Below are 57,671 nucleotides of genomic sequence, written 5' to 3' on the forward strand. Positions count from 1 at the left end.
AATACAAGTAGAGAAAATGCTCAAGGACATTATTTACAAGTAAATCTTATTGCTGACAAAACCACAAAAACAGTATTGGGTGCTAAAGTATATTTATATGCTGGCGGTCAAGTACAATACCAAGAAGTAAATCCTTATCGTGGTTATTTGTCTTGTGAACCCATGCGTTTACATTTTGGTTTGGGGAAAAATACAAAAGTCGATTCGCTCAAAATCGTTTGGCCCGACCACACCGAACAGTGGCTCAAAGCATTGTCGGCAGACAAATTACTTTCTATTAAAAAGAATAGCGAGCCGATTTCCTCTTTTGAACTTATCGAAGACCCAATTTTTCAGAAAGTATCTTCAAAAATTCCCTATTTACACGAGCCTTTTATTGAAAACGATTTCAAGCGTCAGCCTTTAATGCTGTTTATGTATTCAGCGACGGGGCCAGTACTTGCCAAAGGTGATGTGAACAAGGACGGTTTGGAAGATGTTTTTGTGAGTGGCGATAAAAATCGTAACGGAAAAGTACTGATTCAGCAAAGTAATGGTACTTTTTTGCCGATTGAAAATTTAGAAATTGGTGACGAAAACAATTCCTCTATTGTTGCGGCAGTTTTCTTTGATGCCAATGGCGATGGCTTCCAAGATTTGTACATTGCCAAAGGTGGATATTCACTTTTTGAAGTAAATACACCTTCGTTTCAAGATGAAATCTTCTTGAACAATGGCAAAGGAAAATTATTCCCTTCTACTTACTCTTTGCCGAATTTGAGTGCCAGTAGCAAAGCATTTGTGCGTCCTTGCGACTTTGATAAAGATGGTGACATAGACTTGTTTGTGGGCGGACGAGTACTGCCCGGTCGTTATCCCACTGCACCAGAATCGTTTTTATTAGAAAATAATGGTCAGGCGAAATTTACCATAAAAAATATTCCTTTTGCCAAATTGGGAATGCTGACAGATGCACAGTGGACAGATATTGATGCCGACGGCAGACAAGATTTAGTGATTTGTGGGGAATTTATGCTTATCAAAATTTACTTGAACAAACAAGAAGGTTTTGTGGATAAAACAAGTACTTATTTCTCCGAAGCAGATAATGGTTTGTGGTTTTCGCTGGCTTTAGAAGACGTAAATGGTGACGGTCAAAAAGATATTATTGCAGGAAATTATGGTGAAAATTCTGTCATAAAAGTTTCAAAGCAACAACCTGCTGAATTGTACTTTGCCGATTTTGATGATAACGGCTCAATAGACCCATTCTTGAATTTTTATGTACAAGGCAAATCATATCCTTTTGTAAGTCGTGATGAATTGAACGACCAAATTTTCCCAATGAGAAGACGATTCTCTTCCTATAAAAATTACGCTGACGCTACAATCAACGAAGTATTGACGAAAGATGAAATTGCCAAAGCAACGATTTTAACACTGAATGAAAACCGAACCGTTTGTTTCCTAAGCAGTATCGGAGCAGATAAAAGTATTCAATACAAAAAGAAAGTACTGCCTTTACAAGCTCAATTTGCACCCGTTTCACAGATTTTGGTGAAGGATTTTGACAAAGACGGAAAAAGCGACCTTTTGTTATTGGGAAATAAAACCGATAATCGTTTGAAATTAGGCAGTATGGATGCCAATTATGGTTGTCTGCTCAAAGGAAATGGCAAAGGAGATTTTATCTATCTCAATCAGATTACTTCTGGACTTTCGGTGAAAGGCGACGTAAAATCTTTTGTAGAAATGAACATTGGGGCTGAAAAATATTTAATCATTGCTGCTTTTAACCAAGCACTTCAATTTTATAAAGAATGATTTATCTAAGAAAATTTTCCCTACTGATAGCCTTACTTTGTACTTTTTCGGTACAGGCTTTCAAGGCAAAAAAAGAACCGACAGCCTATTTACAACCTGCTGTTTTCTCTTTGACGATGGTGATGCTCCATGATGTGGTAAATCCGCCAGCGGCAAGTAGATTTTACTCATACAGTTTGTTGGGTGCTCACGAAATACTGGCACAACATGACAAAACGATTCCATCGCCAAGCACTTATATCAAAGGTTTTCCGAAGTTCAGTATTCAACATTCTGGTGAGTACGACTATCATTTAGCGGCTTTGTACGCCATTCTGGAAACAGGAAAAAGAATGTTGCCTTCGGGTTTTCAGTTGGAAGAAGATCAAAAGAAAATTCTTGAAAGTTGGAAAAATGATGGTTATTCAGAGCAAGTCATTACAAATTCTATCAATGTTGCTCAAGAAGTATCACAAAAGATGGTGGCTTGGGCAAAAAATGATGGTTATTTAAAACTAAGTACTTTAAGAAGATACAAACCCATAAAAGGAGAGGGGAATTGGTATCCAACTCCACCTGCCTACATGGAAGCCGTTGAACCCAATTGGCGAACTATCAGACCAATGGTAATGGATACTTGTAACCAATTTAAGCCAATTCCGCCAGTTCCATACAGTGCCGAGGAGGGAAGTGAATTTTATAAATTGGCGAAAGCAGTGTATGACATTAGTAAAAACACTACTTTAGAACAAAGAACCATTGCCGCTTTTTGGGATTGCAATCCTTTTGCGATTAATACTTCTGGGCACATGTCGATTGGATTCAAAAAAATGAGTCCAGGGGGACATTGGATGAATATCACAAGTATTGTTTCCACTAAAGCGAAGCTTTCATTTGGGCAATCATTATTATTACAATCTTTGGTAGCCACCACTTTGATGGATGCTTTTATTAGTTGTTGGGATGAAAAATACCGAAGTAATAGAATCAGACCCGAAACGGTTATTAATAAGTTGATTGATATTCGTTGGCAACCACTTTTACAAACGCCACCGTTCCCAGAATATACCAGCGGACACAGCGTAATTTCAACCGCTTCGGCAGAAGTATTGACTTATTTTTTAGGCGATAATTTTGAATACATAGATGATTCTGAAATCTATTTTGATTTACAACCTCGAAAGTTTACTTCTTTCCGACAAGCCGCTAACGAAGCTGCCGTGTCACGTTTTTATGGTGGTATTCACTTCAAAGACTCCATCGAAAACGGGCAAAAACAAGGGGCAAACTTAGGTAAACATATAGTAAAAAAGATGCAGGATTTAGGTGTTTCGTCTTTTGTGAAATAAAGTATTGTAACTAATTCATTCTCAGTTTTCTTATTCAGTATTCTCCATTTTTAAAATGTGGAATACTGAATGTTGATGTATTCGCTCAACGTATGTACTAGGAAGTGCGTAAAAATATTGCCTTCTTTCTCCCCTTTAATACTACTCTTGTAGAGTCATTTGCACAAAAAATAACAAAGTTTTCATGGGTTTTAACTGGTATAATTTTTTTGCTTAATTGTATGCTTGCGATTGCGATTTGAGGAAGAAGTGTTTTTTTGAAATAGAATATTGAATTGAACAGGTTTTTTGCTTTGAATAGGTTGACATTTTGTTAATGGTTAATAGAGGTTTTAATCATCCGTTTTTCACATGAACACAATTATATCATGAAAATCATCAACGAAGAAATACTGAAAGGCTTGCTTAATATCTTCAAAATCAATAGTCAACGGATTGAGGTATATGGCAAATTATCTGAAACAATCTACACGCCAGAACTACAGCAACACTTCAAAACACAAGCAGACGAATCTACTTTGTTACTCAATGAACTCAATTCAATTTTATACCAGTCATTTGAGAATTCAGAAAGTCCTATTCTTTACGAAGACTCTATTATTGATCAATCAGTCTTTTATTTTGGTATGGCTCGTGCTTCTAATAATCCAAGAACCGTCATGGTTTCTTGTCAGTTTGGAGATGAATTTTTGATGAAAGCTTATCAAAAAATACTGGAATTTTTAGAAGTAAAATATATGCCTTCTTTAAATGATATTTTGACAAAACATTTGAAAAGTATCAAACACCAAAAGGTTAATATAGAAAATTTACTTTTGTCTAATTTAACAATGAAGTATTTTAAAATCCAATAGAAATAGATGAACACATTATTTTAGCGACTGAGCTTCATGCTCTGCACGTAGTTTTTCTACTTGTAAAATATTTTCTGTCAATAAAATCCCGGAGGGATTAAATGCGTATGGCAGAATGAATAAAATATACTATTCTTAGACCCGGAAAGAGTCAAATTAATTTCCATCAAAATTAGCTAATCCATTCAAACAGATATTCGTCTTTAAATGCTATTTCAAATTTTTTTAGAAATGAAATATACTCTTCTTTAAAGGTATGTTTTTGGTGATGCTCTTTTTGGTTATTGATATAACCTATGACATTGTCCAGTGCTGAATGGCTGTAAGAAAAAGCACCATATCCTTCTTACCATTGAAATTTTGATGGAGTAAATCTTTTTTCATTAATAAAATCATTTGATGATTTTTTAATTTCTCGGACTAAATCTGATAAACAAGATGATGGCTTTAGCCCAATCAGAATATGGATATGGTCTGGCATTCCATTGATAGCCAACAATTTTTGTCCTTTATTTTTACAAATTCCAGAGATGTATTTGTAAAGTTCTTCTTCCCAGGTAGAATGGATTAAACTGTTTCTGCTTCTTACGGCAAAAACTACTTGGATATAGATTTGTGAAAATGTTCCTGCCATTTTATTAGAAGGTAGTGTGTATATTATTATTCGTTTTTAAATCCCGAAGGGATTAAATGTTTATAGAAAAGACAAATTAGGAGTCCAATGACCATGAAATGGTCAAATATTTATAGAGTAAAACAGATAAAGGATACGACTCCATCGGAGTCGAACAATCTTCTCATTTTTTGCTATAAACATTTAATCCCTTCGGGATTTAGAACTAAATAATCCTTTTGGTTTGAATGTTTATAGCAAAGAATCAAGGCTTTCTATTACTTTCTATAATCTAAAGCAGGCTTTCTATCTCCTAAAAGAGCTTCGTACTTAAAATTAGCTCCTCTTTTTTGAGTCCATTCTGCTTTTGCCTTGTCAATTAATGTTTGGTCTTTGAATAAATCTAATGCTGTACAAGCTAAAGTTTTAGCCGCTACAATCATACCTTTTTGCCCGATACCCATACCACTTGCAGCGGTTGATTGCCAACTATGCGCTGATGAACCCGGAACCCACGTAGCTGTTTGTAATCCTACCGTTGGAACTGTCCAACTAACGTCGCCTACATCAGTAGAGCCCCCGCTTGTTGCACTTTCTGAGCCATCACGAAAATCTTTTACCAAGACTGCATTTTCGATAGGCTGTTTTTGTTCTCCTAAGGTTTCACTTAATGATACAGCAAACTTTTTTTCTTCTTCATTGTACACTACACCGCCAACTTTAGCCAAGTTATTGTGCATTACATTGGCTAAAGTAATATTTGGCAACAAATTAAATACACCTCCTAATACTTCCCATTCAACTTTAGTGCCTGTTCCCAGTGCTGCGCCTTGTGCAGCATTTTCTATGCGCTTCCAAACACCTTGAAGAATCTCACGGTCTTTATGACGAGCGTAATAATATACTTCGGCATAAGCAGGTACTACATTAGGTGCTTCACCACCTTTTGTAATCACATAATGGATACGAGTATCTTGTGGGATATGTTCACGCATCATATTAACCATCATATCCATTGCTTCAACACCATCTAAAGCAGAACGTCCACGTTCAGGAGATGCAGCAGCGTGTGAAGCAATTCCTTTAAAACGAAACTTAGCATTTTTATTGGCTAAAGAAGTACCCGCATCAGCTGAATTCTGAGCACCAGGATGCCAATGAAGCACTACATCGACATCATTGAAGAGTCCGTCTCGTACCATATAAACTTTACCCGAACCACCTTCTTCTGCGGGGCAACCATAAATCTTGATAGTCCCTTTTTGACCAGACTTTACTAACCAATTCTTTACTTCAATGGCAGCAGCAACTGAAGCAGTACCAAATAAATTATGTCCGCAACCATGACCGCCTTTTTGATTGGGAATAGGACTAATCTCAGGAACAGCTTGTTGAGCTAAACCGGGTAGAGCATCGTATTCACCTAAAATACCAATCACAGGCTTGCCTTCTCCAAAGCTTGCGACAAATGCAGTAGGAATCCCTGCTATGCCTGCTTGTACCGTAAAGCCTTCTTTTTTTAGCTGTTCTTGTAAAAGTAAAGAACTCTTTTCTTCCATGTAACCCAATTCTGCAAAATTCCATATCTGTTTAGAGATACCTGCATACTCATCGAAGCGTTTATCGATGTTGCTAATAACAGTTTGCTTGTCGGTTTCTGAAGATGAAGTTGTGCTTGCTTTTTTCTTTTGGGCATTTCCCAAAAATGACATGAGCGTGAGGGCGAGTAATAATGGTTTTTTCATAAAATAAAGATAGTTTGTTAATTATACTTCAAATATTACCTCTTGATTAGGCACACGGACTCTATCTGAATAAATACCTTCAGGTTTTCCAATGCCGCATGCTATAATCATATTAATTTCTGCTGAAGAAGGAAGCTTTAAGATTTTTTTGACCAATTCGCTATCAAAACCTTCCATTGGGCAAGTGTCATAACCCTCTGATGCCATGCTTAACATAAATGTTTGAGCCGCTAATGCACATGATTTATGGCACATTACTCGCTGGTCGCCATGATTACGAATCCTCAAGAAGGGTTTATTAAAGCCCATGAAAAATACGATAATACTACGAAGTAAGGTATTAAAGCCGAATGGGTCATATCTGTAAACCAATGGCATTAATTTCTTGTAATAATCAAAAGCTCTAAGGTCTTTTTTAGTTAATTCTTTGCCTTCAAATTGTTTTTCAAGCTTGTCGATGTTCCATTGTACTCTTTCTTTCCATTTATCTTGGCGAGTCACAAAAACAACTAACTGACTAGCCGTTTTAGCAGCCGATTGCCCCATACAAGCTTTATTAAGAGCTTCATGAACAGCTTTAGTTTTAATTTGATAAAACTCCCAAAGCTGCATATTACTGCTATTTGCAGAAAGTACAGATAATGCTAAGGATTTAGAAACGACGGATTCATCAAAAGGAGCATTGTTATCGAAAATTCTTACCGAGCGACGTCTATCTACAATGCTTTGAAATGTGGAGCCAAACATATTTTATGGTTAGGATAATTTGTAAGTGTAATTTACTCGAAAATCCTTAAAATAAAAAGCCAATACCTAAGTACTGGCTTACTAAAATGATATGATGAGTTAGATTATTGTTTCCATTGAAGGGTATTTACCATTTTGATAACATCCTTTTTAAGGTATTCAATAACGGGTTCTAGTGAATCGCTTTTCAAGGCTGTGTTGAAGTAAAGCGCTCCACGTAAATAATGCTTTGTGGAGTCGGTAGTGTAGAATTGTAGGTAGGTAGGTACTTCGCCTTCCAATCTCATCAACATTACTTTTTCGCCTTTGGGAGTTGTGAGGATTGAATTTTGAATAGACGAAGCTTTTTGACTATGTTTTGCTGCTAATTTGTAAGCATCGTCAATAAGTCTTGAAAGTTTGGTCGGGTCATTGTTAAGCGATTTGTAGGTAAGTTGAATCATCGCTTTGTAAGCTGGATAATACACATAAATCCAATGAGGTTCTGCCCATGCTACGGTATCAGGTTTAATAATTGCCTGACTGGAATATTGAAATGTATAAGGATGATTTTCAAGTAATTGAACATAATGTGTTGAAGGTAAATCTATGCGATTAAAACCTTTAGGCTTTGGTACGAAATCGCTATCGTCCTTTGTTTTTCTACAACTACTTAGTCCGAAAACAAGAAAAGTGCAAGCTAATAAGCTTGCACTAATTTGATGAAAGAATCCTTTTTGATAAATCATTGATTGTTTGAATGTAAAAGCTTGATTCAAAAGAATGAAGCTTTTATTGAATATGATAAATTGATTGTCGAGAGATGAAAAGCACCGACAAACAACGCTTAGTCACCTAAAATATTACCTAAACCACCTAATACGGAACCACTTTCTTTATTCGCATTGCCACCATAAGGCGATAGTGTACGAATTAACTTAGATAATGGCATAGACTGAATCCAAACTCTACCAGTACCACGCATAGTGGCTAAGAAAAGACCTTCACCGCCTAAAATCATAGATTTTAAATTCCCAGCTTTTTGGATGTCGTAGCTTAAAGTTTGCTCAAAAGCTACAATACAGCCAGTATCAATTCTTAATGTTTCGTTGTTCAAGGTCTTTTCGATGATTGTACCGCCAGCATGAACAAAGGCTAAGCCATCACCTTGAAGTTTCTCTAAAATAAAACCTTCACCACCGAAAAAGCCAGCACCAATTTTTTGATTAAAAGTAATAGAAACCTTTGTTCCTAAAGCAGCACAAAGAAAACTATCTTTTTGAGCAATCAAAGTATTACCTGGAAGAGTTGCAAGGTTAATCGGGATAATAGTACCAGGATGTGGTGCTGCAAAAGCTACTTTACGTTTGCCATAACCACGATTGGTAAAATGTGTCATAAAGAGCGATTCGCCAGTTAATAAACGAGAACCCGCTTGAAAAAGCTTGCCAATTAATGAATTATCAGCACTTGAACCATCACCCATCTTGGTTTCAAAAACAATACCTTCTTCCATGTAACACATAGTGCCAGCTTCAGCAATAACGGTTTCGTTAGGGTCAAGTTCTACTTCTACTAATTGGATATCTTCTCCTATAATTTTGTAATCAATTTCGTGAGAGTACATGTTATTATCGTTTAGATTTTGATTGTTTATTTTATTCAAAGTAAATCTTATCCTTTCAAAAGATACAAAGATTTTGGATAACAGGTAGCAAAGTCTTTTGATTGGACTTTATGAGATACTTTCTTGGAAAATGCTTTGAGTTTGATGAGTAATATCTAGTGTTCCTTGAACAACTTCTTTGAATTTCTCCTTCAATGCTTCAACGTCATTACTAGTCATTCCTTTTGTTTCTATGGGTTTGTGTACGATTACTTTAACGGCTTTAGGCTTAAGGAGGTATTTCCCATCTTCTAAAATCTGAAAATTATTCAGAAAAGTAATCGGTACAATAGGTATTTGTTGATTGATTGCCATGACAAAACCACCGTCTTTCAAGGGTAGATGTAATTTGGGAGGATGTTTTGCTTTGATACCACCCTCTGGAAAAATGATGATACTTCTACCATTCTTCAAGGCTTTTAAGGAACGAGTGAGAGAAACTGAGCGACTGTGTTTATCGTTTCTATCTACCTGAATATGCAGTTTTCTAAACATATACCCGAATAGAGGTACTTTTTTGAGTCCAGCTTTTCCTACAAAGGCATAATAGTTTTTGATGACCAAGCCCATCACGGCAATATCTAAGTATGAAAAGTGATTGGCGCAAAAAACGTAAGTTTTGTTTACATCTATTTCAGCTTCATATTTTATATTGATGGGCATTCCAATTATTGGGAAGTAAAGCTTACCCCATAATCGGTTCAAATAATGAGCTTTCGGTTTCCATGTTTCTTTCTGAAGAAAAAGCCAGAAGAAAGGGAAGAGAATTAAAAATAACGATACAAACCAGAAAATAGCCCAAGCGGTATATAAAAATCTTAGAATTCGCATAAAGGCAAAGATAGTAAAATCTGACATTCAGCCGATGGTCTTGCAGATAAATGATTGGCAATAAAAAAAAGGTTTAATAGCCGCCACTATTAAACCTTTCTATGAGTAATTATTAAATTACCTTGAGCAAATATACTTAACTCATGATAACAAAAGCAAGAGAAAGTACATTTCCGCAGAAATAGGAGGATAAATTCTGTTTAACGGTTATGTTGTCCTGAAAAAAAGGATGAAGTGATGAATATTCATTTTGAAATTTTAAAAAACCGTTCAAGTGCGGAATGAAAAAAGTCCTCAAAATAAATTTTTGAGGACTTTTAGTGGAAAAGTGATAAAAATCATTTTATATTCCCATCATATCTTTAAAGGCAACCGAGTTTCTGGTTGAAATTTCTAATTCGATTCCATTATTCAAAACAACCTTCATTCCACCTTTGTAATAAGAGTCTATTTCAGCAATATATTCAGTATTGATAATTTGCTGACGATTGGCTCTGAAGAAAGTGTTAGGGTCTAAACGTTCTTGAATTTTATTCAAAGAACGGTGAATCATCGGCCTGTTACTTCCGAAATGGAAACGACAGTAATTACCTACAGATTCAATCATGTATATTTCTGTTAACCTTACGAAATAACATTTGTCGCCATCTTTCAAGAAAATTCTTTTGTCTGGTGGAAGTCTTCCTTCCGAAACAGCTTCTGAAATTCTTGTTTGCTGGATTTCAGCACGGATTTTCTCAATTGTTCTTGAAAGTCTTTCGGCTTTCATCGGTTTCAAGAGATAATCCATTGCTTCCGATTCAAATGCTTGAATCGCATATTGATTATAAGCCGTTACAAATACTATTTTAGGAATGAATTCCAGTTCATCCAATAAGTCGAAACCATTTTTTTCTGGCATTTCAATATCCAAAAAAATCAAGTCAGGCTGTAAACGATGGATTTTTTCGATAGCATCGTCCACATTTTCGGCTTCATCAATGATTTGAATATCCGGATAGTCTTGTAACAAGTACTTTAATTCTTGGCGAGCTAACCTCTCGTCATCCACCAAGATAGTCTTAATTTTCTTACTCATTGGCTTAATATTGGACAAGTCTTGATATTGGCGATCAACAGCTCTTGGAGAGTAAGGTTTTCTATTAGCCATCTCACTTAACTGATTTGCAATAATTAATATAGGTCATCACCTGTGATCCTCTCAGGGGTAGTGCTCTAGTTGTACTTACCTGTATTTTCCGCTAATATAGTAAATTTCAAATCATTTTCAAGGAAAAAAAATGGCTTAATTAGCTTTTTTTTTCTTATTTATTTTTGATTAACGTTGAAATAAAGTTTTTTCGGCAAGAAAAAACAATATTATTAGAATGAAGTTACACTTTCAGGGGAATACTTACCTGAGCCGTTACCATATTGTCCTCGGCATAAATTACGATGGCATCTTTTAAGCCATAATTAATAAGAAGTCTTCTCTTAAGATTTTCTAAGCCAATTCCTTTTCGAGTCTTTTTCTCAGAATTTTCCGCCAAAATTGTGCCAGTATTCTGTATCCCAAAAACTAATAAATTATTTTTTTTATGGGCAAAAACAATGATTTCTCCGCCATTTTTTAGCTTGCCAATACCATGCTTGATGGCGTTTTCTGCTAATAATTGTAATGACATCGGAGGAATTCTGGCTGCAAGCACACTTTTACTGACATTTGTTTTATAATTTAAACGGTCATCGAAACGCATTTTTTCAAGATCAAGATAATTTTTTACAAGATTCAATTCTTCTTGAAAAGTAATATCTTTTAATTCATAAAATGAAAGCGACATTCTGAGTAAATCAGAAAGTTTAATGGTGGCATCTCTTGCCATTTTTGGCTCAGACAAAGTAAGTGCCTGAATGCTATTGAGTGAATTGAATAAAAAATGAGGGTTTAATTGGCTTCGTAAACTTACTAATTCTACTTCTTTGATATGTATTTCGGCTTCTACTTTTGCTCTTTCTTCATGAATTGCTTTTTTAGCAAACTTAATTCCATGATAGAATATAAACCAAGGCATGATGAATCTAAATGTTTTAACAAATTGAAAAGCATTGCCTAGAAAATCTGATTGAATATTATTGGAATACGGGATGGTAATATTCAGAAACAGAAAATCAATAAAGTAAACTACAATAGCAATAATAAAATTGGCAATGATGGGATACAAAATGAATTTTTGCCAATTGAGTGATTCTATCTTTTTAGGATTAACAATTGAATAATAAGTATGCGTACAACCAATAAATACCAGAAAGTTTGTGAATCCTGAAATGATAGCCGTAGATATATTAACGTCATAATAAATGTATTCACTTGTTGTATAAACAATATATAGACTCCAACAAGTCAGTTGAATTGTCCAATATATTTTTTTCTTTTCCATACTCTTTAATCTTCTTATCGTCGTTAGGCTTTACTTCACAAAGTAATCAAAACAAATTTCATTATATCAATATTAGATATAAAATTTCCATAAATGAAAGATATAGTATATAAAAGTCCTTACAAAGAATTTTAATTATTTTACCAAATAAAATTATAGAATAGATACTTAACGAGATTTATGCTTTTACGGTATTGATATGAAGATATAAGGTAAATTATAAAAAAAATCCACAAGGTAACAACCTTGTGGACGTTTGTTTTTCAAATACTGAGAAAAATCATTATTTTAATTTCGCAACCGAGGCTTTAATTCTTTCGCAAGCTTCAACCAATTGTTCGTCAGCAGCAGCAGTTGAGATACGAACACAGTCTGGCGCACCAAAACTTGTTCCAGCTACAGTAGCAACGAAAGCGTCTGCTAAAAGCCACATAGAGAAATCATCAGAATCTTTGATTGTTGTTGTGCCATCAGATTTTCCGAAGTAATAACTTACATCTGGAAAAGCATAGAATGCACCGTCTGGCATATTTACTTTGAAACCTTCGATTTCACGCAAAAGACCAACTACTAAATCACGGCGACGAAGATAAGCTTCTTTCATTTTGTAAGCTTCTTCTAAAGTACCGTTGAAAGCAACAGTAGCTGCTTTTTGTGCAATAGAATTCGTTCCAGAAGTAACTTGTCCTTGTAATTTTTCAACACCATCAGCAATCCATTTTGCCGCAGCGATAAAACCAATTCTCCAGCCTGTCATCGCATGACCTTTCGCAACACCATTTACAGTGATTACTTGGTCTTTAATTTCAGGAATTGAACCGATAGAAAAATGTCCAGCTTCTGTAAAGTTGATGTATTCGTAAATCTCATCAGCCATTACAAAAATATTTGGATGTTTCGCTACAATAGCACCTATAGCTCTTAATTCAGCTTCAGTATAAACAGAACCAGTTGGGTTGTTTGGCGAAGCAAACATCACCAATTTCGTTTTTGGAGTAATTGCTGCTTCAAATTGTTCTGGTGTTACTTTGAAGTTATTATCAAAAGCACCATCAACAATTACTGAAGTACCTTCAGCTAATTTTACCATTTCAGAGTAAGAAACCCAATATGGAGCAAAAATGATTACTTCTTCACCTGGATTTACCAAAGTTGAAATCACGTTTGCTAATGAATGTTTCGCTCCTGTAGAAACAACGATGTTTTCAGGATTCCATTCGATATTATTATCACGTTTGAGCTTATCAGCAATCGCTTTGCGAAGGTCAGGATAACCAGCTACAGGCGAATAACCATGAAAACCATCATCAATGGCTTTTTTGGCGGCATCGCAAATGTGCTTTGGGGTTTTGAAATCTGGTTCGCCTACTGAAAGGCTGATTACTTTGTGTCCCTGAGCAGCAAGTTCACGGGCTTTTTTTGTCATCCCGAGCGTTGCTGACTCCTCCAGTGCATTAATGCGGTCTGCGAGCGATACTATTGAACTCATTTTTGCTAGAATTTATTTATGGAAATCAGAAAGTCCTTCGAAGAACTTTCATAAGAAAAAAATTAAATCCCACAAAGTTAGAAGAGTATTATGGGATGCGAAAGAAAAAAAGGAATTTATTGAGTATTTCTGCTGCTATTTTGTAAATCATGAATGAAATTCTTGCATTTTTTCATTCTTTTCAATGCAAAATTTTCAAAGAAAGCTAATCTGTAAGTATAATCGTTTGAAATTAACAAGGATATTTATTTTATCTTTACCGACAACATAACTCATTAACGAATGCAGATTTTAATTATATCAATTTTTATAATAGGCTATTTAGGCATTGCTTTAGAACATCCTATTAAAATCAATAAAACAGCAACAGCTTTACTAACGGGAGTTTTATGTTGGACGATTTATGTGGTTTTTTCATCCGACAAAGAACTTGTTTTAAGCGAACTTTCACATCATTTAGGTTCAGTTTCTGAAATACTTTTCTTTTTGTTGGGTGCAATGACGATTGTAGAATTGATTGATGCCCATCAAGGTTTTAAATTAATTACCGACCGCATTACAAGTAAAAATAAAGTAACATTACTCTGGACGATAGCCTTTATTACTTTCTTTTTATCATCGGTATTGGATAATCTTACTTCAGCCATTGTGATGGTTTCGGTGATTCGGAAATTGATAAAAGATTCAGAATCTCGAAAACTGTTTGCCGGAATTGTAATTATTGCAGCAAATGCGGGTGGAGCGTGGTCGCCAATTGGGGATGTAACAACTACGATGCTTTGGATTGGCGGACAAATTACACCAGTAAACATCATGAAAATGTTGTTGATTCCAAGTTTGATTTCCCTCATCATTCCATTGGTTTATTTAACCTTTCAATTAAAAGGCTCAGTAAAAAAAGCGAAAGAAGAGGAGGCTAAACCTGAAGAAGTACATCAAGTAATTATCCAAACGCAAAATTCTTTGATAATGCTTTTTACAGGATTCTGTACTTTATTGTTTGTTCCTATTTTTAAAACCATCACACATTTACCACCTTATATGGGTATTTTGTTAGGATTGAGTATCGTTTGGATTGTTTCTGAAATACTTCATTCTGGTAAAGATGAAGAAGAGAAAAAGCCTTTTACTGTAGCCCATGCCTTGAGTAAAATAGATACTTCAAGTATTTTGTTTTTCTTAGGAATTTTAATAGCTATCAGTGCTTTAGAATCCACACATTTATTGACGGAATTGGCTACTTGGATGGATAAATCTATCGGAAATCAAGATATTATTGTAGTGGTAATTGGCTTGGCTTCGGCTGTAATTGATAACGTACCTTTGGTGGCAGCTTCGATGGGAATGTACGATTTAACGGCTTTCCCGACGGATTCGAAAATTTGGGAATTTATGGCATATTGTGCTGGAACAGGAGGAAGTATTTTAATTATTGGTTCGGCGGCTGGTGTAGCAGTAATGGGTATGGAGAAAATAGATTTTCTTTGGTATATGCGAAAAATCAGTTTTACGGCTTTACTTGGTTATTTTGCGGGTGTAGGAGCTTACTTATTGATTTTTGCTTTGTTACATTAAAAAATTTCAAAAGAGAAGCCTAACAAATTTGCTGGGCTTCTCTTTTGAAAAATATTACTCTTTAATCAATTCATCAATTTTACTTTCAAATTCGTGAACCCATTCGGTATAATATTTCCCAGTACCAGGACCTGAAAAACCTGCATGTGTTAAACGAATATCGCCTTTTTTGTCTAAAACAATCGTTGTTGGAAAACCGATTACTTGGTTAAGTGAAGGTAAACTTTGCGAAGCGCTTTCTGAACTATTTACGCCAGCATTTAATAACTGATAATCAATGCCGAAACGTTTGCGAAGTAGAGCCATTTTTTGTTTGAAAAATTCTGTTTCAGTTGATTTCTCATAAGCTAAACCTACTACTTCAAATCCACGAGCTTTATTTTTTTTGTAAAAAGGTACTAAATAATTAGTTTCGTCCATACAGTTTGGGCACCAAGAACCTAAAATTTGTACAACAAGTACTTTCCCTTTATAAGCATCATCCGAAAGAGAAATTTTCTCACCTTTTTCGTTTAAAAAAGAAAAATCAAAACGTTCATAGCCTTCTTTTAAATAAGTGATTTTTCCTAAATCGGGCAAACTTGCATTTTCATCTCTTTGGGCTTCGAAGATTTTCGAACCTTTAATTCCTCCAAAAAATTTGCCTGTAATTTTATCCCCATCTACTTTTGCTTTTAATAAAAAAGCGTGCGAACCGTCGAAAGTAGAAAGGAAAAGACTATCGCCAACAATGTTTCCGTCCATGTAACGATAATCGCCAGTGGTTGTTAAGAAAGAACCAGTTACAATTGTTCCTTTTTGTTGAAAAGTGCCCACTGCAAAACTTGCTTTTTGGGTTTCAGCGTTAATAAAATTAACTGACCATTTTCCTGTAGCATTGCCACGAATCGCCATTTTGTTCGTTCTAAATCTGTTTAAATAACCCAAACTAGCTTGAAATGGTGATTCTATATAAGATTTGCGACCTTTGTTTTTACGATAAAATCCCACCAACGATTGTGCATTTTTCTTGGCTACGATTTCTGCATCAAATAAAGAGATTGGAATAATCAGAGAATCGCCTTCTAAAGTAGCTTCGTCGGTTTTGAATCTTTCAGAAGCATTTAAAACGTAAACATCAAACTTGTTTTTGTTTTTAGTAGGTTTGATTTCAAGTCCAAAAGGTAATGCTCCGCCATCGGTTTGAACCGTTGCTCGCCAACGAGTAGCTACTTGTGCTTCCACATTTTGCCAAACCAGCGTAAATAATAATAAAATGATTAATTTTTTCATTGTGAAGTAAATGATAGTTGATGAAAATAGAATTTGAAAATTTGAGGATTTGAATATTTGAAAATGGAATCAATTCTTTGAAATTCAAACAAAAAGTTTTTATGTATTTGTTCCATTGATTAATTTTCAAATGGGTATATTTTCAAATCTTCAAATCTCCACATCTTCAAATTAACGATTATTTCTTCTGTAAACAAGCCATATAAAAGCCATCATAACCTTCTTTTGCTGTAGAAGTACGTCTTTCACCTAAAAACTCCCATTGGTCACCAAACTCAGCCATGAAGCGTTTGATGTGATTTTCGCTTTCAGAAGGCAAAAGGCTACAAGTAGCAAAAACCATTTTTCCACCTTGTTTCAGCATGGCAGAATATTCGGTAAGAATATTCCATTGAGTAACTTTTAAGTTATCAATAAACTCAGGTGTTAATTTCCACTTTGAATCTGGATTTCTACGAATTACGCCTAAACCCGAACAGGGTACATCCAATAATAATCTATCGGCACTGGCTTCGTATTTTTTCAATACTTTTGGGTCGATGAGCTTTACTTCGATGTTATCAACGCCATTTCTTTTGGCTCTTTTCATCAATTCTACCAACTTGTATTCTTCAATATCCATTGATACAATTTTGCCTTTGTTTTCCATCAAAGCCGCCAAATGCAATGATTTTCCACCTGCACCTGCACAAGCGTCAATTACTCTCATACCTGGTTGAACATCCAAAAATGGAGCAATTAATTGTGAACCTGCATCTTGTACTTCAAAAAAACCTTGTCTGAAATAATCGGTTCTGAAAATACTCTGACGTTGTCTTAGTATTAAAGCATCTGGTAAACCTTCGGGAACGATGGTTTCGATGTCGATGGCATCCAACAAATCTTGTAATTTATCTTGATTGGTTTTTAAAGTATTAGCTCTTAAAACGACTGGTGCTTGTTCGTTCATTGCCATAATCTCTTCCGACCATTTTTCTTCGCCCAATTCTGAAGCACATAACTGGTCGAGCCAATCGGGAACAGATTCACGTACTTTACGAATTAACATTCCTTCCTCAAAACGGTCTAAAATTTTTGCTGCTTGAATATGTGAGAATTCTTCCCATTTAGGTAAAAAATCAACATTATCAGCATTGGGATACAAGCGTTTTTTGATTAATAACCAAGAACCAACAATTTGCCAGAAGTAAGGAGCTTTCAGTTTATCTTCATAAAGGTTGTTCGAGAAAAGTATCAAACGCCAGTAACGAACAATTTCATAAGTAGTTTCGGCAATGAAGGCACGGTCACGGCTGCCCCATTGTTTGTTTGATTTTAACGTTTGCTCAATTACTCTGTCAGCTTGACGAGGATTTTTTACGAAAAATATTTCTTGCAGAGCCTTTACGGTTGCTATCACTAATGGACGATGAAGACGCATTCTAATATTGGATTATCAAATTTCAATTGTATTAATACTTACAAAGTTCCGAAAATTTGTTGAGACTTACTCTTTTTTGTAGAATTGGCTCTCTGAATTCACCTTTCTGAAAATATTCAATTTTATTTTGAAAAATAATTCGATAATTTTTCATTGATGAAACAAAAGTATATCGTTGGGCGTTTTACTATCATATCGCAAATAAAACAAAAAAGCCCTGCTGAGAAGCAAGGCTTTTTTTATGGACTTTATTTTATATCAGCTTCCGAATAAATCACTTGAAAGGTAACGATCGCCACGGTCGCAAATGATACAAACGATAACACCCGATTCTAATTCCTGAGCCAAACGAACAGCTGCCGAAGCCGCTCCACCGCTACTCATTCCTCCAAAAACTCCTTCTACTTTTGCTAAAGTATTAGCCATTTCACGAGCTTCCTTTTCAGAAATATCCATAATTCTATCTACTCTTGAAGCATCAAAAATTTTCGGTAAATATTCTTGTTCCCAACGGCGAATACCCGGAATTTTAGCACCTTCAGTCGGTTGGCAACCTACAATTTGAATATCAGGATTTACTTCTTTCAAAAATTTAGAAGTACCCATTATTGTTCCTGTAGTTCCCATCGAGCTAACAAAATGTGTTACTTTATGGTCGGTATCTCTCCAGATTTCTGGTCCAGTGGAGTGATAATGAGCCATGTAATTATCAGGATTCGAGAATTGGTCTAACATGAAAAAACCACCTTCTTTTACTTTAGCTTCAGCATAATCTCTTGAACCTTCAATACCAACGCTGGCAGGAGTAAGCGTAACCGTAGCTCCGAAAGCTTCCATTGTTAGTACACGTTCACGAGTAGAGTTTTCAGGCATTACTAATTCAATATCGAGTCCGTACAGACGAGCAATCATTGCCAAAGCAATACCTGTATTACCAGAAGTTGCTTCGATCAATTTTGTTCCTGGTTTTATTTCTCCACGTTCTACTGCTCCACGAATCATACCATAAGCCGCACGGTCTTTTACCGAACCGCCTGGGTTGTGTCCTTCTAATTTTCCGTAAATTTTTACGTTTGGATTTGGGTTGATTCTGTTTAATTCAACAATTGGCGTATTGCCAACTAAGTCTAAGAGTGTTGCCATTCAATTATATTACTGCAATATTTTTACCTGCTCTTGGTGATATATTTTTGTGAAAGAAGGAATGCTGCGAGTGAGCCAAACATTTCCTCCGATGATAGAATTTGCGCCAACAACTGTTTCTCCGCCCAAAATGGTTGCTCCTGCATAAATCACAACGTGGTCTTCAATTGTTGGATGGCGTTTCAGCGAAGCCATTTCTTTGCTAACAGACAAAGCTCCTAAAGTAACGCCTTGATACAATTTTACATGTTTACCAATGTTCGTGGTTTCGCCAATTACGACGCCCGTACCGTGGTCAATCATGAAATACTCGTCAATTGTTGCACCAGGGTGAATATCAATTCCTGTTTTAGAATGTGCATATTCCGTTAAAATTCTTGGCACAATTGGCACATTCATTTCTAATAAAGCATGTGCAAGACGATAAAAGATGATGGCATAAAAGCCAGGATAGGCCCTAATTACTTCGTATTCACTTTGAGCCGCTGGGTCGCCCATCATGATTGCCTGAATATCAGTTAATAATACTCTATAAATTTCTGGAAGTTTCTGAATATAAGCTGCTGCCAAAGTACGGGCATCTTCATCAAGATGCTGTTGCATGGAACGGAGTAATCTGGTAAGTCTTAACTGGATTTGGTCAAACGCTTCTTGTAGTTCATCTACACAGCCAAAATGGCGCTGTGTTTGTTCAGGAAACAATGCCAGCGAAATGTCGGTGAACAATTCTTTAACCGTCGAAGTGGCAGGAAAAGTATTGGGTTTGGAATGTTTTTGGCAAAGAGCCTCTAAAAAACTATTGGGCAACATTTGAGACATTGTTTATCAAATATGTTATTAGAAAACTGATAAGATATTTGGCAAAGCATAAAATAAAACCTTATTGTTTTGCTTTATAATTGAGACGATTAACCTGTGGTTAATTAAATTTCACGCAATGATAACGATAAATGTACTGAATTGATTCTGTTTTGGTAAAAAAATCGTTAATTAGAGCCCAATCTAAATTCTTAAATTATGTTCCAATCCAAAATTGTTTTATGGTTATTCAATCTTCAATTATTATTCTGTAGTTGTCATAAAGAAAGTAGCCAAAGTGATTTCTCGAAAGGACGACACTTCTATAAAGTAACAAAAATCGGAGATTTGGCTTCAGAAGTAAACGAATGTTCTGGTTTGATAAAAAGCGCAAAAGACACTACTTTCTGGACGCACAACGATAGTGGAGGTAAACCTGAAATTTATGAAGTAGATATTCATGGAAAACTTCTGTCAACTATCAATTTTACCAATTTGAAAAATCAAGATTGGGAGGAAATTAGTCGTGATAAAAATGGAAATCTGTATATTGGAGACATCGGGAATAATGACAATAAAAGAAGGAATCTGACGATTTATAAAGTGAAAGAGTCTGAACCATCAAAAGTTGAAACAATCTCATTTCATTATGCCGACCAAGAACGTTTTCCGCCAGCAAAAGAAGATAAGAATTTTGATTGCGAAGCATTTTTTGCACATGGAGATAGTTTATACTTGTTCTCTAAAAACAGAGGAAACAATTTGGTGAAAATGTATGCTGTACCCAATAAAGCTGGAAATTATGCACTTTTACCAAAAGGAGAAGTATTGATTAATGCGATGGTAACGGGAGCGGCGATTAGTCCAGATGAGAAAACCTTTGCATTATTAACCTATGGGAAAGTAGTATTTTTCGGGATTAAAAAGCAGCAAATAGACTTTAAGCATCCTAAGAAATGTTATACTTTTGCTTTTCAACAATCAGAAGCCATAACTTTTTTAACGAACAATACCCTGTTAATTTCAAATGAACAAGGCAAATTGGCTAAAGTACAAATTGAAAAAAAATGATGAATTAGTTGTGAAGCAAAATATTCATCTTCATTTTGTACAAATAACCAATTTTAATTTGTACAAAGTTGATGTGTAGCTTACTTTCATAAATTCTATAAAGATTCCCTGATTTAGATTTAACAATTCCGTAATATTGGGCTTATTAATTTTGCATTAACAATTGAGCAACACAAGTATTGAATTAGGATAATCTTAATAAAATTACGATTCGTTGCAAACTAAAATATGGCAAACGCATTACCTATTCCCAAAATTTTACTGGTTGATGACGATCCAGACATCATTGAACTGTTAGAGTATAATCTTCAAAAAGAAGGTTTCGAAATTCAATCTGCTTTAGATGGCGTTCAAGCTGTAGAAGTAGCCAAATCTTTCAAACCCGATTTGATTTTATTGGACGTAATGATGCCTCGTCAGGATGGTATCGAAACAGCAAGACAGCTTCGTCTTATTCCAGAATTCAAAGAAGTTTATATTTTGTTTCTTACGGCTCGTGCTGAAGAATATACAGAAGTAGCCGCTTTTGATGTTGGTGCAGATGATTATATCGTGAAGCCGATTAAACCAAGAGCTTTGGTAAGTAGAATCAAAGCAATGTTTAGGCGTGAAGCACAGCAAATTGAAAGCGATGAGAAAATTGAAATTGGGCAATTGGTGATTAATCGTACTAATTACAGTGTATTGAACGACGGAAACCCATTAGTGATGCCTAAGAAAGAATTTGAATTACTTTCGTTTTTAGCAAAACACCCTAATAAAGTATTTAATAGAGATGAATTATTAGAAAAAGTATGGGGTACAGATGTTTACGTTGTTGAAAGAACGGTAGATGTTCATATCAGAAAGCTTAGAGAAAAAATCCCAGAACATTATATCAAAACGCTTAAAGGTGTTGGTTATATGTTTACTTTAGAAGATTAATACATAGATTTTTGTGAAAAAACAGAAGATATTTGCTTGATAAACAAGTGATTGTCTTCTGTTTTTTTATTCCCTTCCTCCGAATATTTTGCAGATTGTCAATTTCAGGCATAATTCCTTATTTTTGTACAAATACATTTAGCCTTAATATGAGATTTTATTTGGTAGTCTGCTTACCAAACGAGCCTCTTTTAGATAATGACCAATCGATTTATACAAATATTTTTCTTTTTTTGTCTTTCTTGTTCTGGCTGTAACGCTCAGAACTCAGCGCTAAGTAAACCTCAGAAATATGAATTCAGAGCAGCGTGGATTGCCACCGTTGAAAACATCGATTGGCCCAAACGTGGTCAGTATAACTCTGAACTTCAAAAGCAAGATTTTATCAGAATCTTGAACGAACACAAAAAGTCAAATCTGAATGCTGTTTTTGTACAAGTACGAGATGCCTGCGATGCTTATTATGCTAAAAGTACAGAACCTTGGTCTGAGTTTTTGACAGGTCAACAAGGGAAATTTCCTACTCCGTTTTATGACCCGCTTAACTTTATGATTGAAGAAGCCCACAATCGAAATTTAGAATTTCATGCTTGGCTAAACCTCAATCGTGCTACTTTTAAGAAATCAAGAACACTTGCTCCTGACCATATCAGCGTTACAAAACCAGAATGGATGTTGGTTTATGATGGACAAAAATTATTGAATTTCGGCATTCCAGAAGTAAGAAAATACATCACTGACGTTGTAGTTCAGATTGTGAAAAATTATGATGTAGATGGCATTCATTTTGACGATTATTTTTATCCTTACGAAGTAACAGGAGAGGTTTTGAAAGATGAAGAAACCTTTAAAAAATACAATGGAGGAATAAAAAATATTAATGAATGGCGAAGAAGTAATACCGATTCCTTGATTTATCAAATTAGTGATGCCATCAAAAAAATAAAACCAAGAGTAAAGTTTGGGATAAGTCCATTTGGTGTTTGGCGAAATTTTAGCCTTAAAAACCCTGATGGTTCTTGTACGCAGGCAGGGCTAACATCTTATGATAATTTATACGCCGATACTCGTAAATGGCTTCAACAGGGCTGGATAGATTATATTGCCCCACAAATTTACTTTGAACATGCACATAGCAAAATTCCTTATAACGAATTAGCCCTTTGGTGGAAAGACAATACTTTTGGCAAGCATTTATACATCGGTCAAGGAATTTATAAAATCAAAGCAGGTTGGTCATTAACAGAAGCGCCAAAGCAAATCCGATTCAATCGTGAATATATTTCAAGCCAAGGAAGTATATTCTTTAGTTCAAGAAGTTTGACCGAAAATTACGGAGGCTTTCAAGATACTTTAAGGAGAAATTATTATCGTTTTCCAGCATTAATTCCAGCGATGCCTTGGAAAGATAGTATCCCACCATTAGCTCCGCAAAAATTATTAGTGTTAAAGAATGATAAGGGCATTCCTGTATTGACTTGGCAACCAGGAGAAAAAGCAGTTGACGACGACCTTAATAATTATTATGCCGTTTATCGTTTTGAAAAGGGGGAAAAGCCAGATTTAACAAAAGCAGAAAAACTTATTTATATCGGCAAAATGAATACTTTTGAAGATAGTGCTGCTGAAAAATTTAGAGGCTACATTTATTGTGTAACCTCTTTTGATAGACTTCATAATGAATCGGAAGATTATGCCATGTTCACAACTGAGTATGGATATGAATCGTCAAAATAGCATTTGTCTGTATGGAATATTCCAACGAATTCCGAACGATTTGATAGTATTGGTATAATTTAATTCACTGTTTCCACTTTTATAATCACGACTCAAGAATCGTAAATCAAGGAAGAAATTATGTTTTAGTTGATAAGAAGCCCTAACATCATAAATCATCGTTCTAGCACTTCTTCCTTGACCAATTTCATTACCATAATCATCATTATAGAGTACTTTCCTACTTCTGGTATCATAGTCTTTTTGAATATTTTGTCCCCAGTTTTCAGTTGGATTTCTATCTTCTCCAAATTTTGCAAAAATAATATTTGCAGTGATATTGAGTTTCTTTAAAGCTTGCCAACGAATGATATTAGACCATTCTACAAAATTAGCTCCGAGTGGGTGTGCCAAAGCTTGGTTATATTGCGTATAATTAGCGCCGCTATCATGGCTGTAAGTATATGGACGAGCAGCATTGACTTCAGTTTGGAAATCTAAATTACTGATTCCAAAAACATCAATGTACTTCAAACCAGCTTGTAAACCATTTTTATTCGCCCAATAACCTGTAGGTTTGAAAATCTCTTTTGCAATAAATTCATCTAACATTAACTGTCCATAAAGAGAAAAACGTTTGGCAAAATTCCATTTGAAATCGAAACCAATCAAAGCATTGTCGCCGCTTCCCTGAAAGCTTTCTATAGAACGATAAAAAATAACTGGATTCAAGTAATTCAAATCAAAGCCATCGCCATTAGTGCTATCTCTTTGAAAAACAATACTTTCAGAAATGCCAATATTGAAATTTTTAGAAAGATTAAGGCTCAAATGGTGCATCGCCATGTACTTCTTCGGGAAAATCTGGTCGTTTGGTTTTAAACCTGTATAAACTAGCTGAGTGAAGAGGTTTTGGTATTGAAATTTCCCAATATGCGTATTGATTTTGAGGAATAAATTAGGAGCGGCATTATCCGACAAAATCATCGAACGAAAGCCATTTCCAATAAAATTTTTATCATGCCCAAATTGTAATTGTATATTTTTGGTAGCCTGAAAAGTAATGTAAGCTCTTGCAGTGAAGAAATCTGTAGCATAAGCATTTTGCTTGAATTCTTTGGTTAGTCCTTCGCCGGGCATACCGGGCAATCGAAGGTTAGTTTGTCGGAGCTCATTTTGGTTATAGGCATCTACAAACGTTTTGACGTAGTCGGGAATATAAGCTTGATTTTCGGAAATGAAAGTATAAAAACCTACTTTTTTATTAATCATTCCTCGAATTTCTATTCCACGAGTATTGATACTTGTACTTTTTTGAACACCGCCCGTAGCTGCACCAAATTCTAAATTAAGTACAGGGCTAACGTGGAGGTCGAGAATATCATCAGCATTTGAATAAGCGTCAGCTTTTTTTTGATAGAATATTTTCCAGAAAGGTTTTTTGCTATTGCCTGTAGTATCGTTATTCTTCCATTCCCAACTATCATTTTCCAAGTATGCTAAGTTGAATCTATCTTTATCCGATAAAATTATTGAATTGCTTGCCCAAATACTATCGACTAGTTGAACTACACCTTTTCGAGTATAGGGTTTTACGCTTGTATGAAAACCTTCAGAAAATTTACCACGTTTTATTTCGTAACGGTCAATTAAATGATAATAATCTTGGTTTAAAGGAATAAAAACACTTTGTGCTTGAGTGTAAATACTTATGATAGAACAAACTATAAAAGTAAAAAATCTTAATTTTTGATACATAATTTTACCAAGGTTTGGGCATTTCATTGTACAATTAATACCTTCGCAAGTTAGTTTAAAATTATTGATTGAAAATTAAATAATTTCATTCTTAGATATAATCAATTATAAAACTTAACCAATTGACTTACAAAGACTAACGTATTAATTATGACATTTGGGAAATATTTTACCGTAATGCTTGCAACAGCCATTAAATTTTTTAATGGACCTATCGCTGGAATTGTATTGGGATTGACTTGGTGGGAAACAGCAATATGTTGTATCATTGGTATGATGACTACCGTAACTTTGATTGCTCTTTTAGGAAGTACCATTCAACGTTTAATTGCGAAGTATCGTAAAACGAAGCCAAAACTATTTTCAAAAAGAACTAGGTTTGCTGTAAAAATCTGGAAAAAACTTGGTATTTGGGGAATCGCTTGCTTTACTCCGCTCTTTTTTACACCCGTCGGAGGAACACTTTTAGCATTATCTTTTAAAGTACCATTCTTTAAAATATTCTTTTCAATGCTAATTTTTGCTGTTTCTTGGGGAGTATTTTTTTGTTATTTACTGTACCAAATTACTTGGTTGAAAGACTTATTTTCTTGATGGTTTTTTCATATAATCACCACGAGAAAAGAATTTTTCAATCATACAATACAGTAAAATAAAGAAATATCGGCTACCCATTTCTTTTATTTTCAATTTAGATTCTCCGTATTTACGGTTTGTCCAACTATTCGGAACAACAGCAAAAGAATAACCTCTAACGTATGCTTTTAGGGGTAATTCTACTGTTAAATTGAAATGTGGAGACATAAAAGGTTTGATGCCTTCGATGGTTTCTCTTTTGTATAATTTGAAGGCATTTGTAGTGTCGTTGTACTTGATGCCTAATAAAAAACGAATAATAAGGTTAGCAATGCGGTTGATATAAAGTTTTACTTGTGGGTAGTCAATTACTTTTCCGCCTTTCATAAAACGGCTACCGAAAACAGCGTCGACATCTTTTTCAAGCATTGTGTTGTAATACTTTACTAAATCCTCTGGGTCGTCAGACATATCAGCCATCATTACTGCTACGCAGTCGCCAGTATAGCGCTCCAACCCGTATCTAACGGCATAACCAAAACCGTTTGGACCTTTGTTGGTGAAATAAACTAAAGTAGGAATTTCCTTTTGTAATGCTTGCAGAACGGCTTCTGTGTTATCTTTTGAATTATCGTTAGTAACACAGATTTCATGCTCAATCCCATATTTTTGAAGCGTATTGTATAATGACTTTAAAGTTTCTGGAATAGATTCTTCTTCGTTATATGCAGGAATTACGACACTTAGTTTCATAATATATTGATATGAAAAATGAATCCGTTGGCAACCAATCGGATTCATTTTGGGGAATTAAATATTTTAAACATAAAATCAAGAGGATATTTACTTCCTACAAACGAGAAGCAATTCCATCGTGAATTTGCTGTAAAGTTTCATTTAAACCAAAAGTCCAGTTCCAATTTGGATAATGTGCTTTAAATTTAGAAAGGTCAGACACGTACCAAATGTGGTCACCAATTCTATTCGTTTCAGAATAGCTGTAACTCATTTTTTTACCTGTCATTTCTTCACAGATTGCAATGGCTTCAAGCATTGAACAATTGGCAAAACGCCCGCCACCAGCATTATATACTTCGCCCGCACGTGGATTTAAGTAGAAATTCCAGAACATATTCACTAAATCGTAAGAGTGAATATTATCACGAACTTGTTTGCCTTTGTATCCAAAAATTGTATAATGATTTCCAGTAATGGCACATTTCATCAAGTACGATAAAAATCCATGTAGAGCAGTTCCTGAGTGATTTGGACCTGTTAAACATCCACCACGGAAAATACCCGTTTTCATCCCGAAATAACGACCATATTCTTGTACTAAAACGTCTGCGGCTACTTTTGATGCACCGAACAATGAGTGTTTAGTATGGTCGATACTATGGTTTTCGTCGATACCATTTTCAAAATATGGGTGACTAGCGTCGATTTCAAAACGGGTTTCTGTTTCTATTAATGGTAAATAATTTGGATTATCACCATATACTTTATTGGTAGAAGTAAAGATGAATACGGCATCTGGAGCATGCAAACGAGTCATCTCAAGCATATTCAAAGTACCGTTGGCATTTACAGAAAAGTCAGTAAAAGGTTCTTTTGCGGCCCAATCGTGTGAAGGTTGTGCAGCAGTATGAAGCACACATTTAATATCTGTTCCGTATTCTTTGAAGATTACTTCTAATTGAGAAACCTCACGAATATCAGCTTGATAATGTTTATAATTAGGAAACTGTTCTTCTAAACGATTACGATTCCAAGCAGTAGATGCCTCGTTCCCAAAAAAGTACTGACGCATATTATTGTCAATACCGATTACTAAATCAAATTTATCTGAAAAGAAAGAGACTGCTTCGCTACCAATCAATCCAGCGGAGCCTGTTACAAGAGCTATGTTCATTTATGGGTTCAAAGTTAATAAATACGAAAAGCGTCACAATGTGATTTGCAACGCTTTGTGAAATAATATGTAGGTAGAAATAATGTTCAACAAAAAGTATTAGTTACCTTGAACGTTTGTACTATCATTGAATAGTTTTTCACGAATTTTGTTGGCTCTTACTTCGTTTTCAGGTTTTGCTGTGTATTTGTTTTTTGTTTGTGCAGCAGCAGAATCTGGATGTACACCATACACATATTGATCTCCTTCACGAAGGTCAGCTTGTTTAATATTGTTATTTTTTTGATAGTCACAAGCGATGGCTAACAAAGCGATACTGGCGATAGCTAAAATGTTTTTGCGATTCATTTTTCCGTAATATTCTGGTTTGATAGCACAAAAATAACAGGGGAATCTCAATTAAAAAATTTTATCAGAAAGTTTAGCCTTTTTTAATATAATTCAACGAAGCATAATTTTGGTCTAAGCCGAGTAATCAATCAATTTGTGAGAACGTTAACTTAAGTGTTGGAAAAAGGATTAATATATAAGTGTACTGATGGTTAGTTGATTATGTAAATAGTTGTAAAAAAATGAAGAAAATGTTTGATTATTTGAAATAATGGAATTATCATTGCAGTACAATTCACAATCCTGTGTGTTTCTTCCGTTAAGATTTTGATTATTAAATACTTAACATCATTTATCCACATCATTCCAAATTTTTCCCAAATTTAACTTTAAAGTTGACAATCTTTTTTAAGATGTTTTTATTAATATTTAACCACAATTTAGAAAGACTTTAATTGTAGATAGTCTATCAATTTACCCTTATGTACAAAATTGAAGAATTAGACATGATGCTTATTTCGGAGCTTCATGAGCTTGCCAAAGAATATGCCATTTCCAATGTTAATGACCTTCCTAAAAAAGAACTCATCTACAAAATTCTTGATAAACAGGCGGTAATGCCCCCAAAAAACCGCAAACCTTCCACCAAAGATGCTATGCAAGACGATAACAAAACAGAAAGGAAAGTGAGGAAAGAGTCTGGAGTAGCTTCAGATGCCCCTCGTCCAAAAAGACAACGCATTTCTAAAGAAGATGCCGACAATGCAGTGGTTGTAGCTAAAAATACAACAATTAAACAAAGCCCATCAGAGCTACCGAAACCTAAGGTTGTTAAAGAAGTAAAAGCCAAACCAGAGGTTGTTTCGGATATTACTTATGAGTTTGATGAAGAGCCAATTGTAGATTTTCCGATAGAAGTTGAAGAGGAATTTGTAATAGATACTTCGTTTATTACACCAGATGAACCTGCTGCTGGTTTGCCACAAGAGCAAGAAGTACGTAGTGATGTTACTCGTCAAAATAACAATAATGCGTTCAAAAAACCGATTTATAATCAAGCTATTCGTGAGTTTGATGGCATTATTGAGAACGAAGGCGTACTTGAAATTATGCAAGATGGAGGCTATGGCTTCCTTCGCTCAGCAGATTATAATTATTTGGCTTCGCCTGATGATATTTATGTTTCACCTTCACAAATCAAATTATTTGGTTTAAAAACTGGTGATACTGTTCGTGGTTCGATTCGTCCACCGAAAGAAGGAGAGAAGTATTTTGCTCTTTTAAGAGTAGAATCAGTGAACGGAAAAACGACTGAAGAGATTAGAGATAGAATCCCTTTTGAATATTTAACGCCTCTTTTCCCAGAAGAAAAACTAAAACTTTCTTCTCGTCCAGATCAATATTCTACTCGTATTCTTGACTTATTTGCCCCAATCGGAAAAGGTCAACGTGGTATGATTGTGGCGCAACCCAAGACTGGTAAAACGGTATTGTTGAAAGAAATTGCGAATGCCATTTCAAAAAATCATCCTGAAGTTTACTTATTGATTTTGTTGATTGACGAACGTCCAGAAGAGGTTACGGATATGCAACGTAGTGTAAGAGCAGAAGTAATTTCTTCTACTTTTGATGAACAAGCAGAACGCCATGTAAAAGTTGCAAGTATCGTTTTAGAAAAAGCAAAACGTATGGTTGAATGCGGACACGATGTTGTAATTTTATTAGATTCTATTACTCGTTTAGCTCGTGCGTATAATACTGTCGTTCCTTCTTCAGGAAAAATCTTGTCGGGTGGGGTTGATGCCAATGCACTTCACAAGCCAAAACGTTTTTTTGGTGCAGCTCGTAATGTAGAAAACGGAGGTTCATTAACAATCATCGCAACAGCTTTGATTGATACGGGTTCTAAAATGGATGAAGTAATTTTCGAAGAATTTAAAGGTACTGGTAATATGGAATTACAACTTGACCGTAAGTTGTCGAACCGTAGAATGTACCCAGCAATTGATGTTACAGCATCAGGTACTCGTCGTGAAGATTTATTGATGGATAAAGAAACGCTTCAAAGAGTATGGATTCTAAGAAAACACATGAGTGATATGAATTCTGTGGAAGCAATGGAGTTTTTACAACAGCAAATGAAAGGAACAAGAACGAACGAAGAGTTTTTAGTTTCGATGAATAGATAGTTATTGGAAAGATTGAATCTTGACAATGATAATAAAAAAGGAGTTGCCGAAAGCAACTCCTTTTTTATTATTAATATCGAATAAACCAAAATGGGTTTCGTTCTTCTTTGATTTTTTCCTGAATAATTTTCTTTAACATTTCTTGATAGGCTGATTCATTCATTTTTTTACCTTTCAGTTTTTTGGGCGGTGCCAATTCTTGAGTAAGTTTTTTAGACTCTATTTTTGATGCTTGAATCAATACTGTACCATCGTTTATGTCTAATTCTAGGATTAAACCCGGTAACCCCCAAAGTCTTTCTGGACCAGCGTTTGAAGGAATATCTTGTGCAAACCAAGCAATTATTTTCTGCTTTTTTAGCGTATCTTCAATCATGGCTTTCATACAAATATGTCCTGCTACTTCTTTAATATCATTCAAAATTTTCCAATTTGGAGTTTGTAAAGAATCTTCGATGATATAAGTTTTCCCAAGTATTTCAAAAACATCTAGCATTGTGTTCTTAGAAAAATTTCTGGCAACACTAAATTCTTCCTTTCTCCAAGCATAGCCTTCCGATTCTTCCGACCTTTCTTCTGACGCAACATATTTACTCTCATTATCATTGTAATGAAGTAACATATATTCTTTCCAATCGTCTTTACCAGCAAACATATAAGTCATTTTTTCTTTTTCCTGCTTGCTCAAATAACTTAGTTGGTTGTTCATTTTTGTCCAATAAGTTGTTCTAGTAAAGTAAACAGTTCCCTCATTGGTTTGTGCAAACATTTGTATAGAGAATAAAACGAATGCGATTATCAATATTTTTTTCATGTGCTAAGATTTCTAATTGTTAAAATGGCATAATTACTGACTTTGAACAATAAGTTTTAAATTAAACATTGCTCAGTTTTAAGTCTTTTATTACCAACCATTATTTTTCTTTAATTTATCCACATGTCCTTTTACGTTGTAAGTGATACTCAACATAAAATAACGAGCTAAAGTTAATGCAGTTTGGTTCGTCACAACGTTTTGATAACCACGTTGTGAGATTGTCTGACGTTTGTTGAACACATCAAATGCTGCTAAACGAAGCTCAACTTTATTGTCTTTCATCAGTAATCTTCTTACAGAACAGTTCAAGATTGGAATGTCTTGATTGAATCCGAAACGATCGTTTTTATAGCCATTGTAATCAAGATTTGTTTCAAAGAAGGTTTTCTTTGCAAAATTCCATTTTAAAGACGCATCCAATCCTTTTGTATTAATGTTCTGATTTTGTCCTTCTTCGATAGAGTATTTAACCTTCGTGAAACCTAAACTTCCACTAAGTCCCATTAATAATTTATCGCTAGGAGTAATGCTAAAACCTAAAGTAATGTTATAACCTTGGTTATTCGTTTCATTTTTAACTCCGTTGATAAACGTTGGGTTATTTGTAAGGTTAACATTTCCGTTTAGGTTAACTGTAAGTTTTGTTTTTACAATCGGAAAGCTTGTGTAAAGTCCAGTATTGAAACGAGTACCGCCTGAAATGTTTTCTGGACGAGTTGTCGTAACAAAATTTTGGTCAACCGTTTGGTTATAAACGACCTGACTTAAGTAATAATTATAACTTGTCCACAAGCTAATATTGGTAAAAGTAGAAGGGTCAAATTTGTAAAGATCCAATCCAACTTCATGACTTTTAACAGGCAATAAATCTTGATTCCCTTTTGTAATGTAAAAAGGGTTATTGTTATTGACAACTGGTTGTAAGTCGGTGATACTTGGTGCTTCCACATTCAAATTATAGTTGAAGCCTATATAAGCATTATTTTTCAGTTCGATACTTGCTGAAAGGTTTGGAGTAAGCGCATCGTAGCTTTTATTGATTTCAGTATTTAAAGGAGCATCTTTTTTAGGATAAACTTTTCCATTCAAATCATAGCGAAGTCCAGCTAAACCAGCTGAAATATTAATCCCCGCATGAGAATAACGTATGCTACTACCAATTCTGTTATAAGTAATATCGTTTTGGTAAAATGTACTCAAGCTATCAAAACGTTCATTGTTTGATAAACCATTGAAGGCATTTCTTCCTACTTCTTGTTTATTGTTGCTGAAATTATAGAAACTTTCCCAATAGATTTTCTTTGAAAGCGGCTCTAGGAAATTTAATCCACCTTTCAAAAAGTTAGTATTATTGGCATTTTGATTTAATTGACTGATGGCTCTGATTTGCTCGTTGACATCCTGTGCTGCAAAAAACTTCGTTAATGAATAAAGTTTATCAGTTCCATCTGTCGATGCAACATTGTACATCAAACTAGCGGCTAAAGTACGTCCTTTCTTTTTGAATTTATGTCTGAAAATAGCCGTTCCCGAAAAGTTAAAGGCATTCAAATCTGAACTATTATTGATAGCTACAGCATTACGAAGTGCATTTTCTTGGGTTAAGTAACGCTGACTTTTCAAATCTGTTCCGTTAGAATTACTAAAACGCAAACTTGCTTTGGTAATTAAAGTGTTACTTGAATCTAGCATTTGCTCAAAGCGTCCAGCAATACTGTGGTTCCCTCTGAAATTAGTGGTTTTTGTCGTATCAGTCGTAGAGAAAGAATTGTTTTGCAAAAACGTTTTAGTGTTTTGAAATTGATCTAGTTTTAAATCTGTCTGATTGTAGAAATAGCTGGTACTCAATTTCGTTTTTTGATAAGTATAATTATAATTCACACCACTACCAAAGTTTTTGGTGAAACCTCTTCCATCAAAATTATCGGTAATACCACCGCCATCAGAAAAATAGTATCGACCGCCACTACCAAAACCGAAGTCTCCATTATCATTCTGATTAAAAGTATTATTTCCTTTGAATTCGCCGTAATCACTCCAGTTCACGCCCGTTTCGTTGATATTATTGGCATAACCGAGTATCGAAAACTGTTCTTTCTTATTAAAACGGTTATAATTTCCTCTGAAAGCATTTCTTGATTCTGTTCCTACAGCACCCGTAATTTTCCCAAATGCTCCTTTTTTGTATTCATCTTTTAATTCAAGATTGATGGTTTTTTCTTTTTTACCATCGTCGATGCCTGTTAATAAAGCTTGGTCAGATTTTCCATTGAAAACCTGTACTTTAGAAATCGTTTCAGCACCTAAATTTTTGGTTGCAGCTTTTGGGTCATCGCCAAAAAACGTTTTTCCATCCACTAATACTTTTTTTACGTCTTTTCCTTGTGCTTTGATATTTCCACTGGCATCTACTTCTAAACCTGGCAAACGACGAAGTAAATCTTCAACCGATGAACCAGGTGGTACTTTAAATGAAGCTGCATTGTATTCAATCGTGTCACCTTTGATACTCAATGGTGCTTTGGCTGTTCGTACAACTACTTCCAGTAATTCTTGAGCAATGGGTTTGATTTTGATAGCTCCTAAATCTGCAATATCAGTTTCTGAAGGTTTTACATTTTGCTGATAAGGAAGGAATCCGACAAAGGAAATTTTGAGTAAATAATTGGAATTTTTAACATTTCTGAATTCAAAAGCACCTTTGTCGTTCGCTCTTGAGAAATTAACCAAAGCAGAATCTTTTGGCTGTAATAACATAACTGTTGCGCCAGACATTACTGTTGAATTCGTGTCTTGAACGATGCCTTTTATCGTTACTCTGGCTGGATTTTGTGCCAACATTAGGGTAGAAAAGGCGAGATAGAAAAAAAGGAATAAAGTAGATTTATACATGATGATAGAGTTGATTGTGTGGAGGTTTAAATATCAAAAGTCAAATTAACTATTTTTTTAGTTAATAAAAAAGTACTTAACGTTTTTTAACATTTCTGTAAAAAGAGAGGAAGAGTGAAGCTTTTGTTGCAGGGTTGCTGATTTATTTTTTTTGAGCAACATAGGAGGAAAGCAAAACGCATCATGCTTATCAACAATAATAAACATGATGCGCCTTAAATGAAGAATGATTTACTTAAAATTCAGGAATTTCAAGAATACGCCATTTGTCCATCCAAAACCATCTTGATTAGGATATTCTCCTCCACCAGCTTCGGTATTTGGTGTTTCTACGTTGTATTTTTCGGTCATTTTACCCGTTTTTAAATACACTTTTTCATTACTTTGAATCCAGCGAGTTTTGATTTTATCGGCTAAAATATCAAATCCGTAAGATTTTAATCCTTGATAAGTAATGTATTGCAAAGGTGCCCAGCCATTTGGGGCATCCCATTGTTGACCAGAATTTGTAGTCGTTGTAATTAAACCGCCATCTTTCAAAAATCTATCTTTGATGATTCTGGAAACATTGGTTGCTTGAAATTTATTAGCAATTTCAAAAAACAGAGGAAAAGCCGCCGCTAAAGTATAAGCTTCCGTATGTTTTTGAGCTACAAAATCATAATCAAAGTAAAACCCAGCTTCTACGCTGTAACAATATTTCTTGATGGTTTTTTCTCTGAGCTTTGAAGCATTATAGAGTTTGTTGGCAGAAAAATTATCATCTAACAATAAAAAAGCTTTGAATAAAGTCTTTTCAAGATTTAAGAGTAAACAGTTTAAATCTATAGGAATAATATCAGTTGTGTGAATGGTACTCATATTTTGTCCATCCTTAAACCAACGACTACTAAAATCCCAACCAGATTCTGCTGCTGCTCTGATGTGCCGATAAATTTCTGAGGTTTTTTCTGTAGCTTGTTCAGCTAATTCAACGTCTTCTTTATATGCTTCTGGTCGTGGAGTATTATTTTCATCCCAATATCGATTCAAAAAACCTCCATTGGGCATTTTTACCACTCTATTAATGGCAATATTTTCCTTTTCTTTAGTCAACGGATTTTTACCTTTCATCCAAAAGTCATATTCCTTTTCTAAAGCAGGCAAATATTTAAGCAATACTTCATCGCCTTTTTCTTGTCTGAGTAATTCAACCATTAAAGAAAAAAATGGTGGCTGCGAACGCCCTAAGAAATAAGTACGATTGCCGTTAGGAATGTAGCCAAATTTATCAATCAAAAAAGCAAAATTATCAATAATGCCTTCAATTAAATCAATTTGTCCACTTGCTTGCAAGCCAAGCATTGTGAAGTAGCTGTCCCAATAATAAATTTCTTGAAATCTCCCACCCGGAACTACATAGCGTGAAGGCAATTGAATTAATGAACCTTCTTGTTCTTGTTGGTTGGGTTCACGAGTAAGAATTGACCACAATGCTGATAAATGTTCAGCGATTGGTTTTGAAGTATCACTTTTATAATCGTTTGATGGAATTGAATTGGCAGTATAGTTATTATCAATAAATTGCTTTAAGTTAAAAGTGGGATTGTTTTTTTCTTGTAAATATTTTTCCAAAATTAACTCAGACGCATACTTTGGAATGTAATCATTAAAAGTTTTGGAGTCAGGAAAAATATCGCTCATCTGCACGGCGACGAACAATTCATCGAAGGGATGATCTGGTTGGGTATAATTGTTATTGGACATCTTGATTTGACACTACAAAGTATAGCATAATCGCTCAAATTATTTTGTCCCTTGTAGCCTTTTGTTTTAAGTGATTGTTTATAAAATATAATTAATGCTCAATCTATAAAAAATATCAATTAATGCCCTCCTGTACTCTTTAATTCAACTTTTTCGCTGTTTGATAATTTGTTGAAAACAATCAAACATACAATTAAAATAGTCAGTGGAATCAATGAAAAGTAGAAAGCACTTTCGCCACCATAAGCTTCAAAAATATGTCCAGTAATTAATGAACCTGTTGTGCCACCCAATGCTGAAAAAATCACAATTAAACCCGACATTACTCCATGCTGACGATTGGGAAGTGAACTTAAAATAACGGAATTAATTGCTGGATAAATTGGCGCAATAACCAAACCAATCATCGGAAAAATAAAAGCAACAATTGGAGCATTCCCCCAACCTGTAATCGCTTCATCACCTAAATTTTTAGCAAGTGGTAAAGCTACAATGACTAAAATTCCCGCCAAAACGACACAAGTAAGTAATACAAAAAGCCATTTGATTTTTCGAAGTGCAATTCCAGCCAAAAATCTACCAATTGCTGTTGAAGCGGCTAAAATACTTGCCATTTGGATGCTCAAACTGGCTGGTAAATGTAATACTTTACTATTGAAAGTCGGTAGCCAGCTCATGATACTTTGTTCAATTAATACATAAATAAAAGCACTCGCCACAAAAACTAAAACCACTGGAACAATTACCAAACGAAGCATTTCATTAAAACCGCCCAATGTGTTTTCAGTACTTTCTTTTTTAATGCTTGATTCATCCAAAGGGGAAGTCAACAATAATACAAATGCAAAAACAGCCAAACCAGCTAATAAATAATAAACATTTACCCAAGCAGGCGACTGTGGATTTAAGTCGTCAATAAAAGCACTAAATACAAAGCTACCAGTAAGCACACCAATCATAAAGAACGATTCTATGAAATTCATTAAGCTGATATGCTCGTTTTTATCTTTGGTGATTAAACCAATTGTGGCATAAACCGAAACTTTTATCAATGCAAACGAAGTACCAATGGAAGCGAATAGCAATTTTGTCATCCAAAATTGATTTAAAAAAGGCATCATCAAACAAGTAATTGAAACAATTCCTAGTGCAATCAACATAGAATTTTTATAGCCAATTCTTACAATAAAGGAAGCAACTAGAAAAGAAACACCAGCAATGCTCAAATCTTTAAATGCCTCTAAAACAGAAGCCGAAGATTCTGAGATTCCATAAGTATTTTGTACTTGTAAAATCACCGCTCCAACGCTATTCAATAGAATGGCAAAAAGGAAATAATTGATAAATATCGATACTTTAATTTTCCAGTTGTTCATGGTTTGGGATGCTAATAATATTAAAAAAAGAAGCGGACGTCAGTCCGCTTCTTTGGCGTTATTGGCTTGATGATAAAGTAGCTATATAAATGGTTAATGTTTTCACAAAATTCAGACAATATTGGTTAAAAAACTACTCTTTGATTATTAGAAAATGTTACTGTATTAATAATTAATATTATTAAGAAGTAAATTTTTCAGTAAATTAGCCATAAAAATGGAAATATTCATAATTTGTATAAAAAATATTAAATGAAAGCAGAATTTGAAATAATCCAGCCTGACGAAGGGAGTTCTTTCAGGATTTTGCATCATAAAGTATCGGCGGGTACTTTCAGATGGAGCTATCATTATCATCCAGAATATGAAATTGTGTTGGTATTTCAGGGTTCAGGAAGAAGACATGTGGGTAATCATTTAAGCTATTATACCAATGGCGATTTGGTGATGATTGGCTCAGACGTTCCGCATTCTGGTTTTGGTTATGGAGCCATTGGAACACACGAGGAAGTGGTAATTCAATTCAAAGAAAATTTTCTGGGTGATGGCTTTATTCAAGTACAAGAAATGTCTGCTATCAAATTACTTTTTGAACGTTCCAAACAAGGAATTTCATTTTATGGTGAAACCCGTGAAGAACTCAATCTTCGTTTTAGAAAATTACTTGAACTGTCTCATTTTGAAAGATTAATTGAGTTACTCGGTATTCTTCAATTTCTAGCAAAATCTACAGAGTATGTTTTGCTCAATGCTTCTGATATACGTTATAATTTTAGTTTAAAAGACCAAGAACGCTTGAACAAAATCTACAAATTTGTAGAAGATAATTTTGGTCAAGAGATTGATATACAAGAAGTTGCTGATTTGTCGAGCCTTACAATTCCTGCTTTTTGTAATTACTTTAAAAAAAATGCCAACCAAACATTTACTGAATTTGTGAATGAATATCGAATAAATCAAGCCTGTAAAATGCTTTTGAAAGGCGAGGAGATTACGGATGTTTGTTTTCATTGTGGGTTCAATAATGTGTCTTATTTTGGGCGTGTTTTCAGAGAATTTAAAGGGAAAAGTCCCTCTCAGTTTCGGAGAGCTTTTATCGAAGAACTCAATCAAAGTGTTTCCGCATAAGAGTACAGTACGCTTTAAAGAGTATTTTACATGTAATTTTGGGCTTTATAGAAAAGATTGAATTGTAGATCCAAAACGATGAAAGTAGCGCTGTTTATTCCTTGTTATATCGACCAATTTTATCCGAACGTAGCCATTGCTACTTTGGAGCTATTAGAGAAATTTGGTTGTGAAGTACATTATCCACTAAATCAAACTTGTTGTGGACAGCCCATGGCAAATTCTGGTTTTGAACATCTCAGTAAAGGATGTGACAAAAATTTTCTTGAAAACTTTAAAGGTTACGAATACATCGTTTCGCCATCAGGAAGTTGTACACTTCATGTGAAAGACCATGTGTTGGGCAAAGATGGAGGCAATGCTAAAATTTATGAACTCACAGAGTTTCTAGTTGATGTATTAAAAGTAGAAAACCTTCAAGCACATTTTCCACACAAAGTTGGTTTACACCAAAGTTGCCACGGACAACGTGGATTGAAACTTGCTCAGATGTCAGAGTTGGTTGCCCAACCTTATTCAAAACCCGAAAAATTATTAAAAATGGTTGCAGGTTTATCAATCATTGAATTAGACAGAAAAGATGAATGCTGTGGTTTTGGAGGTACTTTCTGTGTAGCTGAGGAAGCCGTTTCTGCCAAAATGGGGAAAGATAGAGTAGCCGACCATCTTCGTCATGAAGCTGAATTCATTACTGGTGCAGACGTTTCTTGTTTGATGCACATGGAAGGAATCTTGAAAAGAAAAGGCTCAAACGTGAAAGTAAAACATATCGCAGAAATTTTGAATAGTAAAATTTAGTCAATTGTGATTAAGTAAATTGTGAGTTAGTGAATTGTGAATTAATGATTGCTTGTATTAATAATCACTAAATCACTCATTCACAATTAAAAAAATAGCTGATGAATACTCCAATCAAAGACCACGCTACGGCATCGGTCGAATTCAATAAAGACGAAGATTACGTAAACTGGCACGACGAAACGCTTTGGTTTGTACGCTCAAAGCGTGATAAAGCTGTTTTTCAGATTCCTGAATGGGAACAATTGCGTGAAGCGGGTTCGCAAATCAAGAATCATGGTTTGTCGAATATGCACGATTTATTAGTGCAATTTGAAGAAAAAGCTACGCAAAACGGTATTAAAGTACACTGGGCTTCTGATGGAAAAGAACATAACGAAATTGTACTTTCTATCTTGAAAAAACAAGGTGTTACTCGCATGGTGAAATCAAAATCCATGCTGACGGAAGAATGCCATTTGAATGATTTTTTGAAAGAAGAAGGTATAGAAGTAATTGACTCAGATTTGGGCGAACGTATCGTTCAGATGAGAAACGAACCGCCTTCGCATATTGTTTTACCAGCTATTCACCTAAAAAAAGCGGATGTAGGCGAAACATTCCATATCCATTTAGGTACAGAAAAAGGTGCAACTGACCCGCAATATTTAACCGAAGCGGCTCGCCAACATTTAAGAGATACGTTCTTGACAAGAAAAGTAGCTTTGACGGGCGTAAACTTCGCCATCGCCGAAACAGGTGGTTTTGTGGTTTGTACCAATGAAGGAAATGCCGATATGGGAACGCATTTGGCGGATGTTCATATCGCTTCGATGGGTTTTGAAAAGATTATTCCTAAAGCTGAACATTTAAGTGTATTCTTGAGATTATTAGCAAGAAGTGCCACTGGACAACCGATTACTACTTTTTCAAGTCATTTCCATAAACCACGTGAAGGACAAGAAATGCACATTATCTTGGTAGATAATGGCAGAACAACACAATTAGGTCGTCCAGATTTTAGAAATTCTTTGAAATGTATTCGTTGTGCCGCTTGTATGAATACTTGTCCTGTCTATCGTCGTTCGGGTGGATTTAGTTATCACTCCGCTGTAGCTGGACCAATTGGTTCTATTTTGGCACCAAATCTGGATATGGAAAAGAATGCAGATTTACCTTTTGCTTCAACGCTTTGTGGCTCATGTTCAAATGTTTGTCCAGTGAAAATTGATATTCATGACCAATTGTATAAATGGCGACAAGTATTGGTACAGGGTGGTCATGTTTCTAAAGTAAAAGCTGCAGGAATTAATTCAATGGCAATGGTTTTGAATTCTCCAAAATTCTTTAGAACAGCAGGAAAATTAGGTAGATTCTTTATGAAAAATGCTCCTTTCTTGGTGAATAATGGAATGAATCCTTGGTACAATCAAAGAGAAATGCCTGAGCCTCCAAAAGAAAGTTTCAGAGATTGGTATATTCGTGAAAAGGGTTTGTAATTTAGACTTTAAGACTTTAGGATTTTATGACTGAAGGATTTGGAGACTTTAGGATACAGGAATCAAGATACAAAATAAAAGAATCAAATGTTTCGTTGGAGTTTTTAGAGAAGATACAGAACATGGGAAATATATCCTCTAATCTTAAAGTCCTCAAGTCCCAAACAATTCCTCCAGTCTTAAAGTCCTCAAGTCTCCCCAAATCCTAAAGTCTAAAAAAATGAAACAAAGTATCTCTCAAATGACTTTAGTCGTGCGTGATTATGACGAAGCTATTGAGTTTTATACGCAAAAACTACAATTTGAACTCGTGGAAGATACGCCACTGACCGAAAGTAAAAGATGGGTTTTGGTACGACCACAAAATTCAAATGGTTTTTGTTTATTACTGGCAAAAGCTGTGAATGAAGAACAAAAGAAAAGTGTCGGAAATCAATCGGGTGGGAGAGTATTCTTGTTTTTGAAAACAGACGATTTCTGGAGAGATTTCCACCAAATGAAAAGCGTAGGAATTGAATTCGTCAGAGAACCTTCGGAAGAAGTTTATGGTACAGTAGCAGTATTTAAAGATTTATACGGAAATCTTTGGGATTTGATTGAAAATAGATTTTAAGGATTAGAGACTTTATGACTTTAAGATTTGAGGACTTTAGGAATTACCAGTGCCGTGATCTGTGTCTTCACAGACCACCAGCCGGCGAGATATCTTCAATTCCTACATCTTGTGTCTAAAAGTCCTCCAGTCCTAAAGTCCCCAATCCCAAAGTCTCAAAAAAATAAAAAAATGTCAAGCAGAGAAAAAATATTATCCCTTATCAAACAAAATCAACCTGAATACAGAGAGCTAACTGTTCAGTATAAATTTGATACGGTTTATGAAAATAACTTCGAGAAATTTGCAGAAATTCTCAGTTTTGTAGGAGGGAAGGCTATTGCTGTAAATTCTTACGAAGAAATAAAAGCAGATATTCAAGCACATTATAAGGACGTTACTAAAATTGCATCAACTGTTGAAGCATTAGCAGATTTAGCTGATTTTAGTTTGAACGTAAGTGACCCACATGAGCTGGAAACCCTGAACTTAGCCATCATTGAAGGTGAATTTGGCGTGGCAGAAAACGGAGCAATTTGGGTTTCTGAAAAGCAATTACCACATAGAGTATTGCCAATGATTACTCAGTATTTAGTCATCATTATTAAAAATTCAGAAATCGTAACTAATATGCACCGAGCTTATGAAAGAGTAAAAGTTGACGAAACTGGTTTCGGTACTTTTATTTCTGGGCCATCAAAAACAGCAGATATTGAGCAAAGTTTAGTAATTGGCGCACACGGCGCACGTGGATTAACTGTTTATGTAATTCAATAGTTTTCATTAAAAAAGGCAAGTGAAACTTACATCACTTGCCTTTTTAATTGGCATCAAACGATTATGGAAAATTACTTCATCATCGCCAGATTATAAATCTCATACCAATCTTCGTGGTTCAGTTTAATTTCTGTAGCACTTACAGCGTTACGGATTCTTTCTTCAGATAGTGAACCAATAATTGGCAAAGTACCTAATTGCAAAAGCCAAGCTACAGCAGTTTGTTCAACATTAGCATCATATTTTTGTCCGATTTCAGTCAATTTTGCTCTTATGATAGCAGATTTTGCATCTGTACCATCCAAAATTTTACCGCCAGCCAAAGGAGCCCAAGCCAAGGGTTTGCTAAAACGTTGCTTGATAAAATCTAATCTACCATCTTCAATCGCAGAAGTATTGATAAGATTGAGTTCAATATGGTTCGTTACGATGGGTTTACGCAAATACGATTCTAACAACTGATGTTGAAATACTGTTAAATTACTAACACCTACATGTTTAATTTTCCCACTGTTTACCAATTCTCTTAATACTTGTGCTGTTTCTTCAGGATTACTTATCATGTCGATTTGATTCAACAAGAAAATATCTAAATAATCTGTTTTAAGCCTTTTCAAGGAATTATTAACACTTTCTAACAAGTACTTTTCAGTATTATCATAATACACATAACCTTTGTCAGATTTCCGAACGCCACATTTGCTAAAAAGTACAATTTCTTCTCTTTTGATGGCTTTTTGCTGAATGAGTTTCCCAAAATATTCTTCGATGGTATAATTGCCATAAATATCTGCATGGTCAAAAGTATTGATACCTAATTCCAAACATAAATTAACAATCCTCTCCATATTAGCAACAGTCTCAGAACCGTTGTCTGCCCATCTCCAAAATCCATAGATTGCCTCAGAAACCTTTGGACCAGAATCACTCAAATAGACTTTATTCATAAAAGTTAATTGGTTTTAATATAATCGAATATAAGATTGCTCAAAGATTGGAAAATTATATAAGACTGAAAACAAAAAGGCAGATAAATTGTGTTTCAGGTTAATTTTTGATGTTGACTAGCCTTCAGAAACCGCCAAGTTGATTAAGTTCTTTAATGAAAACTCAATACAAAATGGTCAAGAACAACTGCCGGGTCAATCATAAAAACCTTGAAAGTATGCTTTCCTGCATTGAGTTTATTCATTTTAAGAATTCTCTTTGCTGTATTTGAAAGTACATTTTGCTTCCATTCTTCACTTCTGTCATAAGTCTGAAAATTAAGAATTTGTACTTTTTGTTCGTCTATTTGGATACCAATTCTTTGTCCAAGCCCCATTTGAACAGGATGCAATGGCAAAGCCACAATACTTAAATCTGCAAGAGCATTTTCAGTTACATTAAACTGATACGTTAAAGTAGGAAGTTCGTCAGTTTTAGTACTATCAAGAGATTTCCCTAAACGAAATGGTTCGCTTACAACAGATGAACCAGAGAAACTTGGTTCTGCAATTTTTTTCCAAAAAGTATTTACACCTTGTTTTACCGAAACATAATCTCCCGCAGCGATTTTAATATTTTTTGGACTTTCCGCAACATTCTTTTGTTCAACTTTTAGTAATTTTTCAGGATGGTTAAACACGGGTAAACCTCTAGGAGCGGCATTCATCATGTATTTCCATTTTCCGCCTGATAATTGATTATTATAGTAGCTCGTTAAATCTTGAATACTTTGATAGTTTTGAATAGCAGCTTGAAAATTCACATCATTATTATCTCTTTCTGCAATTGGCTTTTCATAAAATTTATCCAAGTAAAGAAACTTCTGATTCATTTTACTGGAAGCCAAAATAGGATATTCCACCAATTGAAAATAAGCATCAGCAAGTGTTTTATCAGTTGGACGATTTTTCAAAACCTCCTTTTCAAGTTGTTGATAATGCTGCAAACGTTCATTTACTTCAGTAGGAGTAAAAGTAGTGGGATGTGTAGCACGAGTAGGTTCTGTTTGGCTCCAACCCATAAATTCAGGTTTACGAATAAAAGCTAACTGATAATATTGCCAGAGTAAATCTGCCGATTGAGGACTTTTTAAAAGAGCATTTGTCCACTTACTTAAATGTGTTTTAACACTTTTTCCTTCTTGAAAAGGCTTCATATCATAAGCCATGTCCAGAAACAATTGCATAGAATACTCGTTAGGTTTAATATCACCGATGTTCAAAACCCAAATATTTTTCGCATCCATTTCATAAGCTTTACTCATTTCAAAATGAATTAGCGCTGGATGTGTTGTTCCCAACCAAAGATAATCGTGTGGTCGTCCCCAATAAGAAGCATGATAATAAACCCCAGCACCACCTTTACGTTTTCTTTCAGTTTCATTACTTAAACCTTTGATATAACCATAATTATCGTCAGACCAAACTAACGTAATATCATCAGGTATTTTCATGCCATTTTCATACAAATTCAAAACTTCTTTGTAGAGCGTCATGGCTTGAGGAATCTCATTTAAAGGCTTTTTAACATACTTTTTCAATAAATCTCTTTGAATTTGAATGATTTCCTCCGTCGTTTCTACAGCTTTATCAATCGTTTTTGCACCTTCCATTCCGCTATCGTGCTTGCCACGCATTCCAATCGAATAGTAGTTTTCATAATCCTTTATTTCATTGATTCTAGTTTCCCAGTAATTGATGATTTTATCCTTGTTCGTGAAAAAATTATAATCTCCCATCGTCTTATCATCCCATTCGTCCACATTATTTCTCATCATAGGTTCTGCATGAGACGTTCCCACGATGATTCCATACTTTTGAGCAACAATTTTATTTTCAGGAAAATGATAGAAAGCCTTTGTTGATGGGTGCATGGCTGGCCAAATAAGGTTGGCTTTCAAGCGAAGCAATAATTCAAAAATTTTTGCATAAGTGGCAGGTCCAATATCTTTTGTTTGTGGTTCAAAAGTTTTAGCAGCCCAAGGTTGTAAGCCCCAATCTTCATCATTCAAGAAAATACCACGATACTTTACAGAAGGTTCAACGCTGACAGTATCCGAAACGGATATTTTTTTACTTGTAGATTTTACGATAGGAACATCCGCCCAAAAATACCAAGGATTTACTCCTATTTTTTTTGAGAGTTCCAATACTCCATAAGCCAATCCACGAGCATCACTTCCAGTGATAATCAACGTTTGCTTTTGACTTTTTAGCTGATTGATATAACTAAATACTTCCCATTTACCTGTGATTTTTTTATCATTTGCTGAAATTACTTTTTTCAAATCAGCAGCAATAGGTTCGCCAGCGATGCGTAAAATAACATTTAGAGAAGCTTTTGATACATTTTTTTGATTAAAATTCACTTTTGAATCAAATACTTGTTCAATATCTTTTTTAAATAATTGAGCAGTCGTAGTCACCAAAGGAATTTGAGTATTATAAACAATATTTACCTCACGAGAGAAATCTAACGTAGTATTATTTTTTTGTGAGAAAGCGGTAAAAATGGAAAAAAGAGCAAAGAAAATAGACGGAATCAATTTCATATTTCAAACATTTGAAGGTTTTGTGTTAATCTATAAAGCTAAGGTCTTGAATATTCTACTGAATGAATCTATATAGTCTTTTTGCCTCATTTTGGATACAACTTCAAGGGATTTGGCTACATTTTTAAATGAGCGTTTGTAGAACTTTGTCATGTTAAAAATAAACACTCATCTTAAAAATTAAATCATGAACAGTTTAAATAAAATTGCATTAGGAAACCAAGGATTAGTAGTACCCCAAATTGGCTTAGGCTGTATGGGAATGACCCAAATAGCAGGAGCAGATATTTATGGAAAAGCCGATGAGGCTGAATCAATTGCTACTATTCATCGTTCATTAGAATTAGGAGGAAACTTCCTAGATACGGCCGATTTATATGGCCCATTGCAAAACGAAAGGCTGATTGCAAAAGCTATTAAAGGTAATAGAGATAAATACATTATTGCCACAAAATTTGGCTATGAAATTGATGATAATGAGCAACTTACTTGGCAAATTAATGGAAAACCTGAATACATAAAAAAAGCTATTGAACGTTCTCTGAAAAATCTTGGTACAGATTATATAGACTTGTATTATCTTCATAGACTAGATGCTAATACACCTATCGAAGATACCGTTGGTGCAATGGCTGATTTGGTAAAGGAAGGAAAGATAGGTTATATCGGACTTTCGGAAGTATCTTCAGAAACCATCAAGAAAGCACATCTTGTACATCCATTAACAGCGATACAATCAGAGTATTCTTTATTTGAAAGAACTGTTGAGGAGACAGGCATTTTAAAGACACTAGAGGAATTAAATATTGGCTTTGTAGCCTATTCTCCTTTAGGAAGAGGATTTCTTTCTGGCGATATTAAAAGTCAAGATGATTTTCCAGCTGATGATTTTAGAAGAACTATCCCTCGTTTTCAAAATGAGTACTTCTATAAAAATCTAGAATTGGTTAGTGAAATCAAGAAACTTGCTGATGAAAAAGGTATCACACCATCACAATTAGCGATTACTTGGGTCTTGTCTAAAGGATATTTACCAATTCCCGGAACGAAACGAGTGAAATATGTAGAGCAAAACATTGACACTGTCAATATTCATTTAAGCACAGATGAATTAAACAGACTAGAGAGTATCGTTCCATTAGGAACATCTACAGGCGACCGTTATGATGCTTGGGGGATGTCGATGGTTGGATAATAATTATAGAATTCAAGGGAAGCCTAATCTTTGAAAGGCTTTCCTTTTTTATCTTTTTTGAAGTATTTACGGAAATGAAAAAAGAAGCAAATCAGCCATATATCATCAATTCAATTTCTGAATTGCACCGCTTATTAGGTTTACCTAAGCCCGAACATCCATTAGTGAGTGTAATTAGTATGAACAGTATTAATTGCCGTTTTGATGATAATATGAAGAGTATTATCTATAACTTTTACTCTATTTGTATCAAAAAGGATTTTACAGGTAAACTAAAGTATGGACAAAACTATTATGATTTTGACGAAGGGCTAATGACGTTTTTCTCTCCAGGACAAGTAATTTCAACAGTTGTAACTGAGGATATTGCTTTAAAAGGTTGGTGGTTGGTTGTCCATCCTGATTTTATCCGTAATTATTCCTTACAAAAGACGATTAAAGAGTATGGATTTTTTTCTTATGCTGTCAACGAGGCACTTCATCTCTCTGAAAAAGAGGAGGCTATGCTAGATACTATCATTAAAAATATCGAACAGGAATACGGGTCAGTGATTGATAAGTTTAGTCAGGATGTTATTGTTTCTCATATTGAACTATTACTGAATTACTGTAATCGATATTATAACAGACAGTTCATTACTCGTAAAACAGCCAATGACGAACTTCTAATAAAACTAGATGAGTTGCTAGTAAGTTATTTTGATACGGGTAAAAATCAACAATTAGGCTTACCAACGGTTCAATACCTTTCAGCTCAATTAAATGTTTCTCCCAACTATTTAAGTGATATGCTTAGGAGTTTAACAGGACAAAGTACACAACATCATATCCATACAAAACTGATTGAAAAGGCGAAAGAGATATTGACAACAACCTCATTATCTGTTAGCGAAATAGCATATCAATTAGGCTTTGAACATCCACAATCATTTAGTAAATTATTCAAGAACAAAACCAACGTTTCTCCGCTTGAATTTAGGCATTCTTTTAATTAAAGGTTTGATTGACTAACTTTCCGATATTCTGTCGGACTTTTACTTTTATATTTTTTGAAAATCCTGTTCAAATGGCTTTCGTCAGTAAAGCCAAATTCATAAGCTATTTCATTAATTCGCATATCGGTAAAGCGAAGTCGAGTTTCAATTAATTTGATTTTATAATCAGTAATGTATTGTTGAAGATTAATACCAACGTGTTTTTTGAAATATTCGCTGATATAAGTAAGCGAAAGATTAAAGTGTTCTGCCATTTTTTCTGCTCTTAATTCATCGGGAGAATAAATATGTTGATGAATATAATTTACTAAAGCTATTGTACCTTCCGAACTTGTATTTTTCAATATTACTTTATCCATTAAAGTAATATTTCTTGCTGCTATTGTTATAATGGTGTTAATAAGTTGAGCTACCACTTCGTTTTGTTGAGGAAATTGGTTTGTACGTTCATTCATTAAGGCTTCTACCAACGCACGAATCAGAGGCTTGTCTATTACATTTTTCAGAATACAACCGGGTAAATGATTATGGTTATGAAAAATGTATTCTACTTTATGAATCCACTCTTTACTCTGGCTTTTCAGATAGCCATCATTAAAACGAATAAAGAAAAACTTCGTTGGGCTATGTACTTCAAAGCCATGTTTATCTTCAGGAAAAATTAGGAATAGTTTATTGTTGCTGTAAGGCAATTTGTGGTTATTAATCATTTGTATGCCTTCGCCTTCTAAGATAAATACCATTTCAAAAAAGCTATTCTTGTGTTCTTTAGCCACATATTCTTGTGTTTCCAAGAAATCAATTTCAAAAGGATGATATAAATGCTTTCTTTCCATGCCTGTAAATGTACAAACAAAACCAATGATTGTACTGCTTGAAATTTGAGAAGTTTGAGAGTTTTGTATCATTAAAACAACATAAAAAATGAACACAATAACTTTTCTTTTATTGAGGCTTGCCATCGGAGCAAGTATGTTTGGACATGGACTGGTGCGTTTACCAAAATTAGCGGGCTTTAGTGGATGGATGGTAAAAAGCTTTGAAAATGCCATGCTTCCAAAATCTATGATAGTACCTTTTAGCTATGCTTTGCCTGTCGCCGAGTTTGTGATTGGTACTTTATTGCTTTTGGGCTTATTTACCAAAACTGCTCTGATAGCGGGAGGTGTAGTAATGACTATGCTTATTTTAGGTACTTGTTTAATAGAGAATTGGGAAGCCGTTCCAAGTCAGTTAATTCATGTGGCATTCTTTGCGGTTCTATTACAGTTTGTAATGAATAATAATGAGTATGCTTTAGACACCATTCTTTTTAAAAAATAATTAACAATGAATCAAAGACGAAACTTCATCAAACAAGGAAGCCTGTTAGGTTTGACAGGAGTTCTACAAAGCAATACAGAATTTACGTTTAACCAAAAAATCAATAGTCAGATTGATGTCAAGAAGAAAAGCAAATGGGCAGATGGTTCAAGATTAGTTGTTTCAATCTCAATGCAATTTGAAGCAGGTGGTCAGCCAGAAAATGCTGAAAGTCCATTTCCACAAAATTTACAAAAAGGGTATAGAGATTTACCCGCCAATACTTGGTATCAATATGGTTATAAAGAAGGTATCCCTAGGATGTTGGATAATTGGGATAAATTAGGCATTAAAGTAAGTTCGCACATGGTTGGTTCTGCTGTCGTTAATAATCCGAATTTAGCAAAAGAAATTGTAGAACGTGGACATGAAGCAGCAGCTCATGGAATGAATTGGGCATCGCAATATAATATGACTTATGAAGAAGAAAAGAAGTTTATTGAAGATGGTGTAGATGCTATTAAAAAAGTAACAGGTTTTAATCCTGTTGGCTACAACGCCAATTGGTTGAGAAGAGGAGAAAACACATTGAATATTCTGCAAGAGCTTGGTTTTAAATATCATATTGATGACTTGAGTAGAGATGAACCTTTTGTAATTCAAGTAAATCATAAAGATTTTGTAGTAGTACCTTATACTTTACGGAATAATGATATTTTGTTGATAGAAGGAAAGAATTTTTCGGTAGATCAGTTTATGAACCAAGTAAAATTTGAGTTTGACCAATTGTACGAGGAAGCTGAATTCAAAAGAAGACAAATGTCAATTAGTTTTCATGACCGAATCGGAGGGACTCCTCAAATGGTAAATGCCACTAATCAATTGATTCACTATATGCAAAAACATAAAGGAGTTTCTTTTAAACGGAAAGATGAAATTGCTGAAATGGCATTAAGTGATAAAACGATTATTAGAGAGTAAAAGTAGCTTTGTCAGTAAACTTATTTATAAAACGAAAACCCCATTTACCAAGATTACTCTGGCAAATGGGGTTTTAATATTTAAAACGAAAGCTTATTTCGAAGAAAGTACTGCTCCGTAATATTCACGGTTCATGCGTGCGATGTTTTCTAATGAAATGCCTTTTGGACATTCAGCTTCGCAAGCACCTGTGTTTGTACAAGCACCGAAACCTTCGATATCCATCTGAGCAACCATGTTTTCTGCACGAATTGTACGTTCAGCTTGTCCTTGCGGAAGTAAAGACAATTGAGATATTTTTGCAGAAGTAAACAACATTGCAGAAGCATTTTTACAAGCTGCCACACAAGCACCACAACCAATACAAGCAGCTGCTGCAAAAGCATCATCAGCATCTGGTTTTGGAATTGGTAATGAGTTGGCATCTTGTGCATTACCAGTGTTTACCGAAATATATCCACCCGCAGAAATAATGCGGTCGAATGAAGAACGGTTTACTGCTAAGTCTTTTACGATTGGGAATGCTTTTGCTCTCCAAGGTTCTACTGTGATTGTATCACCATCCTTGAAGCTTCTCATGTGAAGCTGACAAGTAGTAACACCTTTGTTTGGTCCGTGTGGTTGACCATTGATGTACATTGAACACATTCCACAAATACCTTCACGGCAATCGTGGTCGAAAGCTACTGGAGTTTCGCCTTCATTGATAAGACGTTCGTTCAATACATCGAACATCTCTAAGAATGACATATCTTCAGAAATACCTTTTACATCGTATTGCTGAAAATTGCCTTCGCTATTTGCATTTTTCTGACGCCAAACCTTTAGCGACAAATTCATATTTCCTTCCATTTCTGAATCAATTTGAAGATTTGAAAATTTGAAGATTTGAAAATGAATAACAATAATTGTTTAATTTAAGATTATTATTTATTCATTTTTGAGCTACTAATTATTCTTGACAGTATCCGAATAATCTGAGTTAATTCTTCAATGATAATTTGTTCTGGTTGCGGGTAGGATTCTGATAACTCACAAAGTTTTAGCCAATATGTTACTTCGTCGGCTTCTTTAGCAGCAATTTTTATCTTGTGAATAAAGTCTGCTTTACTTTCTGAATTCTGAGCTTCCCAAACATTTGCTCCAATAGATGTTCCTGCTCTTAACAACTGTTTAGCGATAACAAACTTTCTATTGGTTTCTAATATCTCACTGAATTTGATGATTTGAATTGAAAATAAAAGTGTTTTACTTACAATTAGATTCTCTTTGTCATTTCGCATAAAGTGTAGTTTTTAATTTAAAGCATTTTTATACTAAAATAAAAAATTCTCCTTTAAATTCTTAACTAAACACTTCTAAAACTTTCATTTTCAAATTTTCAAATCATCAAACTTTCAAATTATTTGTAACTTCTTTGGGCAATCTTAATATTCTCATAAACCAATTCTTCTTTGTGTAATTCGAATTGAGAGTCGCCTTTGTATTCCCACGCAGCTACATAAGCGTAGTTTTCGTCATCACGAAGAGCTTCTCCTTCTTCTGTTTGGTATTCCTCACGGAAGTGACCACCACAAGATTCATTACGGTTCAAGGCATCAATACACATCAATTCTCCTAATTCAATAAAGTCAGCTACACGAGTTGCTTTTTCTAATTCAGGGTTAAATTCATCTGCATCGCCCGGAATACGAACATCCGACCAGAATTGTTTTTTGATTTCTTGGATTTCAGCAATCGCTTCTTTCAACCCTTTTTCGTTACGAGCCATTCCACATTTATCCCACATAATTAAACCTAATTTTTTGTGGAAATAATCAACAGATTTTGTTCCTTTAATAGACATCAATTTGTTGATAGTATCTTGAACCGCTTTTTCAGCAGCAACGAATTCAGGAGCATCTGTTGGAATCGCTTTAGTACGAATATCACCAGATAAATAAGCACCGATTGTGTAAGGAATTACAAAATAACCATCTGCCAAACCTTGCATCAAAGCAGAAGCTCCTAAACGGTTAGCACCGTGGTCAGAGAAGTTTGCTTCGCCCATTGCATAAAGTCCTGGAACAGTAGTCATTAAGTTATAATCAACCCAAAGTCCACCCATTGTATAGTGAACAGCAGGATAAATACGCATTGGTAACTCGTAAGGGTCTTCACCAGTAATTTGTTTGTACATATCAAACAAGTTACCGTACTTCTCTTTTACTACTTCTTTCCCCATTACTTGCAACTCTTCAGTTGTAGCATTGTGCATACCTTTTTTAGTAGCTTCACCACGTCCATAACGTAAGATAGCCGCAGCGAAGTCAAGGTAAACAGCTTTTTTAGAAGCACCTACTCCATAACCTTCATCGCAACGCTCTTTCGCTGCACGAGAAGCGATATCACGAGGAACCAAGTTACCGAAAGCAGGGTAACGACGTTCTAAGTAATAATCACGTTCGTCTTCAGGAATTTGAGCAGCAGGACGAGTGTCATTTTTCTTTTTAGGAACCCAAATACGACCATCGTTACGTAACGATTCCGACATCAAAGTAAGCTTTGATTGGTGGTCGCCAGAAACGGGAATACAAGTTGGGTGAATTTGTGTATAGCAAGGGTTACCAAAGAAAGCTCCTTTTTTGTGCGCTTTCCAAGCAGCCGTTACGTTAGAGCCCATTGCATTGGTTGATAAGTAAAATACGTTTCCGTATCCACCAGTACCTAACAATACAGCGTGACCAAAGTGACGTTCTAATTTACCAGAAATCAAATCACGAGCGATGATACCACGAGCTTTGCCGTCAACCATTACTACGTCCATCATTTCGTGGCGAGTAAATAATTCTACATTACCTAAACCTACTTGGCGTTGTAAAGCTGAGTAAGCACCTAATAATAATTGTTGACCAGTTTGTCCTGCTGCATAAAAAGTACGTTGTACTTGTGTACCACCGAAAGAACGGTTAGATAACAAACCACCGTACTCACGAGCGAAAGGAACCCCTTGAGCCACACATTGGTCGATGATATTACCTGAAACTTCAGCTAAACGGTGAACGTTTGCTTCACGTGCACGGTAGTCACCACCTTTAATTGTATCATAAAAAAGACGGTAAACAGAGTCACCATCATTTTGGTAATTTTTAGCAGCGTTAACACCACCTTGTGCTGCAATAGAGTGCGCACGACGAGGAGAATCTTGGAAACAGAAAGCCTTAACTTTATATCCCATTTCTGCTAAAGAAGCTGCTGCAGAAGCTCCAGCTAAGCCAGTTCCTACAACAATGATTTCAATATTTCGCTTGTTTGCGGGGTTTACCAAGGGTACAGTAGAACGGAACTTTGTCCATTTCTCTTGTAATGACCCACCCGGTATTTTAGCATCTAATTTAGTTGACATAATTTTTTATTAAGAATTATGAATTGTTAATAATAAGATGGAATGATTAAAAGACATGATATTTACGAAGTTTAACTTGATAAAATCATATTCGTTTCTTCATTATGCAATCCATCCGAAATGCATTGCAATTGGCATTGCTGCGAAAACAATAGGAACAATAATCGAAAACCCAGTTCCTAAAGATTTAATGAATGGAGTATATTTCGGGTGATTCCATCCCATTGTTTGGAAAGCACTCTGAAAACCATGTAATAAATGGTATCCTAAAGAAATACAACCGAAAACATACACAACTACAACAATTGGATTTTGGAAAACTTCTACCATTTCAGCGAATAAAGTTTTTTCTCCACTTGTAATTACATCCGTAAAACGGCTAACTACCCAAAAATGACGAAGGTGAATAATTAGGAAAATCAAAAGTAAAGATCCTAATAAACCCATCGAACGTGAATACCAAGTAGAATTGGCTTCTCCTTTTACAACAGCGTACTTTACAGGACGTTTCTCTGAATTTGACTTCCAAAGCATTAATCCATCCACAATGTGAATAAGAAAGCCTAGCATTAAGATTACTTCAGCAGCTCTGATTAGCCAGTTGTGAGCCATAAATTCCGCAGCTTCATTGAAAGTTTCACCACCGTCGTTTAGAAAAATACAAGCATTGATTCCACAGTGTACCACAAGAAAGCCGATTAACGATAATCCCGTGATGGCCATCAGTAGTTTTCTACCCAGTGAACTCGTTAGTGTTTTTGTTACCCAAGACATCTTTTAATTGTTTTAGTTATCAGTAAAATGGTTAATAGTTTTAGGTTAATAGATAATGATGATGGGTGAATTCACTTTTTCAAAGATGAAATATCACTAATAATCAATATCCAGTAATTTAAAACTAAATATCCTCCCCAAAACTACGACCCAAACGATTGTCTATCAAATTATCTATCACTTTTTAGCAATTATTTATAATGTTTTTACGTTTTTTTACAATAAAATAAGACTTAGACCTTGTTTTTATTGTTAAAGATTAATTTTGAAGAGCCTTCCTGTTGGCTCTTGTGATTTAACTTAATGTTCGATTTTTTGTTTCGTTAGTTAGCAAAAAAAATAATACATAACTTGTGGGCAAATCATCCGAATTTTACATTCTAAATTTTTATGAGATTTAAACAATTATACCTTTTCGTAATAGGCCTCTTTTTGGTTTTTTCCACTACTGAGTCTTTCGCAACACACATGAGAGGAGGGGAAATTTCTGTCAAAAGAATTTCATCATCTTCTTTTACTTACGAATTTACCCTAACTATTTATTGCGATTTAAATACTGGATTTAGAGCTTGGCAAGACCAAAGAGATGCCTCTTTTTGCTTTGGCGATGGCATCGGAAGTATCAGAGCGCCCCGTATCAACGGCGGAGGAAACGGTGAAGACATTGGTAATGGAATTGGGAAAGGTATTTATAAAGCAATTTATACTTATTCAGGGGCGGCAGATTATAAAGTAACTGTAGCAATTTCAAATAGGAATCAAGGTGTTAGAAATATTGGTGGAGCTTCGGATGCTGTAGCTTTTTATGTAGAAACAATTTTTAAAGTAAATCCGGGTTTAGGACTGAACTCAACACCAATTTTATTAAATCCAGCGGTTGATTTAACAGCTGTGGTTGGACAAAAATTTATTCATAATCCCAATGCGATTGACGTAGATGGCGATAGTTTAGCCTATCGTCTTACTTTCTGTAGAAGAGGTGACCAAGACAACTGTACTGATAGAAAAGGTGATGCCGTTCCGGGTTTTCGTCAGCCAAATGAGGTAGCAACTACACCAAGTAATTTTTCTATCAATGCCCTCACAGGTGATTTAATTTGGGATGTTCCTCAAGAAATTGGTTTATACAACTGTGCTTTTTATGTTGAAGAATGGCGAAATGGTGTATTGATTTCGATTACTGAAAGAGATATGCAAATTGAAGTAAAAGATGCCGACAACAAACCTCCAGTTATCAAAATACCAGATGATATTTGTGTGGAAGCTGGAACACTGATTAACCAAACGATTACGGCTACTGATACACCTTCTAATTCTGGAAGAGTAGATAATTTGACAATACTTTCAACTGGAGCTGTTTATAGACTCCCAGATGGCACTACATTTATTGGAGCGCCGTATGCAACATTTACTTCAACGGCTAACCAAGCATCGCCTGCTTCTGGCAGATTTGTTTGGCAAACGGGCTGTAACCATATCCGAGAAGAACCTTATGATATTTTGTTTAAAGTACAAGATTTACCAAAGAGTGCGCTTATTCCGAGTTTGGTAGATAGTAAAATTTGGAAGATTAGAATCGTTGCTCCTAGAGTTAAAAATCTGAAAGCAACTGGCGATGCAGGAAACAAGGCGATAACTTTAACTTGGGATAGTTATACTTGTCAGAATGCTGGTTCTGAAATTGTGATTTATCGTAAAGAAGGTTGTACAGCCTATACTCCTGATAAATGTGCCACTGGTTTACCATCAAGCTTGGGTTATGTAGAAGTAGCAAGAGTGCCTGTTTCAGCTACAAGTTATGTGGATAAAAACCTGAAACGTAATACAGATTACAGTTACAGAACGGTAGTCGTTTTCACGAATGGTATCAATAAAGCTGAAAGTATTGTTTCAGACCAAGCTTGTGCTAATTTACCAATTCAAATGTCGGTAATGACAAACGTTTCGGTTGATAAAACGGATGCAATAAATGGTGAAATTACGGTGAAATGGACTCGCCCTTTGGGACTAGATAAAAATGCGTTCAAAGGACCATATCAATATCGTTTGTTCAGAGCAACAGGATTGAACGGAACAAACTTTACTCAAGTTTCGCCAAATATTGATACAGATTTATCAGGAAAAGCAGATACTATTTTTGTTGACAAAGGCTTGAATACTACGGCAAATGCCTATAGCTATCGCATTGCATTTTATTATACCAATAACACAGCTTTAACTTTATTAGATAGTACCGATAAAGCAAGTAGTGTTCGTTTATCAGCAACACCCGATAAGAAAATAGTACGTTTATCTTGGCAAGCACTTGTACCTTGGAAGAATGAAAATCAAGTACATCGTGTTTATCGTGAAACTCGTTCAGGTTCAGGCGTATTCAATCGTATAGCGGATGTACCAGTAACTTCGGCAAGTACGTTTGCTTTTACTGATACGGGTGCTGATACTTATGTTGCTGATGGTGTAGCTTTAGCTAAAATGTCGCAAGATTCTACTTACTGTTACAAAGTAGAAACAGTTGGTACTTATGGTGATGCTAGAATCAAACCAGATTTGTATTATAATTTCTCGCAAATTATTTGTGCAACGCCATTAAGTGATATTGTTCCTTGTCCACCGCAATTGATAATTGATATGCTTGATTGTGATAAGTACACAAAAGATAATGCAAATTGTGATTTAACATCTTTCGAAAATAAACTTACTTGGACGAATCCTGATAAATCTGCCTCAGGAAGTGATTGTACGAAGGACATTGTAAAATATACCATTTACTATGCCGAACGTTCGGATGCTACCTTTACGAAAGTAGGAGAAGTAACGAGCCCGACGCCACCTTTGCAGACTTTCACGCATGTTAAAAATGATTCATATTTAGGTTGTTATTATGTAACAGCTACAGATAAATACGGAATAGAAAGTGCGCCAAGTAATACTGTTTGTAAGGATAACTGTCCAAGTTTTGAATTACCAAATGTATTTACTCCAAATGGTGATGGCAAGAATGATATTTTCCAAGCAATAAGATGTCCAAGATTTGTACAGAATTTAACGTTTAGCGTCTATAATCGTGCAGGACAAAAAGTATATGATTATACTGGACCAAAATTATCTTGGAATGGTACAGATACAAATGGAAAAGAGTTGCCAGTAGGTACTTATTTCTATAATGCTGAAGTGAAATACTTGATGTTAGATCCTAGCTATCCAACTGTTAAATTAAAAGGCTGGATAGAATTATTGAGATAAGGTTTTCAAAATATTAACACAAAAAGGCTTGAAACGTAATTGCTTCAAGCCTTTTTTGTGTTTATAAAGTGAAGGAAACAAGACTTTATATTTCCAACATAATAATCAGAGAAACTATATAAAAATAAATACGGTTTGAGACATCTTTTGTCTCAAACCGTATTTATCTTAATTTAAAGACTCAAAGCTCGTTTACTTTCTCTTCAAACTAGTCAAGAATTCTACTAAATCAACAGCTTCTTCTTTACTCATTCCATCCATTAATCCTGTTGGCATCATTGAATTATTCATCATTTTCATGGACTTTACAGCGCTTGTTTTGATGTTTTGAACAATTCCGCCGGGCATTTTTAAACTAATGTCAGTTTCGGTTTTTGAAGCAATGATTCCACTCATCGTAGAACCATCTTTCATTTTTAAATCCCAGCCTTCATAACCAAAACCAATACCTGCATCTGGAAACATAATGGCTAAGTACTGACCATCTTTACCCAA

47 protein-coding genes and 1 pseudogene (2 of these 48 cut by a window edge) are annotated in these 57,671 nt (G+C 34.9%); 19 read left to right on the forward strand and 29 right to left on the reverse strand.

The window, feature by feature from the left end:
- The 3 genes from ABID42_RS15670 to ABID42_RS15680 all read left to right on the forward strand — a co-directional run.
- Window positions 1–1,803, forward strand: partial view of a VCBS repeat-containing protein gene (locus ABID42_RS15670; protein WP_367284462.1) — the 3' portion only. The gene continues 1,446 nt to the left of window position 1, outside the view; the window shows 1,803 of its 3,249 coding nt (coding positions 1,447–3,249); its start codon lies beyond the left edge, outside the window; the stop codon is at window positions 1,801–1,803.
- Complete coding sequence (locus tag ABID42_RS15675) at window positions 1,800–3,131, forward strand: vanadium-dependent haloperoxidase (RefSeq protein ID WP_367284463.1); 1,332 nt, start codon at window positions 1,800–1,802, stop codon at window positions 3,129–3,131. The genes ABID42_RS15670 and ABID42_RS15675 overlap by 4 nt, the downstream gene beginning before the upstream one ends.
- A 368-nt stretch (window positions 3,132–3,499) precedes the next feature.
- Window positions 3,500–3,985 carry a hypothetical protein gene (locus ABID42_RS15680; RefSeq protein ID WP_367284464.1) on the forward strand — a complete coding sequence of 162 codons (486 nt, stop codon included), beginning with the start codon at window positions 3,500–3,502 and terminating at the stop codon, window positions 3,983–3,985.
- Window positions 3,986–4,157: 172 nt separating this feature from the next.
- On the opposite strand, the pseudogene tnpA reads toward ABID42_RS15680, so the two are convergent.
- The 9 genes and pseudogenes from tnpA to ABID42_RS15725 all read right to left on the reverse strand — a co-directional run bounded on the left by tnpA (window position 4,158) and on the right by ABID42_RS15725 (window position 13,472).
- A pseudogene (gene tnpA / locus ABID42_RS24000) lies at window positions 4,158–4,619 on the reverse strand (IS200/IS605 family transposase).
- 257 nt (window positions 4,620–4,876) lie between these two features.
- Window positions 4,877–6,343: an amidohydrolase gene (locus ABID42_RS15690; RefSeq protein ID WP_367284466.1), complete on the reverse strand. Its 1,467-nt coding sequence runs from the start codon at window positions 6,341–6,343 to the stop codon at window positions 4,877–4,879.
- Between the two features lie 21 nt (window positions 6,344–6,364).
- Complete coding sequence (locus ABID42_RS15695; RefSeq protein ID WP_367284467.1) at window positions 6,365–7,090, reverse strand: nitroreductase family protein; 726 nt, start codon at window positions 7,088–7,090, stop codon at window positions 6,365–6,367.
- 104 nt (window positions 7,091–7,194) lie between these two features.
- Window positions 7,195–7,818: a gliding motility lipoprotein GldD gene (gene gldD / locus ABID42_RS15700; protein WP_367284468.1), complete on the reverse strand. Its 624-nt coding sequence runs from the start codon at window positions 7,816–7,818 to the stop codon at window positions 7,195–7,197.
- A 98-nt stretch (window positions 7,819–7,916) separates the two neighbouring features.
- Entirely contained in the window at window positions 7,917–8,696 is a 780-nt protein-coding gene (locus tag ABID42_RS15705; RefSeq protein WP_367284469.1) for a TIGR00266 family protein, read from the reverse strand.
- A gap of 108 nt (window positions 8,697–8,804) precedes the next feature.
- Window positions 8,805–9,593, reverse strand: coding sequence for a lysophospholipid acyltransferase family protein (locus ABID42_RS15710; protein WP_367284470.1), 789 nt, complete (start codon window positions 9,591–9,593; stop codon window positions 8,805–8,807).
- A 316-nt stretch (window positions 9,594–9,909) separates the two neighbouring features.
- On the reverse strand, window positions 9,910–10,716 hold the full coding sequence (locus ABID42_RS15715) for a response regulator (protein ID WP_323325789.1): 807 nt from the start codon (window positions 10,714–10,716) through the stop codon (window positions 9,910–9,912).
- Window positions 10,717–10,939: 223 nt separating this feature from the next.
- Complete coding sequence (locus tag ABID42_RS15720; RefSeq protein WP_323256221.1) at window positions 10,940–11,983, reverse strand: sensor histidine kinase; 1,044 nt, start codon at window positions 11,981–11,983, stop codon at window positions 10,940–10,942.
- A gap of 283 nt (window positions 11,984–12,266) precedes the next feature.
- Window positions 12,267–13,472 carry an aminotransferase class I/II-fold pyridoxal phosphate-dependent enzyme gene (locus tag ABID42_RS15725; RefSeq protein WP_323325793.1) on the reverse strand — a complete coding sequence of 402 codons (1,206 nt, stop codon included), beginning with the start codon at window positions 13,470–13,472 and terminating at the stop codon, window positions 12,267–12,269.
- 282 nt (window positions 13,473–13,754) lie between these two features.
- On the opposite strand from ABID42_RS15725, the gene nhaD reads away from it, so the two are divergent.
- On the forward strand, window positions 13,755–15,047 hold the full coding sequence (gene nhaD, locus ABID42_RS15730) for a sodium:proton antiporter NhaD (RefSeq protein WP_367284471.1): 1,293 nt from the start codon (window positions 13,755–13,757) through the stop codon (window positions 15,045–15,047).
- A gap of 54 nt (window positions 15,048–15,101) precedes the next feature.
- Here nhaD and ABID42_RS15735 read toward each other — a convergent pair whose 3' ends face one another.
- The 4 genes from ABID42_RS15735 to ABID42_RS15750 form a co-directional block, all read right to left on the reverse strand.
- Window positions 15,102–16,319, reverse strand: a complete 1,218-nt coding sequence (locus tag ABID42_RS15735) for a peroxiredoxin family protein (RefSeq protein ID WP_367284472.1) — start codon at window positions 16,317–16,319, stop codon at window positions 15,102–15,104.
- Between the two features lie 178 nt (window positions 16,320–16,497).
- On the reverse strand, window positions 16,498–17,739 hold the full coding sequence (locus ABID42_RS15740) for an RsmB/NOP family class I SAM-dependent RNA methyltransferase (protein WP_367284473.1): 1,242 nt from the start codon (window positions 17,737–17,739) through the stop codon (window positions 16,498–16,500).
- A 258-nt stretch (window positions 17,740–17,997) separates the two neighbouring features.
- Entirely contained in the window at window positions 17,998–18,882 is an 885-nt protein-coding gene (gene cysM / locus ABID42_RS15745) for a cysteine synthase CysM (protein ID WP_367284474.1), read from the reverse strand.
- Between the two features lie 9 nt (window positions 18,883–18,891).
- Window positions 18,892–19,689, reverse strand: a complete 798-nt coding sequence (locus tag ABID42_RS15750; protein ID WP_407654137.1) for a serine O-acetyltransferase — start codon at window positions 19,687–19,689, stop codon at window positions 18,892–18,894.
- A gap of 210 nt (window positions 19,690–19,899) precedes the next feature.
- On the opposite strand from ABID42_RS15750, the gene ABID42_RS15755 reads away from it, so the two are divergent.
- The 3 genes from ABID42_RS15755 (at window position 19,900) to ABID42_RS15765 (ending at window position 23,412) form a co-directional block, all read left to right on the forward strand.
- Window positions 19,900–20,751, forward strand: coding sequence for a hypothetical protein (locus ABID42_RS15755; RefSeq protein ID WP_367284475.1), 852 nt, complete (start codon window positions 19,900–19,902; stop codon window positions 20,749–20,751).
- Window positions 20,752–20,979: 228 nt separating this feature from the next.
- Complete coding sequence (locus ABID42_RS15760; protein WP_367284476.1) at window positions 20,980–21,675, forward strand: response regulator; 696 nt, start codon at window positions 20,980–20,982, stop codon at window positions 21,673–21,675.
- Between the two features lie 198 nt (window positions 21,676–21,873).
- A complete protein-coding gene (locus ABID42_RS15765; protein WP_367284477.1) occupies window positions 21,874–23,412 on the forward strand; it encodes a glycoside hydrolase family 10-like protein in 1,539 nt (512 codons plus the stop codon).
- Here ABID42_RS15765 and ABID42_RS15770 read toward each other — a convergent pair.
- On the reverse strand, window positions 23,404–25,149 hold the full coding sequence (locus tag ABID42_RS15770) for a capsule assembly Wzi family protein (RefSeq protein ID WP_367284478.1): 1,746 nt from the start codon (window positions 25,147–25,149) through the stop codon (window positions 23,404–23,406). The genes ABID42_RS15765 and ABID42_RS15770 overlap by 9 nt on opposite strands.
- Before the next feature lie 150 nt (window positions 25,150–25,299).
- Between ABID42_RS15770 and ABID42_RS15775 the strand changes: the two genes are divergently transcribed.
- Window positions 25,300–25,743 (forward strand): small multi-drug export protein, encoded by a 444-nt coding sequence (locus ABID42_RS15775; RefSeq protein ID WP_367284479.1) that lies wholly within the window; start codon window positions 25,300–25,302, stop codon window positions 25,741–25,743.
- Here ABID42_RS15775 and ABID42_RS15780 read toward each other — a convergent pair.
- The 3 genes from ABID42_RS15780 to ABID42_RS15790 all read right to left on the reverse strand — a co-directional run bounded on the left by ABID42_RS15780 (window position 25,732) and on the right by ABID42_RS15790 (window position 27,985).
- Window positions 25,732–26,478 (reverse strand): glycosyltransferase family 2 protein, encoded by a 747-nt coding sequence (locus tag ABID42_RS15780; protein ID WP_367284480.1) that lies wholly within the window; start codon window positions 26,476–26,478, stop codon window positions 25,732–25,734. The genes ABID42_RS15775 and ABID42_RS15780 overlap by 12 nt on opposite strands.
- Before the next feature lie 97 nt (window positions 26,479–26,575).
- On the reverse strand, window positions 26,576–27,637 hold the full coding sequence (locus ABID42_RS15785; RefSeq protein WP_323325819.1) for an NAD-dependent epimerase/dehydratase family protein: 1,062 nt from the start codon (window positions 27,635–27,637) through the stop codon (window positions 26,576–26,578).
- 99 nt (window positions 27,638–27,736) lie between these two features.
- Window positions 27,737–27,985: a hypothetical protein gene (locus tag ABID42_RS15790; protein WP_367284481.1), complete on the reverse strand. Its 249-nt coding sequence runs from the start codon at window positions 27,983–27,985 to the stop codon at window positions 27,737–27,739.
- Between the two features lie 464 nt (window positions 27,986–28,449).
- Here ABID42_RS15790 and rho point away from each other — a divergent pair, with 464 nt between their 5' ends.
- On the forward strand, window positions 28,450–30,156 hold the full coding sequence (rho, locus tag ABID42_RS15795) for a transcription termination factor Rho (RefSeq protein WP_367284482.1): 1,707 nt from the start codon (window positions 28,450–28,452) through the stop codon (window positions 30,154–30,156).
- A gap of 70 nt (window positions 30,157–30,226) precedes the next feature.
- Here rho and ABID42_RS15800 read toward each other — a convergent pair whose 3' ends face one another.
- From ABID42_RS15800 to ABID42_RS15815, 4 genes are all read right to left on the reverse strand, one after another.
- Window positions 30,227–30,970 carry a GLPGLI family protein gene (locus ABID42_RS15800; protein WP_367284483.1) on the reverse strand — a complete coding sequence of 248 codons (744 nt, stop codon included), beginning with the start codon at window positions 30,968–30,970 and terminating at the stop codon, window positions 30,227–30,229.
- Window positions 30,971–31,060: 90 nt separating this feature from the next.
- Entirely contained in the window at window positions 31,061–33,865 is a 2,805-nt protein-coding gene (locus ABID42_RS15805; protein ID WP_367284484.1) for an outer membrane beta-barrel protein, read from the reverse strand.
- A 231-nt stretch (window positions 33,866–34,096) separates the two neighbouring features.
- Complete coding sequence (treF, locus tag ABID42_RS15810; protein ID WP_367284485.1) at window positions 34,097–35,611, reverse strand: alpha,alpha-trehalase TreF; 1,515 nt, start codon at window positions 35,609–35,611, stop codon at window positions 34,097–34,099.
- A gap of 119 nt (window positions 35,612–35,730) precedes the next feature.
- Complete coding sequence (locus tag ABID42_RS15815) at window positions 35,731–36,987, reverse strand: MFS transporter (protein ID WP_367284486.1); 1,257 nt, start codon at window positions 36,985–36,987, stop codon at window positions 35,731–35,733.
- A gap of 252 nt (window positions 36,988–37,239) precedes the next feature.
- Between ABID42_RS15815 and ABID42_RS15820 the strand changes: the two genes are divergently transcribed.
- The 5 genes from ABID42_RS15820 to ABID42_RS15840 all read left to right on the forward strand — a co-directional run bounded on the left by ABID42_RS15820 (window position 37,240) and on the right by ABID42_RS15840 (window position 41,760).
- Window positions 37,240–38,115, forward strand: a complete 876-nt coding sequence (locus tag ABID42_RS15820; protein ID WP_323256181.1) for an AraC family transcriptional regulator — start codon at window positions 37,240–37,242, stop codon at window positions 38,113–38,115.
- Between the two features lie 78 nt (window positions 38,116–38,193).
- Window positions 38,194–38,913 (forward strand): (Fe-S)-binding protein, encoded by a 720-nt coding sequence (locus ABID42_RS15825; RefSeq protein ID WP_367284487.1) that lies wholly within the window; start codon window positions 38,194–38,196, stop codon window positions 38,911–38,913.
- A 101-nt stretch (window positions 38,914–39,014) separates the two neighbouring features.
- The gene (locus ABID42_RS15830; RefSeq protein WP_323256177.1) at window positions 39,015–40,391 is read left to right on the forward strand and encodes a lactate utilization protein B; all 1,377 of its coding nucleotides are present in this window, start codon (window positions 39,015–39,017) and stop codon (window positions 40,389–40,391) included.
- Between the two features lie 220 nt (window positions 40,392–40,611).
- Window positions 40,612–41,004 carry a VOC family protein gene (locus tag ABID42_RS15835; RefSeq protein WP_367284488.1) on the forward strand — a complete coding sequence of 131 codons (393 nt, stop codon included), beginning with the start codon at window positions 40,612–40,614 and terminating at the stop codon, window positions 41,002–41,004.
- Between the two features lie 171 nt (window positions 41,005–41,175).
- Window positions 41,176–41,760: a LutC/YkgG family protein gene (locus ABID42_RS15840; RefSeq protein ID WP_367284489.1), complete on the forward strand. Its 585-nt coding sequence runs from the start codon at window positions 41,176–41,178 to the stop codon at window positions 41,758–41,760.
- Window positions 41,761–41,831: 71 nt separating this feature from the next.
- Here ABID42_RS15840 and ABID42_RS15845 read toward each other — a convergent pair whose 3' ends face one another.
- Together ABID42_RS15845 and ABID42_RS15850 are read right to left on the reverse strand one after the other, a co-directional pair.
- The gene (locus tag ABID42_RS15845) at window positions 41,832–42,707 is read right to left on the reverse strand and encodes an aldo/keto reductase (RefSeq protein WP_367284490.1); all 876 of its coding nucleotides are present in this window, start codon (window positions 42,705–42,707) and stop codon (window positions 41,832–41,834) included.
- A gap of 152 nt (window positions 42,708–42,859) precedes the next feature.
- Window positions 42,860–45,298 carry a glycosyl hydrolase 115 family protein gene (locus tag ABID42_RS15850; protein WP_367284491.1) on the reverse strand — a complete coding sequence of 813 codons (2,439 nt, stop codon included), beginning with the start codon at window positions 45,296–45,298 and terminating at the stop codon, window positions 42,860–42,862.
- Between the two features lie 187 nt (window positions 45,299–45,485).
- Here ABID42_RS15850 and ABID42_RS15855 point away from each other — a divergent pair, with 187 nt between their 5' ends.
- Both ABID42_RS15855 and ABID42_RS15860 read left to right on the forward strand, forming a co-directional pair.
- Window positions 45,486–46,493, forward strand: a complete 1,008-nt coding sequence (locus ABID42_RS15855) for an aldo/keto reductase (RefSeq protein ID WP_367284492.1) — start codon at window positions 45,486–45,488, stop codon at window positions 46,491–46,493.
- 74 nt (window positions 46,494–46,567) lie between these two features.
- The gene (locus ABID42_RS15860; protein WP_367284493.1) at window positions 46,568–47,488 is read left to right on the forward strand and encodes a helix-turn-helix domain-containing protein; all 921 of its coding nucleotides are present in this window, start codon (window positions 46,568–46,570) and stop codon (window positions 47,486–47,488) included.
- Here the strand turns inward: ABID42_RS15860 and ABID42_RS15865 are convergent.
- Entirely contained in the window at window positions 47,485–48,396 is a 912-nt protein-coding gene (locus tag ABID42_RS15865; protein WP_367284494.1) for a helix-turn-helix domain-containing protein, read from the reverse strand. The two genes, ABID42_RS15860 and ABID42_RS15865, sit on opposite strands and share 4 nt — an antisense overlap.
- A 16-nt stretch (window positions 48,397–48,412) precedes the next feature.
- Here ABID42_RS15865 and ABID42_RS15870 point away from each other — a divergent pair, with 16 nt between their 5' ends.
- Together ABID42_RS15870 and ABID42_RS15875 are read left to right on the forward strand one after the other, a co-directional pair.
- Window positions 48,413–48,811: a DoxX family membrane protein gene (locus tag ABID42_RS15870; RefSeq protein ID WP_367284495.1), complete on the forward strand. Its 399-nt coding sequence runs from the start codon at window positions 48,413–48,415 to the stop codon at window positions 48,809–48,811.
- Between the two features lie 6 nt (window positions 48,812–48,817).
- On the forward strand, window positions 48,818–49,771 hold the full coding sequence (locus ABID42_RS15875; protein WP_367284496.1) for a polysaccharide deacetylase family protein: 954 nt from the start codon (window positions 48,818–48,820) through the stop codon (window positions 49,769–49,771).
- A gap of 93 nt (window positions 49,772–49,864) precedes the next feature.
- Here ABID42_RS15875 and ABID42_RS15880 read toward each other — a convergent pair whose 3' ends face one another.
- From ABID42_RS15880 to ABID42_RS15895, 4 genes are all read right to left on the reverse strand, one after another.
- Entirely contained in the window at window positions 49,865–50,611 is a 747-nt protein-coding gene (locus ABID42_RS15880) for a succinate dehydrogenase/fumarate reductase iron-sulfur subunit (RefSeq protein WP_323256764.1), read from the reverse strand.
- Between the two features lie 86 nt (window positions 50,612–50,697).
- Complete coding sequence (locus ABID42_RS15885) at window positions 50,698–51,054, reverse strand: four helix bundle protein (RefSeq protein ID WP_323256166.1); 357 nt, start codon at window positions 51,052–51,054, stop codon at window positions 50,698–50,700.
- Between the two features lie 119 nt (window positions 51,055–51,173).
- Entirely contained in the window at window positions 51,174–53,156 is a 1,983-nt protein-coding gene (locus ABID42_RS15890) for a fumarate reductase/succinate dehydrogenase flavoprotein subunit (RefSeq protein ID WP_323256164.1), read from the reverse strand.
- 102 nt (window positions 53,157–53,258) lie between these two features.
- Complete coding sequence (locus ABID42_RS15895; protein ID WP_367284497.1) at window positions 53,259–53,930, reverse strand: succinate dehydrogenase cytochrome b subunit; 672 nt, start codon at window positions 53,928–53,930, stop codon at window positions 53,259–53,261.
- 468 nt (window positions 53,931–54,398) lie between these two features.
- Here ABID42_RS15895 and ABID42_RS15900 point away from each other — a divergent pair, with 468 nt between their 5' ends.
- Window positions 54,399–57,176 (forward strand): T9SS type B sorting domain-containing protein, encoded by a 2,778-nt coding sequence (locus tag ABID42_RS15900; protein ID WP_367284498.1) that lies wholly within the window; start codon window positions 54,399–54,401, stop codon window positions 57,174–57,176.
- Window positions 57,177–57,368: 192 nt separating this feature from the next.
- On the opposite strand, the gene ABID42_RS15905 is transcribed toward ABID42_RS15900, so the two are convergent.
- Window positions 57,369–57,671, reverse strand: partial view of a PVC-type heme-binding CxxCH protein gene (locus ABID42_RS15905; protein ID WP_367284499.1) — the 3' portion only. It continues 2,757 nt past the right edge of the window; the window shows 303 of its 3,060 coding nt (coding positions 2,758–3,060); its start codon lies beyond the right edge, outside the window — the gene reads right to left on this strand; it ends in the stop codon at window positions 57,369–57,371.

The organism is Arcicella rosea, assembly GCF_040543805.1.
Taxonomy (GTDB): Bacteria; Bacteroidota; Bacteroidia; order Cytophagales; family Spirosomataceae; genus Arcicella; species Arcicella rosea.

What these genes read in the sequence shown, in the direction of transcription:
- ABID42_RS15675 (WP_367284463.1), top strand. Translation starts at nt 1,800, where the DNA reads ATGATTTATCTAAGAAAATTTTCCCTACTGATAGCCTTACTTTGTACT.
- ABID42_RS15680 (WP_367284464.1), top strand. Translation starts at nt 3,500, where the DNA reads ATGAAAATCATCAACGAAGAAATACTGAAAGGCTTGCTTAATATCTTC.
- ABID42_RS15690 (WP_367284466.1), bottom strand. Translation starts at nt 6,343, where the DNA reads ATGAAAAAACCATTATTACTCGCCCTCACGCTCATGTCATTTTTGGGA.
- ABID42_RS15695 (WP_367284467.1), bottom strand. Translation starts at nt 7,090, where the DNA reads ATGTTTGGCTCCACATTTCAAAGCATTGTAGATAGACGTCGCTCGGTA.
- gldD (WP_367284468.1), bottom strand. Translation starts at nt 7,818, where the DNA reads ATGATTTATCAAAAAGGATTCTTTCATCAAATTAGTGCAAGCTTATTA.
- ABID42_RS15705 (WP_367284469.1), bottom strand. Translation starts at nt 8,696, where the DNA reads ATGTACTCTCACGAAATTGATTACAAAATTATAGGAGAAGATATCCAA.
- ABID42_RS15710 (WP_367284470.1), bottom strand. Translation starts at nt 9,593, where the DNA reads ATGTCAGATTTTACTATCTTTGCCTTTATGCGAATTCTAAGATTTTTA.
- ABID42_RS15715 (WP_323325789.1), bottom strand. Translation starts at nt 10,716, where the DNA reads ATGGCTAATAGAAAACCTTACTCTCCAAGAGCTGTTGATCGCCAATAT.
- ABID42_RS15720 (WP_323256221.1), bottom strand. Translation starts at nt 11,983, where the DNA reads ATGGAAAAGAAAAAAATATATTGGACAATTCAACTGACTTGTTGGAGT.
- ABID42_RS15725 (WP_323325793.1), bottom strand. Translation starts at nt 13,472, where the DNA reads ATGAGTTCAATAGTATCGCTCGCAGACCGCATTAATGCACTGGAGGAG.
- nhaD (WP_367284471.1), top strand. Translation starts at nt 13,755, where the DNA reads ATGCAGATTTTAATTATATCAATTTTTATAATAGGCTATTTAGGCATT.
- ABID42_RS15735 (WP_367284472.1), bottom strand. Translation starts at nt 16,319, where the DNA reads ATGAAAAAATTAATCATTTTATTATTATTTACGCTGGTTTGGCAAAAT.
- ABID42_RS15740 (WP_367284473.1), bottom strand. Translation starts at nt 17,739, where the DNA reads ATGCGTCTTCATCGTCCATTAGTGATAGCAACCGTAAAGGCTCTGCAA.
- cysM (WP_367284474.1), bottom strand. Translation starts at nt 18,882, where the DNA reads ATGGCAACACTCTTAGACTTAGTTGGCAATACGCCAATTGTTGAATTA.
- ABID42_RS15755 (WP_367284475.1), top strand. Translation starts at nt 19,900, where the DNA reads ATGTTCCAATCCAAAATTGTTTTATGGTTATTCAATCTTCAATTATTA.
- ABID42_RS15760 (WP_367284476.1), top strand. Translation starts at nt 20,980, where the DNA reads ATGGCAAACGCATTACCTATTCCCAAAATTTTACTGGTTGATGACGAT.
- ABID42_RS15765 (WP_367284477.1), top strand. Translation starts at nt 21,874, where the DNA reads ATGACCAATCGATTTATACAAATATTTTTCTTTTTTTGTCTTTCTTGT.
- ABID42_RS15770 (WP_367284478.1), bottom strand. Translation starts at nt 25,149, where the DNA reads ATGTATCAAAAATTAAGATTTTTTACTTTTATAGTTTGTTCTATCATA.
- ABID42_RS15775 (WP_367284479.1), top strand. Translation starts at nt 25,300, where the DNA reads ATGACATTTGGGAAATATTTTACCGTAATGCTTGCAACAGCCATTAAA.
- ABID42_RS15780 (WP_367284480.1), bottom strand. Translation starts at nt 26,478, where the DNA reads ATGAAACTAAGTGTCGTAATTCCTGCATATAACGAAGAAGAATCTATT.
- ABID42_RS15785 (WP_323325819.1), bottom strand. Translation starts at nt 27,637, where the DNA reads ATGAACATAGCTCTTGTAACAGGCTCCGCTGGATTGATTGGTAGCGAA.
- ABID42_RS15790 (WP_367284481.1), bottom strand. Translation starts at nt 27,985, where the DNA reads ATGAATCGCAAAAACATTTTAGCTATCGCCAGTATCGCTTTGTTAGCC.
- rho (WP_367284482.1), top strand. Translation starts at nt 28,450, where the DNA reads ATGTACAAAATTGAAGAATTAGACATGATGCTTATTTCGGAGCTTCAT.
- ABID42_RS15800 (WP_367284483.1), bottom strand. Translation starts at nt 30,970, where the DNA reads ATGAAAAAAATATTGATAATCGCATTCGTTTTATTCTCTATACAAATG.
- ABID42_RS15805 (WP_367284484.1), bottom strand. Translation starts at nt 33,865, where the DNA reads ATGTATAAATCTACTTTATTCCTTTTTTTCTATCTCGCCTTTTCTACC.
- treF (WP_367284485.1), bottom strand. Translation starts at nt 35,611, where the DNA reads ATGTCCAATAACAATTATACCCAACCAGATCATCCCTTCGATGAATTG.
- ABID42_RS15815 (WP_367284486.1), bottom strand. Translation starts at nt 36,987, where the DNA reads ATGAACAACTGGAAAATTAAAGTATCGATATTTATCAATTATTTCCTT.
- ABID42_RS15820 (WP_323256181.1), top strand. Translation starts at nt 37,240, where the DNA reads ATGAAAGCAGAATTTGAAATAATCCAGCCTGACGAAGGGAGTTCTTTC.
- ABID42_RS15825 (WP_367284487.1), top strand. Translation starts at nt 38,194, where the DNA reads ATGAAAGTAGCGCTGTTTATTCCTTGTTATATCGACCAATTTTATCCG.
- ABID42_RS15830 (WP_323256177.1), top strand. Translation starts at nt 39,015, where the DNA reads ATGAATACTCCAATCAAAGACCACGCTACGGCATCGGTCGAATTCAAT.
- ABID42_RS15835 (WP_367284488.1), top strand. Translation starts at nt 40,612, where the DNA reads ATGAAACAAAGTATCTCTCAAATGACTTTAGTCGTGCGTGATTATGAC.
- ABID42_RS15840 (WP_367284489.1), top strand. Translation starts at nt 41,176, where the DNA reads ATGTCAAGCAGAGAAAAAATATTATCCCTTATCAAACAAAATCAACCT.
- ABID42_RS15845 (WP_367284490.1), bottom strand. Translation starts at nt 42,707, where the DNA reads ATGAATAAAGTCTATTTGAGTGATTCTGGTCCAAAGGTTTCTGAGGCA.
- ABID42_RS15850 (WP_367284491.1), bottom strand. Translation starts at nt 45,298, where the DNA reads ATGAAATTGATTCCGTCTATTTTCTTTGCTCTTTTTTCCATTTTTACC.
- ABID42_RS15855 (WP_367284492.1), top strand. Translation starts at nt 45,486, where the DNA reads ATGAACAGTTTAAATAAAATTGCATTAGGAAACCAAGGATTAGTAGTA.
- ABID42_RS15860 (WP_367284493.1), top strand. Translation starts at nt 46,568, where the DNA reads ATGAAAAAAGAAGCAAATCAGCCATATATCATCAATTCAATTTCTGAA.
- ABID42_RS15865 (WP_367284494.1), bottom strand. Translation starts at nt 48,396, where the DNA reads ATGATACAAAACTCTCAAACTTCTCAAATTTCAAGCAGTACAATCATT.
- ABID42_RS15870 (WP_367284495.1), top strand. Translation starts at nt 48,413, where the DNA reads ATGAACACAATAACTTTTCTTTTATTGAGGCTTGCCATCGGAGCAAGT.
- ABID42_RS15875 (WP_367284496.1), top strand. Translation starts at nt 48,818, where the DNA reads ATGAATCAAAGACGAAACTTCATCAAACAAGGAAGCCTGTTAGGTTTG.
- ABID42_RS15880 (WP_323256764.1), bottom strand. Translation starts at nt 50,611, where the DNA reads ATGAATTTGTCGCTAAAGGTTTGGCGTCAGAAAAATGCAAATAGCGAA.
- ABID42_RS15885 (WP_323256166.1), bottom strand. Translation starts at nt 51,054, where the DNA reads ATGCGAAATGACAAAGAGAATCTAATTGTAAGTAAAACACTTTTATTT.
- ABID42_RS15890 (WP_323256164.1), bottom strand. Translation starts at nt 53,156, where the DNA reads ATGTCAACTAAATTAGATGCTAAAATACCGGGTGGGTCATTACAAGAG.
- ABID42_RS15895 (WP_367284497.1), bottom strand. Translation starts at nt 53,930, where the DNA reads ATGTCTTGGGTAACAAAAACACTAACGAGTTCACTGGGTAGAAAACTA.
- ABID42_RS15900 (WP_367284498.1), top strand. Translation starts at nt 54,399, where the DNA reads ATGAGAGGAGGGGAAATTTCTGTCAAAAGAATTTCATCATCTTCTTTT.